Origin of the sequence: Pseudomonas fluorescens, assembly GCF_902497855.1 — a bacterium.
GTDB lineage: Bacteria > Pseudomonadota > Gammaproteobacteria > Pseudomonadales > Pseudomonadaceae > Aquipseudomonas > Aquipseudomonas fluorescens_BI.
In genome coordinates this window covers 284477-324863 of the sequence record NZ_CABVHU010000007.1, presented here as the reverse complement: position 1 = coordinate 324863, position 40387 = coordinate 284477, and the positions used below count along the sequence as shown (strand labels likewise).

Annotated in this window: 40 protein-coding genes and 1 pseudogene (1 of these 41 only partly in view); 18 read left to right on the top strand and 23 right to left on the bottom strand. The window is 59.8% G+C overall.

Annotation, left to right across the window (positions count from 1 at the left end; translation table 11 throughout):
• Positions 1-259: 259 nt before the first annotated feature.
• From F8N96_RS16825 to exbB, 3 genes are read right to left on the bottom strand one after another with little or no spacing between them, the layout of a single operon-like run.
• Entirely contained in the window at positions 260-1009 is a 750-nt protein-coding gene (locus tag F8N96_RS16825) for an energy transducer TonB (protein ID WP_150798737.1), read from the bottom strand.
• The gene (gene exbD / locus F8N96_RS16820) at positions 1006-1434 is read right to left on the bottom strand and encodes a TonB system transport protein ExbD (RefSeq protein ID WP_150765532.1); all 429 of its coding nucleotides are present in this window, start codon (positions 1432-1434) and stop codon (positions 1006-1008) included. The genes F8N96_RS16825 and exbD overlap by 4 nt, the downstream gene beginning before the upstream one ends.
• 6 nt (positions 1435-1440) lie before the next feature.
• The gene (exbB, locus tag F8N96_RS16815; protein ID WP_150798736.1) at positions 1441-2415 is read right to left on the bottom strand and encodes a tonB-system energizer ExbB; all 975 of its coding nucleotides are present in this window, start codon (positions 2413-2415) and stop codon (positions 1441-1443) included.
• A gap of 189 nt (positions 2416-2604) precedes the next feature.
• Between exbB and F8N96_RS16810 the strand changes: the two genes are divergently transcribed.
• A complete protein-coding gene (locus tag F8N96_RS16810; protein WP_150798735.1) occupies positions 2605-3462 on the top strand; it encodes an SDR family oxidoreductase in 858 nt (285 codons plus the stop codon).
• A 138-nt stretch (positions 3463-3600) separates the two neighbouring features.
• Here F8N96_RS16810 and F8N96_RS16805 read toward each other — a convergent pair whose 3' ends face one another.
• The 6 genes from F8N96_RS16805 to F8N96_RS16780 form a co-directional block, all read right to left on the bottom strand.
• Positions 3601-4341, bottom strand: coding sequence for a hypothetical protein (locus tag F8N96_RS16805; RefSeq protein ID WP_150798734.1), 741 nt, complete (start codon positions 4339-4341; stop codon positions 3601-3603).
• Positions 4342-4411: 70 nt separating this feature from the next.
• Positions 4412-4792 (bottom strand): RidA family protein, encoded by a 381-nt coding sequence (locus F8N96_RS16800; protein WP_003229509.1) that lies wholly within the window; start codon positions 4790-4792, stop codon positions 4412-4414.
• Positions 4793-4815: 23 nt separating this feature from the next.
• Entirely contained in the window at positions 4816-6921 is a 2106-nt protein-coding gene (spoT, locus tag F8N96_RS16795) for a bifunctional GTP diphosphokinase/guanosine-3',5'-bis pyrophosphate 3'-pyrophosphohydrolase (protein WP_150765536.1), read from the bottom strand.
• A gap of 56 nt (positions 6922-6977) precedes the next feature.
• A complete protein-coding gene (rpoZ, locus tag F8N96_RS16790; RefSeq protein WP_007894670.1) occupies positions 6978-7241 on the bottom strand; it encodes a DNA-directed RNA polymerase subunit omega in 264 nt (87 codons plus the stop codon).
• Between the two features lie 167 nt (positions 7242-7408).
• Positions 7409-8029 carry a guanylate kinase gene (gmk, locus tag F8N96_RS16785; protein WP_150798733.1) on the bottom strand — a complete coding sequence of 207 codons (621 nt, stop codon included), beginning with the start codon at positions 8027-8029 and terminating at the stop codon, positions 7409-7411.
• A gap of 12 nt (positions 8030-8041) precedes the next feature.
• Complete coding sequence (locus F8N96_RS16780; protein ID WP_150798732.1) at positions 8042-8905, bottom strand: YicC/YloC family endoribonuclease; 864 nt, start codon at positions 8903-8905, stop codon at positions 8042-8044.
• 269 nt (positions 8906-9174) lie between these two features.
• Between F8N96_RS16780 and rph the strand changes: the two genes are divergently transcribed.
• The 3 genes from rph (at position 9175) to gltS (ending at position 11946) form a co-directional block, all read left to right on the top strand.
• Complete coding sequence (gene rph, locus F8N96_RS16775) at positions 9175-9897, top strand: ribonuclease PH (RefSeq protein WP_150765537.1); 723 nt, start codon at positions 9175-9177, stop codon at positions 9895-9897.
• A 29-nt stretch (positions 9898-9926) separates the two neighbouring features.
• Positions 9927-10295, top strand: coding sequence for a DUF4870 domain-containing protein (locus tag F8N96_RS16770; RefSeq protein ID WP_150798731.1), 369 nt, complete (start codon positions 9927-9929; stop codon positions 10293-10295).
• 442 nt (positions 10296-10737) lie between these two features.
• Complete coding sequence (gene gltS, locus F8N96_RS16765; RefSeq protein ID WP_150798730.1) at positions 10738-11946, top strand: sodium/glutamate symporter; 1209 nt, start codon at positions 10738-10740, stop codon at positions 11944-11946.
• Positions 11947-12049: 103 nt separating this feature from the next.
• Here the strand turns inward: gltS and F8N96_RS16760 are convergent, their stop codons facing one another.
• Positions 12050-12829, bottom strand: a complete 780-nt coding sequence (locus F8N96_RS16760; protein ID WP_007934608.1) for an exodeoxyribonuclease III — start codon at positions 12827-12829, stop codon at positions 12050-12052.
• 82 nt (positions 12830-12911) lie between these two features.
• On the opposite strand from F8N96_RS16760, the gene pyrE reads away from it, so the two are divergent.
• Positions 12912-13556: an orotate phosphoribosyltransferase gene (gene pyrE / locus F8N96_RS16755; protein WP_064680437.1), complete on the top strand. Its 645-nt coding sequence runs from the start codon at positions 12912-12914 to the stop codon at positions 13554-13556.
• 185 nt (positions 13557-13741) lie between these two features.
• On the opposite strand, the gene argB is transcribed toward pyrE, so the two are convergent.
• From argB to coaBC, 4 genes and pseudogenes are all read right to left on the bottom strand, one after another.
• Complete coding sequence (gene argB / locus F8N96_RS16750; protein WP_150798729.1) at positions 13742-14647, bottom strand: acetylglutamate kinase; 906 nt, start codon at positions 14645-14647, stop codon at positions 13742-13744.
• A gap of 39 nt (positions 14648-14686) precedes the next feature.
• Positions 14687-16090 (bottom strand): annotated as a pseudogene (locus tag F8N96_RS16745) (phosphomannomutase/phosphoglucomutase); the annotation flags it as partial.
• Between the two features lie 257 nt (positions 16091-16347).
• Positions 16348-16803, bottom strand: a complete 456-nt coding sequence (dut, locus tag F8N96_RS16735) for a dUTP diphosphatase (RefSeq protein ID WP_008150163.1) — start codon at positions 16801-16803, stop codon at positions 16348-16350.
• Between the two features lie 5 nt (positions 16804-16808).
• On the bottom strand, positions 16809-18017 hold the full coding sequence (gene coaBC, locus F8N96_RS16730; protein WP_150798742.1) for a bifunctional phosphopantothenoylcysteine decarboxylase/phosphopantothenate--cysteine ligase CoaBC: 1209 nt from the start codon (positions 18015-18017) through the stop codon (positions 16809-16811).
• A 136-nt stretch (positions 18018-18153) separates the two neighbouring features.
• Between coaBC and radC the strand changes: the two genes are divergently transcribed.
• Entirely contained in the window at positions 18154-18828 is a 675-nt protein-coding gene (radC, locus tag F8N96_RS16725) for a RadC family protein (RefSeq protein ID WP_150798726.1), read from the top strand.
• Positions 18829-18957: 129 nt separating this feature from the next.
• Here radC and F8N96_RS16720 read toward each other — a convergent pair whose 3' ends face one another.
• Positions 18958-20544: an ABC transporter substrate-binding protein gene (locus F8N96_RS16720; protein ID WP_150798725.1), complete on the bottom strand. Its 1587-nt coding sequence runs from the start codon at positions 20542-20544 to the stop codon at positions 18958-18960.
• 445 nt (positions 20545-20989) lie between these two features.
• On the opposite strand from F8N96_RS16720, the gene rpmB reads away from it, so the two are divergent.
• Both rpmB and rpmG read left to right on the top strand, forming a co-directional pair.
• A complete protein-coding gene (rpmB, locus tag F8N96_RS16715) occupies positions 20990-21223 on the top strand; it encodes a 50S ribosomal protein L28 (protein WP_003176907.1) in 234 nt (77 codons plus the stop codon).
• 11 nt (positions 21224-21234) lie between these two features.
• Positions 21235-21390: a 50S ribosomal protein L33 gene (rpmG, locus tag F8N96_RS16710; RefSeq protein ID WP_007894709.1), complete on the top strand. Its 156-nt coding sequence runs from the start codon at positions 21235-21237 to the stop codon at positions 21388-21390.
• A gap of 113 nt (positions 21391-21503) precedes the next feature.
• Here the strand turns inward: rpmG and F8N96_RS16705 are convergent, their stop codons facing one another.
• Positions 21504-21722, bottom strand: coding sequence for an I78 family peptidase inhibitor (locus F8N96_RS16705; RefSeq protein ID WP_150798724.1), 219 nt, complete (start codon positions 21720-21722; stop codon positions 21504-21506).
• A gap of 174 nt (positions 21723-21896) precedes the next feature.
• Positions 21897-22259, bottom strand: a complete 363-nt coding sequence (locus F8N96_RS16700) for a cupin domain-containing protein (protein ID WP_150798723.1) — start codon at positions 22257-22259, stop codon at positions 21897-21899.
• Positions 22260-22495: 236 nt separating this feature from the next.
• On the opposite strand from F8N96_RS16700, the gene F8N96_RS16695 reads away from it, so the two are divergent.
• Together F8N96_RS16695 and F8N96_RS16690 are read left to right on the top strand one after the other, a co-directional pair.
• Entirely contained in the window at positions 22496-23989 is a 1494-nt protein-coding gene (locus F8N96_RS16695; protein ID WP_150798722.1) for an aldehyde dehydrogenase, read from the top strand.
• Between the two features lie 189 nt (positions 23990-24178).
• Positions 24179-25324 (top strand): MFS transporter, encoded by a 1146-nt coding sequence (locus F8N96_RS16690; protein WP_150798721.1) that lies wholly within the window; start codon positions 24179-24181, stop codon positions 25322-25324.
• A gap of 135 nt (positions 25325-25459) precedes the next feature.
• Here the strand turns inward: F8N96_RS16690 and F8N96_RS16685 are convergent, their stop codons facing one another.
• Together F8N96_RS16685 and F8N96_RS16680 are read right to left on the bottom strand one after the other, a co-directional pair.
• Positions 25460-27025, bottom strand: coding sequence for a phospholipase D family protein (locus F8N96_RS16685; RefSeq protein WP_150798720.1), 1566 nt, complete (start codon positions 27023-27025; stop codon positions 25460-25462).
• Between the two features lie 59 nt (positions 27026-27084).
• Complete coding sequence (locus tag F8N96_RS16680; protein WP_150798719.1) at positions 27085-28518, bottom strand: PLP-dependent aminotransferase family protein; 1434 nt, start codon at positions 28516-28518, stop codon at positions 27085-27087.
• A 179-nt stretch (positions 28519-28697) separates the two neighbouring features.
• On the opposite strand from F8N96_RS16680, the gene F8N96_RS16675 reads away from it, so the two are divergent.
• Positions 28698-28943, top strand: a complete 246-nt coding sequence (locus tag F8N96_RS16675) for a DUF1127 domain-containing protein (protein WP_150798718.1) — start codon at positions 28698-28700, stop codon at positions 28941-28943.
• A 145-nt stretch (positions 28944-29088) separates the two neighbouring features.
• Here the strand turns inward: F8N96_RS16675 and F8N96_RS16670 are convergent, their stop codons facing one another.
• Positions 29089-30402 (bottom strand): NAD(P)/FAD-dependent oxidoreductase, encoded by a 1314-nt coding sequence (locus F8N96_RS16670; protein ID WP_150798717.1) that lies wholly within the window; start codon positions 30400-30402, stop codon positions 29089-29091.
• A 148-nt stretch (positions 30403-30550) separates the two neighbouring features.
• Here F8N96_RS16670 and F8N96_RS16665 point away from each other — a divergent pair, with 148 nt between their 5' ends.
• On the top strand, positions 30551-30904 hold the full coding sequence (locus F8N96_RS16665; RefSeq protein ID WP_007947437.1) for a YkgJ family cysteine cluster protein: 354 nt from the start codon (positions 30551-30553) through the stop codon (positions 30902-30904).
• 143 nt (positions 30905-31047) lie between these two features.
• On the opposite strand, the gene F8N96_RS16660 is transcribed toward F8N96_RS16665, so the two are convergent.
• Entirely contained in the window at positions 31048-31536 is a 489-nt protein-coding gene (locus F8N96_RS16660) for an Lrp/AsnC ligand binding domain-containing protein (protein ID WP_003206849.1), read from the bottom strand.
• A 156-nt stretch (positions 31537-31692) separates the two neighbouring features.
• Here F8N96_RS16660 and dadA point away from each other — a divergent pair, with 156 nt between their 5' ends.
• From dadA to F8N96_RS16630, 6 genes are all read left to right on the top strand, one after another.
• The gene (gene dadA / locus F8N96_RS16655) at positions 31693-32997 is read left to right on the top strand and encodes a D-amino acid dehydrogenase (protein ID WP_150798716.1); all 1305 of its coding nucleotides are present in this window, start codon (positions 31693-31695) and stop codon (positions 32995-32997) included.
• Positions 32969-33322, top strand: coding sequence for a RidA family protein (locus F8N96_RS16650; RefSeq protein WP_150798715.1), 354 nt, complete (start codon positions 32969-32971; stop codon positions 33320-33322). Before dadA ends, F8N96_RS16650 begins: the two co-directional genes overlap by 29 nt.
• Positions 33323-33446: 124 nt before the next feature.
• The gene (alr, locus tag F8N96_RS16645) at positions 33447-34520 is read left to right on the top strand and encodes an alanine racemase (protein WP_150798714.1); all 1074 of its coding nucleotides are present in this window, start codon (positions 33447-33449) and stop codon (positions 34518-34520) included.
• Positions 34521-34646: 126 nt separating this feature from the next.
• Entirely contained in the window at positions 34647-35195 is a 549-nt protein-coding gene (locus tag F8N96_RS16640; protein WP_008150195.1) for a cupin domain-containing protein, read from the top strand.
• Positions 35196-35365: 170 nt separating this feature from the next.
• Positions 35366-35791, top strand: coding sequence for a c-type cytochrome (locus F8N96_RS16635; RefSeq protein ID WP_150798713.1), 426 nt, complete (start codon positions 35366-35368; stop codon positions 35789-35791).
• 275 nt (positions 35792-36066) lie between these two features.
• Positions 36067-37989 carry an acetyl-CoA hydrolase/transferase C-terminal domain-containing protein gene (locus F8N96_RS16630; RefSeq protein ID WP_150798712.1) on the top strand — a complete coding sequence of 641 codons (1923 nt, stop codon included), beginning with the start codon at positions 36067-36069 and terminating at the stop codon, positions 37987-37989.
• Positions 37990-38116: 127 nt separating this feature from the next.
• On the opposite strand, the gene F8N96_RS16625 is transcribed toward F8N96_RS16630, so the two are convergent.
• Complete coding sequence (locus tag F8N96_RS16625; protein WP_020799401.1) at positions 38117-38689, bottom strand: xanthine phosphoribosyltransferase; 573 nt, start codon at positions 38687-38689, stop codon at positions 38117-38119.
• A 73-nt stretch (positions 38690-38762) separates the two neighbouring features.
• A protein-coding gene (rep, locus tag F8N96_RS16620; RefSeq protein WP_150798711.1) for a DNA helicase Rep crosses the window boundary here: on the bottom strand, positions 38763-40387 show its 3' portion. Its footprint extends 385 nt past the window's final position; only the last 1625 of its 2010 coding nucleotides appear in the window; its start codon lies beyond the right edge, outside the window — the gene reads right to left on this strand; the stop codon is at positions 38763-38765.

Here is a 40387-nt window from a genome sequence, read left to right as displayed (position 1 = left end):
CGTCAGTTGATGGCGTTGATGGGCTGAAACGCCCTTTTTTGTCTGCTGCCCGCACAAAAGCAAACGCCCCGAACAAGTCGGGGCGTTTGATTGGAACCACCATCAGTGCGTTTTCACACAGTCTGTTTCGGTGCCTTTTAGATGTGTTGCAACCCTGTGGGAGCGAGCCTGCTCGCGAATGCGGAGTAACAGTCAACCTGGATGTTGAATGTCATGGCCTCTTCGCGAGCAGGCTCGCTCCCACATTGGGTCGGCGTTGTTAGCGCCGGCGTTTTTCCAGCGAGTAAACAAAGGGTGCAACGATTTCGATGGCGCCGTTGTTCAGCATGTCGGCCGGTGGCTTGGGCAGCGGTTGGGCGCGGCGGATCATTTCCAGGGTGGCCCGGTCCAGATCGGCGTTGCCGGAACGGCCCACCAGTTCGAACGACAACACATTACCTTCGCCATCCACGACAAAGCGCAGTCGGTTCAAACCTTCCTTGCCCCGCGCCTGTGCACTGGCCGGGTACTTCTTGTACTTGGCCAGGTGGGCGAGCAGGGTGCCTTGCCAGCTGGCCTTGGCCGCTTGCTGCGCCGCCGAAGGTCCCGGTGCCGGTTGTGCGGATTTTTCCGTCGGTGCCTGGGTCGGTTGGGTGTCGGCCGGTTTTTCCTCGGAAGGTTTTTCCTTCGGCGGCTCCGGTTTTTTCTCCACGGGCTTGGGCGGTTGAGGCTTGGGCTTGGGTTTGACCGGCTTCGGCACGGCAATCTCGGCTTTCGGCGCTTCAGCCAGTTTCGGGATCGGCAGTTCTTCCACCGGGGCAGGTGGCTGTGGCGGCGTTATCACCTTGGGCGGTGCCGGTGGTGGCGGTGCCGGAATTGGCGCCAACTCGACCATCATCGCCTGCGGCGGCAGCTCGATCGGTGGGCGCGACGTCCAGTTCAGTGCCAGCGCTATGGCCAGCGCATGGACGGCCAGCACCACGGCCAGGCTCCCGCCGTAACGCGTCAGCTTATGGCGCGTCGTGATCATTTCTTGACTGCCGTCTCGAGTCCGACCAGGCCGACCTTCAGGTAGCCGGCGGAGCGCAGGTTGTCCATCACGCTCATCAGGTCACCGTAGTCCACGCCTTTATCGGCCTGGAAGAAGATCGTCGTGTCTTTCTTGCCCTGTGTCCTGGCGTCCAGCGTGGCGCCAAGCGCTTCGGCTTTCACTTCTTGTTCGCCGAGGAACAGGCGTTGGTCGGCTTTCACGCTGAGGAACACCGGTTTTTCTGGCCGCGGTGCCGGTTTGGCGGTGGACGCGGGCAGGTCGACCTTGATGTCCACGGTGGCCAGTGGTGCGGCCACCATGAAGATGATCAACAGCACCAGCATCACGTCGATGAATGGCGTGACGTTGATTTCGTGGTTCTCGGCCAGATCGTCGTCTGCGCCTTCTTTCAAATGCAGGCCCATGGCCGATTACCCCACTTTCACCATGTGCGGTTGCGAGCTGCGCTCAGGCTGGTGGTCGAGGTCGCGGCTGACCAGCAGCAGGACTTCTGCCGACGCGTCGGATACTTGCGCCTTGTAACCGGCAATGGAGCGGGCGAACACGTTGTAGATCACCACCGCTGGAATGGCGGCCACCAGACCCAGTGCAGTTGCCAGCAGCGCTTCGGCAATGCCGGGCGCTACGACCGCAAGGTTGGTAGTCTGGGTTTTGGCGATGCCGATGAAGCTGTTCATGATGCCCCACACGGTCCCGAACAGGCCGACGAACGGCGCGGTGGAACCGATGGTGGCGAGCACGCCGGTGCCACTGCTCATGTTGCGACCGCAGGCGGCCACCAAGCGCTCGAGGCGGAAGGCGACGCGTTCCTTGATGCCTTCTTTCTCGCGGCTGTTGGTCGACAGGCGCATCTCTTCCAGCGCATCGTGGACCAGCAGGTTGGCGAGGGTGCCAGCCTTGGTGGCGGTCGCGCTGGCTTCTTTGAGTGTGGTGGCTTTTTTCAGGTGGACGATTTCATTGCGCAGACGACGCTTGGCGCTCATCAGCTCGAAGCCCTTGGCGATCCAGATGGTCCAGGTGATGATCGAAGCGATGGCCAGGCCGATCATCACGATTTTCACGATGATGTCGGCGTTCTGGTACATGCCCCATGGCGACAGGTCGTGGGCCATGCCAAGGGTGTTGTCGGCTTCGAGAACTTCAGGCGCGTCTTCGGTGGTGGTGTCTACAGCCTGGGCCGGGTCAGTCGCGGCAGGCGTCACGGCAGGGGCGGCAGCTGGCGCTTGATCGGCGGGGGCTGCAGCCGTAGCGGCCGGGGTGGCTGGGGCTTGTGCGTCAGCGAAAGCGGCGGTTGGCGCCAGCATCAGGCTGAGCAGCAGGGCGGCCACTGCGCTCCAGGCGCGAGGTCGTTTGGTTGGCGAAGCGGGGAATTGATTGCGTGTCATGCTGGCCGGACCCGAGAAAGAAAAACGGTAGATGCTCTTCCAGGCCTCGTGAGGCCGAGAACAAAAGTGGCGGGCATTATTGCAAGTAATTCTTGTTAACAGAAGTAATAGAGTATCTTTTTTTCCTGCATTACTAGCCGCTCGTCCATTGCCGGCGCTAGTCTGTGGCTTTGCGAGAGGAGTTTTCTGATGTCCGCGCCTTCTGTTTTGATCGCCGGCTGCGGTGATGTCGGCAGTCGTCTGGCCACGCAACTGCTGGCCGAACGATGGCAGGTTTATGGTCTGCGTCGCAACGTTTCGCGGCTGCCGGCCGGGGTCATCGGTGTCGCCGGTGACCTGTTCAGCGAGCAGTGTCCGGCTGACTGGCCCACGGGTCCACTGGATTATCTGGTGTACAGCGCTGCCGCCACCGACCATGACGAGGCGGGCTATCGCGCCGCCTATGTCGAGGGTTTGCAACATGTACTGGGTTGGTTGAAGCAGCATGGCCAGCAACCACGGCGGGTGCTGTTCGTGTCCAGCAGCAGTGTTTACGGGCAGCAGGAGGGGGAGTGGGTGGATGAAACTTCGCCGACCGTTGCTGCAGGCTATTCAGGTCGTTTGATGCTGGAAGCAGAGCAAGTGGCGCTCCAGAGCGGGATCCCCGCCAGCATCGTGCGCCTTACCGGCATCTACGGTCCGGGCCGTGAGTGGCTGCTGACCCAGGTTCGTCGTGGGTATCGCGTGGCGACCGAGCCGCCGTTGTATGGCAACCGGATTCATGTCGACGACGCGGCGGGGCTGTTGGCGTTTCTGCTGGAGGCGGATCGACGCGGTGTGATGCTGGATGACGTTTATATCGGCGTGGACGACGCCCCTGCACCGCTGGCGCAAGTGGTGGACTGGTTGCGTGAGTACCTGGGCGTGACGGAGTGGTCTGAGGATGCGAGCGTGCGTCGCACGGGCAGCAAGCAGTGCAGCAATGTCCGGGTGAAGGCGTTGGGCTGGAAGCCTGCGTATCCAAGCTATCGCGAAGGTTATGCCGCGATTCTCGAGGGCCGCTGCTGACTCCCAGGCACCCACGACACCTGTAGGAGCCGGCTTGCCGGCGAAGGCGGTGTATCAGTCAACAGTGATGTTGAATGTTACGGCCCCTTCGCCGGCAAGCCGGCTCCTACAGGGCCTTGCGTTGGCTGTGAGATCGGGTCACTGCTTCTCGAGCAGCCACTTGCGCTCACCCGGCGTGAACTGAGGCATCTCGTCCGCCTGCGCCGTGTTCACAGCCTGGAGGATCTCCAGTTCTTTGCCCTTGCGCGCAAAGATCCAGGTATTGCCCTGGCCGTTCAGTTGCAGCCACATGTTGTCGTTTCCGCCGCTCATCGAAGCGCAATCACCGGCCAGGCACAGGGCATAGCGATCCGCCCCTGGCAAACCGGCAACCTGGCCGTCGGCCTGGAATTGCACGGTGTTGCCTGCACCGGGCCCATTGACGACTTTCCAGCTGCCACCCATATATGAGGAATACAGCGCGCGCTCGAAACTGGCGCCAAGTGGTGCGCCTTCCGGTACCTGAACCTGTGCGCGGTCGAAGACCTGTTCCGGCTCGTTCTCGCTGGCGGTCTGGCTCAATTGCTTGCCATCGCGCTTGAGCTCACTACCGGCGCTGCCATAAAAGTCGACTTTCCAGGCGCCGGACATTTCGCCCAGCAGCTTGCCGTCGACGTTTTCAAAACCGTTGGTGTAGCGGGCCTGAGCGGCCTTGGTGTTGACGTCCCACTCCAGGTTCGGGCCATAAGCCTGGAGCGCTTCACGCAGGGGGCCGCCTCTGGATGCAGCATCGATCGCCACCTGGTTGATCCAGGTGCCGCTGATGTCACGGTCGGCAGGATTGCTGGCACATCCGCCCAAGAACAGGGCGAGCAGCGAGAGAGCAAGCGCTTGGCGCATGGTGGAATCCTTTCAGAACGCTATCTTTTCAACATCGGCGACGCAGCCTCGTGAGGCTGCGCCGGATGTATTACTCGATGACCAGGATGGCATCCATTTCAACCTGCGAACCCTTCGGCAGGGCGGCGACGCCGATGGCGGCGCGGGCAGGGTAAGGCTGGTCGAAGTACTTGCCCATGATCTCGTTGACCTTGGCGAAGTGGCTCAGGTCGGTGAGGAAGATGTTCAGTTTGACGATGTCCTTGAACGAACCACCGGCGGCTTCGGCCACGGCCTTGAGGTTCTCGAACACTTGGACGGTCTGGGCTTCGAAGCCTTCGACCAGTTCCATGGTTTTTGGGTCCAGCGGAATCTGGCCCGACATGTAGACGGTGTTGCCAGCCTTGATTGCCTGGGAGTAAGTACCGATGGCAGCCGGGGCCTTGTCGCTGGTGATAACAGTCTTGGTCATGAATGACTCCTTGTAATGGATGGCTACGCGCGCATGCGGGTGATGCGGATCACTCCGGTCAGGGCGCGCAGTTTCTTGATCACGCGGGCCAGGTGCACGCGGTCGTGCACGCTGACCACCAGTTGGACCACGCTGATGCGACCATCGCGTTCGTCCATGCTGATTTTTTCGATATTGCCGTCGGCTGCATTGACGCTGCTGGCCAGCAAGGCGATCAAACCGCGCTGGTGTTCCAGCTCGACGCGCAGTTCGACGTTGAATTCGCCGGTGACATCCTTGGCCCACGAGAGCTGGATGCATTTTTCCGGGTTGTGACGGATCTCGCTGATATTGCGGCAGTTGTCCAGGTGCACGACCATGCCTTTGCCCGCAGACAGGTGACCGACAATCGGGTCGCCCGGGATCGGCGTGCAGCACTTGGCGTAGCTGAGGACCAGGCCTTCGGTGCCGCGGATCGCCAACGGACCTTCCGGGCTGGGCAGCTGTTCGCCTTCGCCGAGCAGGCGACGAGCGACGACATAGGCCATGCGATTGCCCAGGCCGATGTCTTCGAGCAGGTCTTCGATCAATTCCAGGCGGTACTCGGTGAGCATCGCCTTGACGCGCTCGGCCGGTACTTTGTCCAGGGAGCTGTCGAAACCGTTGAGGACCTTGTTCAGCAGGCGTTCGCCAAGGCTGATGGACTCGGAGCGGCGTTGCAGTTTCAGCGCATGGCGGATGTGGGTCCGCGCCTTGCCGGTCACCACGAAGTTCAGCCATGCCGGATTTGGCCGAGCGCCGGGCGCGCTGACGATCTCGACCGTGGAGCCGCTCTGCAGCGGTTCGGACAGCGGTGCGAGACGACGATTGATCCGGCAGGCAATGCAGCTGTTGCCGACATCGGTGTGCACCGCGTAGGCGAAGTCGACCGCCGTGGAGCCTTTGGGCAGCTCCATGATCCGGCCTTTGGGCGTGAACACGTAGACCTCGTCCGGGAACAGGTCGATCTTCACGCTCTCGATGAATTCCAGCGAGTTGCCGGCGCGTTGCTGCATCTCCAGCACGCCCTTGACCCACTGGCGTGCGCGGGCGTGCGTGCCCTTGGGCTGCTCGTCGCCGCTGGATTTGTACAGCCAGTGGGCGGCGATGCCATTGTTGGCCATCTCTTCCATTTCACGGGTGCGGATCTGAATCTCGATCGGTACACCGTGCATGCCGAACAGCGTGGTGTGCAGCGACTGGTAGCCGTTGGCCTTGGGGATCGCGATGTAATCCTTGAAGCGACCCGGCAACGGTTTGTACAAATTATGCACAGCACCCAGCACGCGGTAGCAGGTATCGACCTTGTCGACGATGATCCGGAACGCATAGACGTCCATGATCTCGTTGAAGGCCCGACGCTTGCCGCGCATTTTCTTGTAGATGCCGTAGAGGTGTTTCTGACGACCGCTGACCTCGCCCTGAATGCCGTCGATGGCCAGGCAGTGGCTGAGGGATTCTTCGATCTTGTTGACGATTTCCTTGCGGTTGCCCCGGGCGCGCTTGACCGCCTGGTAGATCCGCGCGGATCGCATCGGGTGCATGGCCTTGAAGCCGAGGTCCTCGAATTCTATGCGGATGGCGTGCATGCCCAGCCGGTTGGCGATGGGTGCATAGATTTCCAGGGTTTCCTTGGCGATCCGCCGGCGCTTTTCGCCGGACAGCACTTCCAGGGTGCGCATGTTGTGCAGGCGGTCGGCGAGCTTGACCAGGATCACGCGAATGTCGCGTGCCATGGCCATGGCCATTTTCTGGAAGTTTTCTGCCTGGGCTTCGGCTTTGGTCTCGAAGTTCATCTGGGTCAGTTTGCTGACCCCGTCGACCAGTTCGGCCACGGTTTCGCCGAACTGCGCCTGCAGCGCTTCCTTGGCAATACCGGTGTCTTCGATCACGTCATGCAGCATGGCCGCCATCAGGCTCTGATGGTCCATGTGCATGTCGGCAAGAATATTCGCCACTGCAAGAGGATGCGTGACGTACGCCTCACCGCTACGGCGGCGCTGGCCGTCGTGGGCTTGTTCGGCGTAGAAGTACGCTCGGCGGACCAGATTGACCTGGTCCTTGCCGAGGTAGGTCGATAAGCGAGCGGCGAGGGCGTCTATGCTCGGCATGATAATTCCTGCCGTTCGTTGTGACCCCGCGCCGTGCTACGTCGACCAGGCATGGCTTAGACGGCCTCGTTGGACTCGTCCTCGAACGCTGCGAACAGCGGTTCGTCTTCGACGATTTCAGCATTGGCGATGAACTCGTAGCTCATCAGGCCTTCAGCGATTTCACGCAGCGCTACCACGGTAGGCTTGTCGTTTTCCCACTGAACCAGTGGCTCTTTGCCGCCAGTGGCCAGTTGACGGGCACGTTTGGTGGACAGCATGACCAGCTCAAAACGGTTTTCCACGTGGTTCAGGCAGTCTTCAACAGTTACGCGGGCCATGGTATTCCTCGGAGCGAATGCAATATGCGCGCTGCCCGGTTGGGCGAGCGGACTCGACAGTTTAAAAAATCACCAGCGTTTAGGGAAGCGCTGATTTTTTGACCAACCTCTTCGACGCGCTATAAGTGCCAATGTAAAGCCCTTGAAGCACTTTTGGGAAGAGCTGTTCAGCCAAGCAATTCGGCCAAAAGTTTTCCGTTTCGCTGCTGCTGACGCTTCTGATGCAGCTGATTGGCACGGAAAATCGCCTGCAAATCGCGCAGTGCATGGGCAAAATCGTCGTTGATGATCAGGTAGTCGTAGTCGACGTAGTGGCTCATTTCGCTGACGGCTTCACGCATCCGGCCATCAATGATCTCGTCGCTGTCCTGGCCGCGATTGGTCAGGCGCTGGTGCAAGGCATGCAGGGACGGTGGCAGAATGAAGATCGAACGGGCCTGGGGCATCAATTTGCGCACTTGCTCGGCACCCTGCCAGTCGATTTCCAGAATCAGGTCGTGGCCTTCGTCCAGGGTCTGCTGCAGGTGGCTTTGCGAGGTCCCGTAGAGGTTGCCGAACACTTCGGCGCGCTCGAGGAAATCCCCGTGCTCGATCATTTTCACGAACTCGCCGCGTTCGACGAAGTGATAGTTCACGCCGTTCACTTCACCGGGGCGCATGGCGCGGGTGGTGTGGGAAACGGAGACGCGGATCTCCTGGTCAGCGTCGGTCAGGGCCTTGACCAGGCTGCTCTTGCCCGCGCCCGAGGGGGCGGAAATGATGTACAGGGTGCCGGTGCTGTGTGTCATGTCGGGTATGCCTTACTCTATATTCTGCACTTGTTCGCGCATCTGCTCGATCAACACCTTGAGGTTGACCGCCGCCTGGGTGCTGCGCGGGTCGAAGGCTTTGGAGCCCAATGTATTGGCTTCGCGGTTGAGTTCCTGCATCAGGAAGTCCAGGCGCCGCCCGGCAGCGCCGCCGGACTTGAGCACCCGGCGAACTTCGATGATGTGAGTGCTCAGGCGATCCAGTTCTTCGGCGACGTCGCTCTTCTGAGCGAGCATGACCATTTCCTGTTCCAGGCGCTGGGGGTCCATTTCGGCTTTCATGTCGGCAAAGCGGTCGAGGACTTTCTGGCGCTGGGCGGCGAGCATCTGCGGGACCAGTACACGCAGGGTCACCACGTCTTCTTCAATGGACGTCAGGCGATCGCTGATCAAGCGCGCCAGCTCCGCGCCTTCGCGCTCGCGGCCGGCCTTGAGTTCTTTCAAGCATTCGTTGAACAGCGTCAGGGCTTCGGCGCTCAAGGCTTGCGGGTCGGTGGCATCGCCCACCAGCACGCCGGGCCAGGCCAGGACTTCCAGTGGATTCAGTGCGGCCGGATTCTTGATCAGGCCGGCGATGGTCTCGGCAGCCGCGACCAATTGCGCGGCGCGCTCGCGGTCCACTTGCAGGGGTTTGTCGGTGTTTTCTTCGGTAAAGCGCAGGGTGCACTCGAGCTTGCCCCGGGAGATGCCCTGGCGAAGCGCTTCGCGGACCGCGCCTTCGAGGTCGCGAAACGATTCCGGCAGACGCAAGTGCGGCTCCAGGTAGCGGCTGTTGACCGAGCGCAGTTCCCAGCTCAGGGTGCCTCGGGCTCCGGCTTTCTCGACGCGGGCGAAGGCGGTCATGCTGTGCACCATGGAGGTACCTCGCAATTCAGGCTCATGCGTTACCAAAGGTTTCGCAGACCCGATCAATATGAATTTAAGCCCAGAGGCAGCAAAGGCGCAGGATTGTAGCGCAGTGGGGTGGATGCGCCCAAACACACCGTGTGACAAAGAGCTGCAGGCCGTCGGCTATGCTCTATTGCGGGCCTTCAGTCGTCGGCTGGTTTTTTTTAGAAGTGCCCAGGCGCGGCCCACCGCTCTATAATGCTCCGCAGTTTTCCGTCCCCGTACAGGTATTCCCTATGAAACGTCCAAGTGGTCGCGCTGCCGATCAGCTCCGCTCGATCCGCATTACCCGCAACTACACCAAACATGCCGAGGGATCTGTACTGGTCGAGTTCGGTGATACCAAGGTCATCTGCACCGTCAGCGTCGAGAACGGCGTGCCGCGGTTCCTCAAAGGTCAGGGCCAGGGCTGGCTGACCGCCGAGTACGGCATGCTGCCGCGCGCCACCGGCGAGCGTAACCAGCGTGAAGCTAGCCGTGGCAAGCAAGGCGGTCGCACCCTGGAGATCCAGCGCCTGATCGGTCGCTCCCTGCGCGCTTCGCTGGACATGTCCAAGCTGGGCGACGTCACCCTGTACGTCGACTGCGACGTGATCCAGGCTGACGGCGGTACCCGTACCGCCTCCATCACCGGCGCCATGGTTGCACTGGTCGACGCCCTGAAAGTGATCAAGAAGCGCGGCGGCCTGAAAGGTGGCGACCCGCTCAAGCAAATGATCGCTGCAGTTTCGGTCGGCATGTATCAGGGTGAGCCAGTGCTCGACCTCGACTACCTGGAAGACTCGGCTGCCGAGACCGACCTGAACGTGGTGATGACCAGCACTGGCGGTTTCATCGAAGTGCAGGGTACCGCCGAAGGCGCGCCGTTCCAGCCTGAAGAGCTGAACGCCATGCTGGCGCTGGCGAATAAAGGCATGAGCGAAATCTTCGAGCTGCAGAAGGCTGCACTGGCCGACTGATCAAAATAGATCCAGGCAAGGAGGACGTTATGAGTGACGAGCAACAGCTGCTACCCACGCCGAGCAAAGAGGTTCGGCAATGGGCGATGTTTTGTCACCTGTCAGCCTTGCTGGGGATCTGGATTCCGTTCGGTACGCTGATCGGTCCGCTGATTCTGTGGCAGTTGAAGCGCGAGATGGACCCGTTTATCGATGCGCAGGGCAAGGAGGCGCTGAACTTTCAGATCACCGTCGCGATCGCCACCGGCATTTCCATCTTGCTGATGGTGGTGGTCGTCGGGTTCTTCCTGATCGGGCTGGTGGCTATTGGTGCGGTGGTGCTGACGATTATTGCCGGGGTGAAAGCTAATGAGGGGGTTCCATATCGGTACCCGTTCACGTGGCGCCTGATCAAATAATATTCAGCGTCTTAGGGATCAAGCCCCCACCCACTAAAAGTCAGCACCTTTAACAAGCCGTCAGCCGGTTTGCCATTTAAAGTAAATGCCCCCTTCAATGGGGGCATTTGCTTTTCTGAAGCTGGATAAATGTTTCTGGTTATGTGCGTCACTTGCCATTTGCGATAATTAGTGTCGCAAGGTAATTATCGCGTATGTACACCGCTGGATCTTACACTTTTAGTCACAACTGCACAGTGACAGTGCCGCCTATATGCTTGGCAATAAGACTTGGCGGTTGATAAAGTTGCCCTCACGAAATATTTCATGAAATATTTCGACATATTCAAACCATTGAAGGTCCTTGAATCTAAAATTAATCAGTGTTGAGACAGTCAACCTGTTCAAGAGGCGTGTCCAGGTAAAAAGTTCGCCCCTGAATGTATATCCAAGAATAATCCCAATGGTTCAACTCGATTTTTATGGAACACTGGTAGCCGCCTCCTTAGTGCTTTTGCTGGGGCGCGGACTGGTTACACGTATTGGTTTTTTACGCGCCTATAACATCCCCGAACCTGTAGCAGGTGGCCTGGTGGTGGCCTTGGCGCTATTGGTTTTGCGAAGCTTCGATGTAGAAGTCCGATTTGATACTTCGTTGCAAACGCCGTTGATGTTGGCGTTTTTCGCCACTATTGGCTTGAGCGCAGATTTCGCCAGCCTGAAGAAAGGCGGACGCGTAGTGGGGGTTTTTCTGCTGGCCGTCATCGGCCTTCTAGTGGTGCAGAATGCCATGGGTATCGGTCTCGCAACGGCGCTGGGGCTCGATCCTCTGATGGGCCTGCTGACCGGCTCGATTACCTTGGCGGGCGGTCACGGCACGGGTGCAGCGTGGGGCGCAACATTCAGTGAGAAGTACGGTCTGGCGTCCGCCTCTGAGCTTGCGATGGCCTCTGCGACGTTTGGATTGGTGCTGGGCGGTTTGATTGGTGGGCCGGTCGCTAGCCTGCTGATCAAGCGTACACAAGTACCTGGCTGCATTGAGCAAGAAAAGCCAAGGGTGCCAAAGGGTTTTGAGCAGCCGAATAAAGAACGCTCGATCACGCCATTTTCGTTTATCGAGACACTTGCGTTGATCGCGGTCAGCCTGCTGGCGGGGTCTCTTCTGAATGGACTGCTCCACGGAAGCGCATTCGAGTTGCCTACATTTGTATGCGTCTTGTTCGTGGGCGTTGTTTTACGCAACGGACTTTCAGCGCTGGGTTTGTATCAGGTGTTCGAGCGTGAAGTTTCGGTGCTGGGGAATGTCAGCTTATCGCTGTTTCTGGCGATCGCGTTGATGTCACTCAAACTGTGGGATCTGGCTTCGCTGGCTTTGCCGATCTTCATCATTCTGGCTGCGCAGACGTTGGTCATGGCGCTGTTTGCGATTTTCGTGACATTCAGGGTCATGGGAAGTAACTATGATGCTGCCGTACTGGCGGCAGGGCATTGCGGTTTTGGACTGGGTGCCACGCCAACGGCCATCGCTAATATGCAAGCGGTGACACAGCGCTACGGACCTTCACAGATAGCGTTCCTTGTGGTGCCAATGGTGGGGGCTTTTTTCATCGATATCGTTAATGTCATTGTGATCAAGTTGTACCTGGCACTGCCGTTCTTCGCTGCCGCATAAGAAAAATGCCCGTATCTCGCGATACGGGCATTTTCTGTCATCGGCCAGCAGATGGCCCGGTTCACACCGTTTCCTCGCGTTGGCTGGTTCGCCGACGAAAAAACTAGATGGTGAGCGTCCAGTCGTAGTCCACGATCAGCGGTGCGTGCTGCGAGAACCGCGGCTGACGTGGCAGGCGTGCACTGCGTACAAAGCGGCGCAAGCCCGGGGTCAGCAACTGATAGTCGAAACGCCAACCGAGGTTGAGCATTTCCGCCTGTTCGTTGTCCGGCCACCAGCTGTACTGGTCACCTTCACGACTGACTTCACGCAGGGCATCGACATACCCCATATTGCCGACAATCTCGTCCATCCAGGCACGCTCAGGTGCCAGGAAGCCCGGGGATTGCTGGCTGTCGCGCCAGTTCTTGATATCCAGCTTCTGTTGCGCCACGTACAGCGAGCCACAATAAATGTACTCGCGCCGCTTGCGTCGCTGTTTATCCAGATAACGGGCGAAATCGTCCATTAGCTTGAACTTCTGGTTCAAGTCTTCATCGCCGTTCTGCCCTGAAGGGAGCAGCAAGGTCGCGATGCTGACCTTGTCGAAATCGGCTTGCAGGTAGCGCCCGTAGCGGTCGGCCGTCTCGAAGCCGAGACCGCTGATGACTGCCTTCGGTTGCAACCGCGAATACAAAGCCACGCCACCCTGGGCAGGAACTTCGGCTTCGCAGGCATAAAGGAAGTAGCCATCCAGTTGGAAGGCTGGATCGTCCAGTTCAAAGGCGGAGGCGCGGGTGTCCTGCAGGCAGATGACGTCGGCATTCTGTGCTTGCAGCCAACTGAGCAACCCTCGCTCCACTGCAGCCTGAATACCATTGACGTTCACACTGATGATCCGCATAAATGGCCCCAAAAATCGCGTGCGTGTATGATACACGGCGTCAACCTAATTAGCTAAATCCGTGGTATTTGGGGTTTTTTTCATGCAAGCGTATCAGCGCGATTTCATTCGTTTTGCCATCGATCGCGGCGTTTTGCGCTTCGGCGAGTTCACCCTGAAGTCCGGGCGCACCAGTCCTTACTTCTTCAATGCCGGCCTGTTCAACTCAGGAAAGGCCCTGGCGCAGCTGGGTCGTTTCTATGCGGCAGCCATCGTCGAGAGCGGCATTCCCTTCGATGTACTGTTCGGCCCGGCCTACAAAGGCATCCCCTTGGCAGCGACCACTGCAGTGGCCTTGGCCGAACATCATGAGCGTGATTTGCCATGGTGCTTCAACCGCAAGGAGGCCAAGGCCCACGGTGAAGGCGGCAGTCTGGTCGGTGCGCCATTGACCGGCGACGTGCTGATCATCGACGACGTGATCACCGCGGGTACCGCGATCCGGGAAGTGATGCAGATCATTGCTTCCCAGGACGGCGCCAAGGCCGCGGGCGTGCTGATCGCCCTGAACCGTCAGGAGCGTGGCAACGGCGAGTTGTCGGCGATACAGGAGGTGGAGCGCGACTTCGGCATTCCGGTGATCAGCATTGTTTCGCTGAATCAGGTGCTCGAATTCCTCGCGGACGATCCGCAGCTCAAGCAGCATTTGCCGGCAGTCGAAGCCTACCGCGCCCAATTCGGCGTTTGACTCTGTAGGAGCCGGCTTGCTGGCGAACGATGCGACGCGGTGTGTCAGGTATGCCGCTTTCGCTGGCAAGCCAGCTCCTACAGGAGGGCTCAGCAAATTGGGCTCCCCTGGTTTGTCAGATGTGCCGCGCAAAAAAAGACCCCGCTCAGCCAGGCTGCGCGGGGTCTTTTTGTTTGCGCTATCGCTTAGTGACGCTTGCGATTGCTGATCAGGGTGCCCACACCGGTATCGGTGAAGATCTCCAGCAGAATCGCATTCGGCACCCGGCCATCGATGATCAGCGAACTGCCCACGCCGCCTTGCACCGCTTCCAGCGCGCAACGGATCTTCGGCAGCATGCCGCCGTAGATGGTGCCATCGGCGATCAGTTCGTCGACCTGTTGGGTGGTCAGGCCGGTCAGGACCGTGCCCGACTTGTCCATCAGGCCGGCGATGTTGGTCAGCAGCATCAGTTTTTCGGCTTTCAGCGCTTCGGCGACTTTGCCGGCCACCAGATCAGCGTTGATGTTATACGACTCGCCATTTTCACCTACGCCAATTGGCGCGATCACCGGGATGAAATTACCTTTGACCAGCAGGTTCAGTAACTCGGTGTTGATCCCGACCACTTCGCCTACATGGCCGATGTCGATGATTTCAGGAGTGGTCATCTCCGGGGTCTTACGGGTAACGGTGAGCTTCTTCGCGCGGATCAGCCCGGCGTCCTTGCCGGTCAAGCCAATGGCACTTCCGCCTTGGCTATTGATCAGGTTGACGATGTCCTTGTTGACCTGGCCACCGAGGACCATTTCCACCACGTCCATGGTCTGTGCGTCAGTCACGCGCATGCCATCGATGAAGTGGCTTTCGATCGACAAGCGCTTGAGCAGGTCGCCGATTTGCGGGCCGCCACCGTGAACCACCACCGGGTTGATGCCCACGGCTTTCATCAGCACGATGTCGCGGGCGAAGCCGGTTTTCAGCTCCTCGCTTTCCATCGCGTTGCCGCCGTATTTGATCACCAGCGTCTTGCCGACATAGCGGCGGATGTAAGGCAACGCTTCGGACAGGACCTTGGCGGTGTTGGCGGCGGCTTCGCGTTCGAGGGTCATTCAGGGCTCCGGCACTTCGATAAAAGGCGCTTCAATAAATCAAAACGGTAGTTGGAGATCAGGTGCAACACGCTTCAACTGGACTTTGAACACGTCCTTGATGCGCTGCAGTTCAGCCTCGTCATCGGCCTCGAAGCGCAGCACCAGCACCGGAGTGGTGTTGGAGGCGCGAACCAGGCCCCAGCCTTTGGCGTAGTCGACTCGCACGCCGTCAATGGTGGTCAGGTCAGCGCCTTCGCCCCACTTCGCGTCGTGCAATGCATCAATGATGCTGAATTTGCTCTCTTCGGTCACATGGATATTGATTTCCGGCGTAGAAATATCGTTCGGGAAGGTCGCGAACAGCTCTTCCGCGGTGGATTTTTCCTTGCTGAGGATCTCAAGCAGTCGCGCGGCGCTGTAAATGCCGTCGTCGAAACCGAACCAGCGCTCCTTGAAGAAGATGTGGCCGCTCATTTCACCGGCCAACAGGGCGCCGGTTTGTTTCATTTTCTTTTTGATCAACGAGTGACCGGTCTTCCACATTAACGGACGACCGCCATATTCCTTGATCAGCGGGGTCAGGCGACGGGTGCATTTGACGTCGAAAATGATTTCCGCGTCCGGGTTGCGCGCCACGACGTCGCGGGCGAACAGCATCAGCAGACGGTCCGGGTAAACGATGCTGCCGGTATTGGTCACCACGCCGACGCGATCGCCGTCGCCGTCGAAGGCCAGGCCCAGGTCAGCGTTGGTTTCCTTGACCTTGGCGATCAGGTCCACCAGGTTTTCAGGCTTGCCCGGATCCGGATGGTGGTTGGGGAAGTTGCCGTCGACCTCGCAGAACAGCGGGATGACTTCGCAGTTCAGGGCTTCGATCAGCTGCGGGGCGATCACGCCGGCCGCGCCGTTGCCACAGTCGACAACCACCTTCAGGCGGCGGGCGAGTTTGATGTCCTGGACGATTTCAGTGTTGTAGCGATCGAGGATCTCGACCTGGGTGATGCTGCCCTTGCCGCTGCTCAGGTTGTTGGTCTTGAGGCGTTCGTGCAGGGCCTGGATCTGTTCGTTGGCCAAGGTGTCGCCAGCGATGACGATCTTGAAGCCATTGTAGTTCGACGGGTTGTGGCTGCCGGTCAGCATGACCCCGGATTTACCGGCCAGTACGTTGGCGGCGTAGTACAGCGCAGGGGTTGGTACCAGGCCGACGTCGCTGACGTGGCAGCCGCTGTCGGCCAGGCCCTTGATCAGTTGCTCTACCAGTTCCGGGCCGGACAGGCGTCCGTCGCGGCCAACCGAAACGTTGGGTTCGTCCTGGGCCAGGCTCTGGGAGCCGATGGCGCGACCAAGCCAATAAGCGGTTTCAGCGTTCAAGAATTCCGGGACGGTGCCGCGAATATCGTAGGCGCGGAAGATGCTGTCGGGGAACTTGGGTGCGACGTTTGCCGGGGTGCTCATTACTGGGAATGCTCCATCTTGAAAGTGGCTGGACCTGCCGGTGAAAAACTCACCGGCGGGTTCAAACTGAAGGGTATGACGGCGTTTTCGGCAGAGAGTTCGTGGTGTGTAAAGGCCATGCCACCTGCATTTGCGAGGGAATCACCGGCCAATGCCTTGATTTTGAGCCGTAAACCTTCCAGATGAATTTTGTGCAAATTTCACCAGGTGCCGTACCTGTGGCGAGGGAACAAGGTCTCTCGCCACAAGGGACCCGGGTGATATCAATGGCTGCCGGAATGCCCGAAACCACCGGTGCCGCGCTGGGTTTCGACGAACTCTTCTACCATCTCGAAGTGCGCTTGCACCACCGGCACCAACACCAGCTGAGCCAGGCGTTCGCCGACCACCATGTTGAAATCGGTCTGGCCACGATTCCAGCACGACACCATCAGCGGGCCCTGGTAATCGGAGTCGATCAAACCGACCAGATTGCCCAGCACGATGCCGTGCTTATGACCCAGGCCGGAGCGCGGCAGAATCAGCGCTGCCAGGCCTGGATCGCCGATGTACACCGACAGGCCGGTAGGGATCAGCAGGGTTTCGCCCGGCTTGATGACGGTGTCTTTTTCCAGCATGGCGCGCAGGTCGAGGCCGGCGGAGCCGGGCGTGGCGTACTGCGGCAGCGGGAAGTCGGTACCGATGCGGGGGTCGAGGATCTTGGCTTGCAAAGCGTGCATGTAAATTAAACCTGGTTCAGACGTTCGGCGATAAAAGTGATCAGCTGGCGGGCAATCTTGCTCTTGCTGGTCTGGGCGAAAAGTGTGGCGTGTAGCTGGCGGTCGATCACGCTGCAGGCGTTTTCTTCGCTATTGAAGCCGATACTCGGGTTGGCGACGTCATTGGCGACGATCAAATCGAGATTCTTGTCTTTCAACTTGCGGGCAGCGTAGTCGAGCAGGTGTTCGGTTTCGGCGGCGAAACCGACACTGAATGGACGGTCGGGGCGAGTGGCGATGGTGGCCAGGATGTCCGGGTTACGCACCATCTGTAGCAACAAGCCGTCACCGTTCGTAGGATCTTTCTTGAGTTTCTGTGGGGCGACGACTTCCGGACGGTAGTCTGCGACTGCTGCCGAGGCGATAAACAGGTCGCAGGGGATCGCAGCTTCACACGCGGCGAGCATGTCGCGGGCGCTGACCACGTCGATGCGGGTGACGCGGTCCGGCGTCGGCAGGTGCACCGGGCCGGTGATCAACGTCACACGGGCGCCAGCTTCTACCGCGGCCTCGGCCAGGGCAAAGCCCATTTTGCCTGAGCTGTGGTTGGTGATGTAGCGCACCGGGTCGATGTTTTCCTGGGTCGGGCCGGCGGTGATCAGCACGTGTTTGCCAGTCAGCGCCTGGCGCTGGAAGCAGTCCGCCGCGCATTGGGCGAGCTCGATGGCTTCGAGCATGCGGCCCAGGCCGACGTCGCCGCAGGCCTGGCTGCCGGAGGCCGGGCCGAAGACTTTGAGGTCGCGGCTTTCGAGGGTTTGCAGGTTGGCCTGGGTGGCCGGATCGCGCCACATTGCCTGGTTCATCGCCGGGGCAACGGCGACCACGGCGTCGGTGGCCAGCACCAGCGTGGTCAGCAGGTCGTCGGCAATGCCTTGGGCCAGGCGGGCGATCAGGTCCGCGGTGGCGGGGGCGATCAGCACCAGGTCGGCCCATTTGGCCAGCTCGATGTGGCCCATGGCGGCTTCCGCCGCAGGGTCCAGCAGGTCGAGGTGGACCGGGTGCCCGGAGAGGGCCTGCATGGTCAGCGGGGTGATGAATTCACTGCCGCCACGGGTCATGACCACGCGTACTTCGGCGCCTTGGTCGATCAGGCGGCGAACCAGATCGGCGCTTTTATAGGCAGCAATGCCACCGCCGACGCCCAGAACGATGCGTTTCCGATACAGCCGCTGCATAGGTCTGCCTTTCATTTCGTTGATGACTGCATGGCGATACCCCCTCCCCAGGGATGAAATCGCCCGCAAAAAAGATGGGCTACGATATCACAGCGACCGCTACGGAACAGCGGCGCCCATATTCCAGGGAGGTGTTATGAGTATTCGTGATTGGCCGGCCGCCGAGCGGCCGCGGGAGAGATTGCTTGAACTGGGGGCGGCGAGTCTTTCGGATGCCGAACTGCTGGCCATTTTTTTACGAACCGGCGTCGCCGGCAGGAGCGCGGTGGACCTGGCGCGACACCTCTTGAGTCAGTTTGGCAGCCTGCGCTCACTGCTCGAGGCTGATCAGGCAGCGTTCAGCGGGCAGTTGGGGCTTGGGCCGGCGAAGTTCGCTCAGTTGCAGGCAGCGCAGGAAATGGGTCGGCGGCATCTGGCCGAGCGTGCGCGACAGAAATCGGCGCTGGAAAATCCGCAGGCGGTTCGCGATTACCTGAAGTCGATGCTCCGCCACGAGCCGCATGAGGTGTTCGGTTGTCTGTTTCTGGACTCCAGGCATCAAGTGCTGTCCTTCGAGGCGTTGTTTCGCGGCTCGATCGACAGCACGAGTGTCCATCCCCGGCAGGTGGTCAAGCGTGCCCTGGCCCACAACGCCGCAGCAGTGATCCTCTGCCACAATCACCCGTCGGGTAATACCAGCCCCAGCCAAGCCGACCGAACGCTGACCAAGCGCCTGCAGGAGGCGCTGGGCCTGATCGATGTGCGGGTACTCGACCATTTCATCATCGGTGACGGCGATCCGCTGTCCATGGCCGAGTATGGGTGGCTGTAGGCGAGGGACGGCAAAGCGATGACCCTGTGGGCTTGCTCGCGAAAGCGGACTGGCATCTGGCATTGAGGGTGGCTGACACGGCCTCTTCGCTGGCAAGCCAGCTCCTACAGGGGTTTTGTGGTGTGGCAGTTATTTGAGGGTGACCTTGGAGTAATCCTGGCGGCCAAACGGGCTGACTTGATACCCCTCGACATCCTTGCGTGTCAGCGCGAAGGCCGTCGGGTGGGCCAGTGGCAGCCATAGCGCCTGCTGCTGGATCTGCGCCTGGGCCTGTTCGTAGAGCTTGGTGCGCACACCTTGCTCGCTGGTGGTCTTGCCGGCGCTGATCTGCTTGTCCAGGTCCTGGTTGCAGTAACGGGCGAAGTTGGTGCCGGACTTGAGCGCGGCGCAGGAAAACTGCGGCGTGAGGAAGTTGTCCGGGTCTCCATTGTCGCCGGCCCAGCCCATGAACAGCAGGTCGTGTTCACCGGCCTTGGCGCGGCGGATCAACTCGCCCCATTCGATCACCCGAATCTCGGCTTGAATACCGATCTGCGCGAGGTCCGATTGCAGCATTTGCGCGCTGAGGCTTGGGTTCGGGTTGAGCAGGCTGCCCGAAGGTCGGGTCCAGATAGTGGTGTTGAAACCGTCCTTGAGCCCGGCCTTGGCCATCAACGCCCGCGCTTTTTCGACGTCATGCGGGTAGCCCGGCAAACCTTTGGCGTAACTCCAGGTGTTCGGCGGGTATGGGCCATTGGCGGGCTCGGCGGTGTCTTCGAACACGGCCTTGACGTAGTTGGCCTTGTCGAACGCGAGGTTGATCGCCTGGCGCACTTCAGGCTTGTCCAGCGGTGGATGCTGGCTGTTGATGGCGACGAACGCGGTCATGAATGCGTCCGTCTTTTCCACTTTCAAAGTGGGTTCCTTCAACGCCGATTGTACGTCCAGAGGCTTGGGCGACAGGGCGATCTGGCACTCGTTGCGACGCAACTTCTGCAGGCGCACGTTGGCATCCGGGGTGATGGCGAAAATCAGCGGGTCCACCGACGGCTTGCCACGGAAGTAGTCCGGGTTGGCCTTGTAGCGAATCGAGGCATCTTTCTGGAAGCGCGTGAAGATAAAAGGGCCGGTACCGATCGGCTGGCTATTGAGTTTCTCCGGGGTACCGGCCTTCATCAGTTTGTCGGCGTATTCGGCGGAATAGATCGAGGCGAAGCCCATGCTCAGGGTCGCAAGGAAAGTCGAGTCGGGATGGTCGAGGGTGAAGCGCACGGTCAATGGGTCCAGTGCATCGATCTTCTTGATCAATGCAGGCAACTGCATCGACTGGGCATGCGGGAAGCCGCTCTGGGCCACTTTGTGCCACGGATTGGCAGGGTCGAGCATGCGGTCGAAGCTGAACTTCACATCTTCGGCGGTCAGGTCGCGAGCCGGGCTGAAGTATTCGGTACGGTGGAATTTCACTTTCGGCTGCAGCTTGAAGACATAGGTCAAGCCATCGGGGGTGACTTCCCAGCTGTCCGCGAGGCCGGCGACCACTTTGCCGCTGGCCGTATCGAAATCCACCAGGCGGTTCATCAGCACATCGGCCGAGGCGTTGGTGGTCGTCAGCGAGTTGTATTGCACCACATCGAAGCCTTCAGGGCTGGCCTCGGTGCAGACGCTCAAGGCTGCGGCCATAGCTTGTGGGCTCAGCAGCAGCGGGGCAAGCAACAGCGGTAGGGCAGCGAGGCGCATGGTCGGATTCCTTTACAGATCGAAGGCCCATCTGCAAGTGCAGTCTGGAAAAGGCTTACCCTAGTAGGCTCTTTTGCAAATGACTATCCCCTTTTTCATTTTAAGGGGACTATGTGCGAATGATTCAGGTGTGCGGCGGTTGGCAAAACCCTGGATGGGCGGCGCTGCTGATTTTCTGCGACGAGTGGTCGCTATCGACGACAGCCTTTGTCTTGGGCGCTCGGAGCCAGAAAAAACGGGTTTTTATCAACTCGGCGCGCACGGAATGTTGTTGCTCTTCAGTCTTTCTGGTATAAAGCAGCGCTCTTTTCTAGGGGCCCGGTTCCTTCACTGTAGGTGTAGCCGGTAAGACCTCTAAAGAAACGCGGCGCCTGGCGCCAAATGACTGAGAGATTAAGCGGCCAACCCATGCCGGGTTGGGCATGTGGTTTTAGAGGGCTGAGGCATGTCGAGAGTATGTCAAGTTACCGGTAAGGGTCCGGTGACTGGGAATAACATTTCCCACGCAAACAACAAAACCCGTCGTCGTTTCCTGCCGAACCTGCAGCATCACCGCTTCTGGGTTGAAGAAGAGAAACGTTTTGTGCGTCTGCGCGTATCTGCCAAAGGCATGCGCATCATCGACAAGCGCGGCATCACTGTCGTGCTGGCCGAAATCCGCGCCGCTGGCAAGATCTAAGGGAGCTAATCATGCGTGAATTGATTCGTTTGATTTCGAGCGCCGGTACTGGTCACTTCTACACTACCGACAAGAACAAGCGCACTACTCCGGACAAAATCGAGATCAAGAAATTTGATCCGGTTGTTCGTAAGCACGTGATCTACAAAGAAGGCAAAATCAAGTAATTGATTTTTCCGACTTTACGAAAAAGGCCCGTATCGCGAGATACGGGCCTTTTTTGTTATGCGTGTGGATTCCTGAGTAAGGATTACGTCTGTTTCAGGCCTCGATCAGCTTTTCAGCCGCACTGTATGCTGACGATGATGTTGTCGGCATTGGTCAGCAGGCTGATGCGACGTGGGACCCGCCTGCGGTCCGACACATGTTTTGGGCCCGTGACCCGCACCGGTGCGCCATTGGCCTTGGCACGTACCTCTTCGAGCAGCTCGGGGGTGTACGGCTGGCCAATAGTGTATTGAGCGACTGCGACGTCGCATTGATCTGTAGCGTTAGACATGCTTGCCTCCTTGCAATGAATAGGTTTTGAGGCGCTACGTATCAAGCGGGGTGCACGCCCTGTGCAATCCCGTCCTGAGCAGATGAAAACGCAGCGCCTGCGACACAGTCTGATCGGCCGTCCTGGCCGTTGGCCAATGCTAGATTATGAGTGTCTGTGTCGACGGGTTTTCGCTCAAGTCTTCTGTTCGAACGCCACATAGATCTTGCGGCACGGCTCCAGCACCTCCCAAGTGCCCCGAAACCCGGCGGGAATGACGAAGCGATCGCCCGCGCGCACGGTTTTGCCGTTGCCGTCGTTGTCGCGCAGCACTGAAACGCCCTGAACGATCTCGCAATATTCGTGTTCGGTGAAGTTCACATGCCACTGGCCGACTGCACCTTCCCAAACGCCAGCGCTCAGCTGGCCGCAAGGGCTGTTGTAGTGGTTGTAAACCACTTGCTCGGGATCGCCCTTCAGGATTTTCGCTGGATCCGGTTTATAGCGCTCGGGCTCGGTAGCGGCCTGGCTGAAGTCGACGATGTCCTGGATGCTCATTGTTGTAATCCCCCGTGATTGCGGCGCGAGTGGTTGGAAAGTCCAAAGTCTATGTTTATTAAAATGAACATCGCAAGGCCGTTTAACCGCCTTATGTCAAATATATTGAAACTTGAGGTGTGGCTGGTTTAGGGTGGCAGATGCCAGGGCCGAAAAGCAGGCTGGCCGGGCAGAATTCCTGACAGCGCCCGCGAAGACCGCGCAGCGCTCGCATTCAACAAGAGGAGGACACTCGTATGACCACCCTGACTCGTGCCGATTGGGAGCAACGGGCTCGCGATCTGAAGATCGAAGGCCGCGCCTATATCAACGGCGAATACACCGATGCCGTCTCCAGCGAGACCTTCGAGTGCATCAGCCCCGTCGATGGCCGTCTGCTGGGCAAGATCGCCAGCTGTGACGCCGCCGACGCTCAGCGCGCTGTTGAAAACGCTCGTGCCACGTTCAATTCCGGCGTCTGGTCGCGCCTGGCACCGACCAAGCGCAAAGCCACCATGATTCGCTTCGCCAGCCTGCTCAAGCAGCATGCCGAAGAGCTGGCGCTGCTTGAAACCCTGGACATGGGCAAGCCGATCAGCGACTCCCTGTACATCGACGTTCCCGGCGCGGCGCAAGCCCTGAGCTGGAGCGGTGAAGCCATCGACAAAATCTACGACGAAGTCGCCGCGACACCGCACGACCAGCTCGGCCTGGTCACTCGCGAGCCTGTCGGTGTGGTCGGTGCCATCGTACCGTGGAACTTCCCGTTGATGATGGCCTGCTGGAAACTCGGGCCGGCGCTGTCCACCGGTAACTCGGTGATCCTCAAGCCATCCGAAAAATCGCCGCTGACCGCTATTCGCATCGCTGCCCTGGCCGTCGAAGCCGGCATTCCGAAAGGCGTGTTGAACGTCCTGCCGGGCTACGGTCACACCGTCGGCAAGGCCCTGGCCTTGCATAACGATGTGGATACCCTGGTGTTCACCGGTTCGACCAAGATCGCCAAGCAACTGCTGATCTACTCGGGCGAATCGAACATGAAGCGCGTCTGGCTCGAAGCCGGTGGCAAGAGCCCGAACATCGTGTTCGCCGATGCGCCGGACCTGCAAGCCGCCGCCGAATCGGCTGCCAGCGCCATCGCTTTCAACCAGGGCGAAGTCTGCACGGCGGGTTCGCGTCTGCTGGTCGAGCGTTCGATCAAGGACACTTTCCTGCCGCTGGTGATCGAGGCTCTCAAAGCCTGGAAGCCGGGCAACCCGCTGGACCCGGCGACCAACGTCGGCGCCCTGGTGGATACCCAGCAGATGAACACCGTGCTGTCCTACATCGAGTCCGGGCACACCGACGGCGCCAAGCTGGTGGCTGGCGGCAAGCGTATTCTTCAGGAAACCGGCGGCACCTACGTTGAGCCGACGATTTTCGATGGCGTCAGCAATGCGATGAAAATCGCTCAGGAAGAGATCTTTGGCCCGGTGCTGTCGGTCATCACCTTCGACAGTGCCGAAGAAGCGATCCAGATTGCCAACGACACGCCGTACGGCCTGGCCGCTGCGGTATGGACTGCAGACATCTCCAAGGCTCACCTGACGGCCAAGGCATTGCGCGCCGGTAGTGTGTGGGTCAACCAGTACGACGGGGGCGACATGACCGCACCGTTCGGTGGTTTCAAACAGTCCGGCAACGGTCGCGACAAGTCGTTGCATGCGTTCGACAAGTACACCGAGCTGAAGGCGACCTGGATCAAGTTGTAAGCCAATGAAGGAGCCCGGTAGTCAATCGGGCTCCTGAACAACGCAGATCCCTTGTGGGAGCGAGCTTGCTCGCGAAGGCGCCGTAACAGCCAACGATGATGTTGGATGTGATGGCCTCTTCGCGAGCAAGCCTGCTCCCACATTTGTTTGTGTCGTCTGTGAAAAATAATATCCACAGGAGCGTGGAACATGCGTTGGGCGACTTATTTCGCCGTGTTGGCGTCTGTCTTGAGTGTCGGCCTGGCCCTGGGCGTCAGTATGCCGTTGGTGTCGTTTCGCCTGGAGGGCTGGGGTTACGATTCGTTTGCCATCGGTGTCATGGCATCAATGCCGGCCATTGGCGTGCTGTTGGGCGCGAAGATTTCCAGCCATCTGGCGGCGCGTCTCGGCACGGCCAATCTGATGCGCCTGTGCCTGTGGGCCGGGGCGTTGTCCATCGGTTTGCTCGCACTGCTGCCAAGCTATCCGGTGTGGCTGGTGTTGCGGCTGATGATCGGGGTGATCCTGACCCTCGTGTTCATTCTCGGTGAAAGCTGGATCAACCAACTGGTGGTCGAGCAATGGCGCGGCCGATTGGTGGCACTGTATGGCAGCAGCTACGCATTGAGTCAGCTGGCCGGGCCGTTGCTGCTGGGCGTGCTGGGCACCGAGCATGATTACGGTTTCTGGGTTGGCGTCGGTTTGCTGACCGCGGCACCCTTTCTATTGCTGGGTCGCAGCGGTGCACCCACCAGCGAAGCCTGCAGCGTGACCTTCAGTGACTTGCTGGGCTTTTGCCGTGGCCTGCCGGCGATCGCCTGGGCGGTGTCATTGTTTGCGGCGTTTGAAGCGATGATCCTGACCCTGTTGCCGGTCTATTGCCTGCGGCAAGGTTTCACCACCGACATTGCCTTGGCGATGGTCAGCACCGTGGTGGTGGGCGATGCGTTGCTGCAGTTGCCGATTGGCGCTCTGGCCGATCGCTTGTCGCGGCGCACGCTGTTCACCGGCTGCGCGGTCGTCTTGCTGGTGTCGAGCCTGGCGATCCCGCTGCTGATCGACACGCTGCTGATCTGGCCCTTGTGGGTGTTGTTCGGCGCCAGTGCCGGCGGCCTGTTCACCTTGTCGCTGATCCTGATCGGCGAGCGCTATCGCGACGACGCACTGGTGCGCGCCAATGCGCATATTGCTCAGCTGTGGGGGATCGGTTGCCTGATCGGCCCGTTGGCGGCGGGTGCCGGCAGTCAGTGGATCAGTGGTCACGCCCTACCGTTGTTGATGGCGGCCGGGGCGTTCGGGTTGGTGATTCTATTGTCTCGGCAAGGGGCGTTTGGCGCGGTCGCCGAGCCTGCTTGACGCAAAACTGCCAGTCAGCCACTACCCTGTGGGAGCGGCGGTGCGACGATTCGACTTGCTCGCGAAGAGGCCATCACATCCAACATCATTGTTGGCTGTTACGGCGCCTTCGCGAGCAAGCCCGCTCCCACAGGGTTACAACATGCGCTCCAGGCCGACCGCGGTACTGAACCAGGAATTGAACCGCCGCCACCAGCTCCCCGGCTCTTTGGTCAAGACGTGCATTTTGCCATCGTCTTCAGTCACCCAGACGACCCGGTCATTGTCCAGCTTCACCTGATAACTCAGCGCCGGCGCCATACCCTCCAGTGCCGCTTTTTGCACGTATGCGGCCAGTTCCGGGCTGTCTACCAGCACGCCAACTTCCGTGTTCCACAGTACCGAGCGCGGGTCGAAATTGAACGAGCCGATGAAAGCTTTCTGTTGATCGAAAATCATCGCCTTGCTGTGCAGGCTGGAATCGGAGCCCCGGTAAGAGCGGCTGTAAAATACCGGCCCGCTGCCGCCCCCTTCGCCGGGCTGACGGCGCAATTCGTACAGTTTCACCCCATGCTCCAGCAACGCCTTGCGATAGGGTGCGTAGCCGCCGTGCACTGCCGGTACGTCGGTGGCCTCAAGGGCATTTGTCAACAAGCTCACCGACACCCCGGCATCGGCCCGGCCGGTGAGGTAAACCAACCCCGGCTGGCCAGGCACGAAGTACGCCGAAATCATGATCAGCTCTTTGCTGACACCCGTAAGCTCGGGCGCCAATTGCGTGGTCAGCAGCAAATGCGGATCGGGTTCACCTTTGGACAGTACTTTGCTGGGTGCATCCCACAACGCCTGGTTCCAGGCCCAGATCAACTCGCGGCGCCAGATATCCATCCGTGGATTGGTGGTGAAGGTCATCAGTTGTTGATACAGCGCATGATTCTGTTTGCGCGTCTCTTCCAGCGATTCTTCCAGACGGGTGCGGCTGTTCTGCAGATCCGTTTGCGTCGGTTTGTGCGACAGAAACTCATCGATCGGTTTGCTCAGCGCGCTGTTCCAGTATTGATCGAAGCTGTGTCCGAGTTGCTCGGCCACCGGGCCGATGCCGAGCATGTCGATGTCGGTAAAGTTCAGGTTAGGCTCGGCATCGAAATACTCGTCGCCCAAATTGCGCCCGCCCACGATCGCCGCGCTGTTATCCGCAAGCCACAATTTGTTGTGCATGCGTCGGTGTTGCAGTGACAGGTTGAACAGCCGGCCCATGGCTCGCGTCACGCCCGTGGCACGGCCCAGGTGCAGCGGATTGAACAGGCGGATCTCGATCTGCGGATGCGCTGCCAGCGTGCCGATGGTCCAGTCCAGGCCGTCGCTGGTGGTGTCGTCGAGCAGGATCCTCACCCGCACGCCGCGGTCGGCAGCCTTGAGCAATTCGTCCACCAGCATCCGGGTGCTGATCCCGTCATGGACAATGTAGTACTGCAAATCGAGACTGCTCTGGGCGTTGCGAATCAGTTCGGCGCGGGCAGTGAAGGCTTCACTGCTGTTGGACAGCAAACGAAAGCCGGATTTGCCTTCATGGGAAGCCGCCTGGGCTTGAATCGAGCGACCAAACGCCGAGTCGCTGGCAGGCAGCGCCTGGCTCGGTTCGCGTTGAACGTCGAAGCTGGCGCAACCGCCAAGCAAGGAAGTGAGAAGGAGAAGCGCAAGCAGGGGCTGTCTGAATCTCACGTAGGATTGTTCCGATTGGCGGCCGTTGTCGGCATAGGACGCCGATTTCCAAAGAAAGGTCAGTCGGTGCAGCCGTCTGTTTCCGCCAGCAATCTGATTGCCGCAGCGCCGACCTTGCGCACCGCTTCTTCAATCTGTGGTGTTGGTTTGGCAGCGTAGTTCATCCGCAGGCAATTGCGGTACTTGCCCGAGGCGGAAAAGATGCTGCCGACTGCAATCTGTACGCCCTGGTCGTGCAGGGCGCGATTGAGTTTCAGGGTGTCGAAGCCCTCTGGCAGTTCGACCCAGAGCATGAAGCTGCCTTGCGGGCGACTGGCCCGGGTGCCCACCGGAAAGAAGCGGGTGACCCAGTCGATCATGACGTCGCGATTGCGTTGGTATTGGCTGCGCATGCGCCGCAAATGCGGTTCGAAGTGCCCGGCCTTGAGGAATTCGGCAATGGCGATCTGCGGTTGCGGCGCCGTGGAGCCGGTGCTGATGTATTTCATGTGCAGCACCCGTTCCAGATAACGCCCCGGTGCCACCCAGCCAATGCGCAGGCCTGGTGCCAGGGTCTTGGAAAAGGAACTGCAGAGCAGGACACGGCCGTCCTCGTCGAAGGACTTGATCGTGCGCGGTCGCGGATAGGTGTAGGACAGTTCGCCATACACATCATCCTCTATGATCGCCACGTCAAAGCGCTGTGCCAGGGTCAACAACGCGCGTTTGCGCGGTTCCGGCATGATGTAGCCCAACGGGTTGTTGCAGTTGGGGGTCAACTGTATGGCTTTGATCGGCCATTGTTCCAGTGCCAGTTCCAGCGCGTCGAGGCTGATCCCGGTAAGCGGGTCGGTAGGGATTTCCAGGGCTTTCATGCCCAGGCCCTTGAGCGTCTGCATGGCGCCGTGAAAGCTTGGCGAATCCACGGCCACGATGTCCCCCGGCTCGCAAATGGCCCGGATGCTGGTGGATAGCGCTTCGTGGCAACCGGTGGTGACCACCAGGTCGCTGGCGCTCAACTGGCAGCCGGAATCCAGCATCAAGCGGGCGATCTGTTCGCGCAGTTCGAGGGTGCCGTGGATATTGTCGTAATACAGGCCGGGCATGTCCTGCCGCCGGCTGATCCGTGCCAGGCCGCGCAACAGCGGTTTCATGGTCGGCGTGGTGATGTCCGGCATGCCGCGGCCCAGTTGCACCACGTCCTTGCGTGGCACCGCGCGAATCAATTCCAGGACCTGATCCCACTGGGAAATATCCACTGGCCGCTGCGCCGGACGGCCAATCGCCGGCAGTTCCGGGAGCGCTCGACTCACCGGCACGAAATAGCCCGACTTGGGTTTCGGCATCGCCAGGCCGCTGTCTTCCAGCACCCGATAGGCTTGCTGCACGGTGCTCAGGCTGACGCCGTGCTCGACGCTCAGTGCCCGCACCGACGGCAGCCGGTCACCGGGGCGATAGAAGCCCTGCTCGATACGCGTGCCGAGCAACTCGGCAAGGTTGACGTAAAGGGTCATGGCGCTGTCTCGGTGTGGATCATTCGGTATACCCATACAGATTGGGCAAAAAATTGTGATTCAGAGAGTAAAACAACGAATCTGTATGGAATTAATAGTTTTCTGTTGAATCTGTAATGCTTTTCGCCGCCCACGCATCATGAAAGCTCTGGCTACCCAAGTAAACAGGAGCGATCAACATGAACGGCTTGAGCGATGTGCGGCTGACGTTACGCAGTCAGGAACTGGTGGCAGGGCAACATAACGGGGCATGCGAGGCGGTACTGCGCAACGCGCCGTCCGGCCTGGGTCGCTGGGGTCTGTTCTGGCATCGTTTGCACACACGCAAGGCGTTGCTCACGCTCACGCCGGAGCAACTCAGGGATGTGGGGTTGAGTCGGGAGCAGGCGCGGGAGGAGGGGCTTAAGCCGTTTTGGCGGATTTGATTCTTGCGGTGTTCTTGAGGACGCCTTCGCTGGCAAGCCAGCTCCTACAAGGGACCGTGTCTGACACAAGATCCATGATCAACACGCACCCCCCTGTAGGAGCTGGCTTGCCAGCGAAAGCGTCGGCACAGGCGCCACGAATCTGTCAGACCAACTCTTTCATCCGATGCCACAACATCCCCAACGCCAACAACGGCGACCGCAAATGCTTACCCCCCGGAAAAGTAATGTGCGGCACCTTGGCAAACAGGTCGAACCCACCACTGTGCTGCCCGCTGATCGCCTCAGCCAGCAACTTGCCCGCCAAATGCGTGGCATTCACCCCATGACCGGAATAAGCCTGGGCGTAATACACATTCGGCTGATCCTTGAGCCGACCAATCTGCGGCAGGCGATTGGCGCCGATGCCGATCATCCCGCCCCATTGATAGTCGATCTTCACCCCGGCCAGTTGCGGGAACACTTCCAGCATCTTCGGCCGCATGTAGGCGGCGATGTCCTTCGGGTCGCGACCTGAATAGTGACAAGCGCCGCCGAACAGCAAACGGCGATCCGCCGAGAGTCGGTAGTAATCCAGCGCCACCCGCTGATCACACACCGCCATGTTCTGCGGCAGCAGTGAGTGGGCCAGCGCTTCGCTCAGGGGTTCGGTGGCGATGATGTAGCTGCCGGCGGGCAGCACCTTGCCGCTGAGTTCGGGGTTGAGATCATTGAGGTAGGCGTTGCAGCCCAGCACCAGCGTCTTGGCGCGAACCGAGCCCTGGGCGGTATGGACCTTGATCTCGGGGCCGTATTCGATGCGGGTGGCAGCCGAGCGTTCGAACAGTTTCGCCCCCAGTTGCTGCGCGGCGGCCGCTTCGCCCAAGGCCAGGTTGAGCGGATGCAAATGCCCCGAGCCCATGTCGATCAGGCCGCCGACGTAACGGTCGGAACCCACCACCGAGTGCATTTCGTTGGCTTGCAGCAACCGGGTTTCGTAACGGTAGCCGAGGCTGCGCAGTTCTTCGGCGTCTTCGGCAAAACCTTCCAGGTCGCGCGGCTTGTTGGCAAGATCGCAGTAACCCCAGGTCAGGTCGCAAGGGATCTGAAAACGCTCGACCCGCTGTCGGACGATTTCCACCGCTTCCAGCCCCATGAGTTTCATCTGACGCACGCCGTGCGCACCGATCACGCTGGCGAATTGATCGAGACCATGGCCAACGCCGCGAATCAATTGCCCGCCATTGCGACCGCTGGCGCCCCAGCCAATCTTGTGGGCCTCGAGCAGCACCACGCTGAGCCCGCGTTCGGCCAGTTCGAGCGCCGTGTTCAACCCGGAGAACCCGCCGCCGACCACGCACACATCGGCCACCAGGTCGCCTTGCAGCACCGGGTGATCAGGTTGCTGCAGACTGCTGGCGGCGTAATAGGAGGCCGTGTGCCGATGGCTTGGGACAGGTTGCTGAGCACGGGCATTCATGTGCGTGTTCCTGATTTCTGGTGTATAGAAAATTTGACGGAGCATAAGCCTGACCCTCCGGTACGGGCAACACTGGTCGGTTGTGACTGTCTGGATCGCGGCTTTTGCGTCAGAATCCCGGTCTATCCCGCATTCGGTCAACGCTTCGATGAGCTGCAACAGCCAGAAAATCCGCACGCTGCGTCAGCAGATTCCCTCCTTCGAGTGCGTGCCCGGTTGCCATGACTGCTGTGGGCCGGTGACCACCTCGCCGGAAGAAATGTCCCGCCTGCCCCGCAAGACCCGGGCCGAGCAGGACGCGGCCATGGATGAGCTCAATTGCGTGCACCTGGGGCCCAATGGCTGCACCGTGTATGACGAGCGGCCTTTGATCTGTCGGCTGTTCGGCACTACCAAGACCTTGCCTTGCCCCAATGGGCGAGGGCCGGTGGAGCTGATTCATCCAAGGGTCGAGAAGCAGATTCATGAGTACATGGCTTCAACTCGCCAAGTGTTGGTGTAGGAGGGATCGTTCCCTCGCTCTGCGTGGGAATGCCTCAACGGACGCTCCGCGTTCGGCTCTTGGGACGCTAAGCGTCCCGGGCTGCATTCCCACGCAGAGCGTGGGAACGATCGGACAAGAGGCCCGAACAGGCGACGAATACTTCAATCCGGAATCGGCAGATTCAAGCTCTCCTTGACCTCTTCCATGACGATATAGCTCTTGGACTCCCGCACATGGGGCAGCTTGAGCAAAATATCCCCCAGCAATTTGCGGTACGAAGCCATCTCGGAAATCCGCGCTTTCACCAGATAGTCGAAATCCCCTGACACCAAATGGCATTCCAATACGTGGGGCAGTTTCAGCACCGCGCGCCGAAACTCCTCGAAGGTATCGCCGGATTTGTAGTCGAGGCTGATCTCGACGAACACCAGCAGACTCCCCTTGAGATGCTGCGGATTGAGCCGGGCGTTGTAGCCCATGATGATCCCTTCGCGCTCCAGCCGCCGAACCCGCTCGGTACAGGGCGTGGTCGAGAGCCCGACCTTTTCCCCCAGCTCGGTAAAGGAAATGCGCCCGTCCGCTTGCAGGATCCGCAGGATGTTGCGGTCGATCTTGTCCAGCTCACGTTTGGTCTGAGTGTTGGTACGCATAGGGAATGCGCCTCCGTGAAAAGGGTTTTTGCCGAGAATTGTCGCCAAATATAGGCATTTATACAGTGAAAAGCACTGGCTAATCTTTTTTACACTTCCCACATCAACGGTCTGAACAACAAACGTCAGCGGCAAGCCGCGATGAGGGATATGAAAATGCGCGTTATGGTCTTGGGTAGCGGCGTCATCGGCACCACCAGTGCTTATTATCTGGCCCGTGCCGGGTTTGAAGTGGTGGTGGTGGACCGTCAGCCGGCTGCGGCCATGGAGACCAGTTTCGCCAACGCCGGGCAGGTTTCGCCGGGTTATGCCTCGCCATGGGCGGCGCCAGGTGTGCCGCTCAAGGCCATCAAGTGGCTGTTGCAGCGCCACGCACCGCTGGCGATCAAGGCCACCGCCAACATCGACCAATACCTGTGGATGGCGCAGATGCTGCGTAACTGCACCGCCAGCCGTTATGCGGTGAACAAGGAACGCATGGTCCGCCTGTCCGAGTACAGCCGTGACTGCCTCGACGAGTTGCGCGCCGAAACCGGCATTGCCTACGAAGGCCGCAGCCTCGGTACGACACAGCTGTTCCGCACCCAGGCTCAACTCGACGGCGCCTGGAAAGACATTGCCGTGCTGAAAGAGTCCGGCGTGCCGTTCGAACTGCTCGATCGCGCCGGCATTGCCCGCGTCGAGCCGGCGCTGGCCAGCGTGACTAATATCCTCGCGGGTGCTCTGCGCCTGCCGAACGACCAGACTGGCGACTGCCAGATGTTCACCACCCGCCTGGTCGAAATGGCTACCAAACTGGGTGTGGAATTCCGCTTCGACCAGGACATTCAACGCCTCGACTACGCCGGCGACCGCATCAATGGTGTCTGGATCGACGGTAAGCTGGAAACCGCTGACCGCTACGTCCTGGCACTCGGCAGCTACTCGCCGCAACTGCTCAAGCCGCTGGGCATCAAGGCGCCGGTGTATCCGCTCAAGGGCTACTCCCTGACCGTACCGATCACCAACGCGGCGATGGCCCCGACTTCGACTATCCTCGACGAGACCTACAAGGTCGCGATCACCCGCTTCGACAACCGTATCCGCGTGGGCGGCATGGCTGAAATCGCCGGTTTTGACCTGTCGCTGAACCCGCGTCGGCGCGAAACCCTGGAGATGATCGTCAACGACCTTTATCCTCAGGGCGGCGATCTGACCCAGGCGAGTTTCTGGACCGGTCTGCGTCCGACCACACCGGATGGCACGCCGATCGTTGGCGCCACACCGTTCAAGAACCTGTTCCTGAACACCGGTCACGGTACGCTCGGTTGGACCATGGCCTGCGGCTCCGGTCGCCTGCTGGCTGATCTGATGGCGAAGAAAACGCCGCAAATCAGCGCCGAAGGCCTCGATATTTCTCGTTATGGCAACAAAACCCAGGAGTCCGCAAAACATGTCAATCCAGCGCCAGCTCACCAATGAGCGCATGAGCCAGATCGTTGTCCACAGCGGCACCGTCTATCTGGCAGGGCAAGTCGGCGACGACATGAGTGCCGGGATTGAACAGCAGACCCGTGAAACCCTCGCCAACATCGAGCGTTTGCTGGACTTGGCCGGGACCGACAAGAGCCGTCTATTGTCGGTAACGATTTACATGAAAGACATCGAAGCGCACTTCGAAGGCATGAATGCGGTCTGGGACAAGTGGCTGCCAAAAGGCGTCGCACCTGCTCGCGCGACGGTTGAATCGAAGCTGTGCGAGCCGGAGATCCTGGTGGAGCTGTCGGTTGTAGCTGCTCTGCCGTAACTGCTCTTAGTAACTGCTCTGAGATAAGTCGCTCAGAACTATCCCTCTCCCGGCGCTGTAGACGGTTTATGCTCTCAGCCAGCGCCGGTTTTTCTTCCCATTGACCGACCAGAAGTCTGCCGCCATGCGTCCTGCCCGTGCCCTGATCGACCTTCAAGCCCTGCGTCACAACTACCAGATCGCCCGTGAAGTCACGGGTGCCCGTGCCCTCGCGGTGATCAAGGCCGATGCCTATGGCCATGGCGCAGTGCGTTGCGCCCAGGCACTGGAAGCCGAGGCGGACGGGTTCGCCGTGGCCTGCATCGAAGAAGCCCTGGAGCTGCGCGCCGCCGGCATTCGTGCGCCGGTGTTGCTGCTCGAGGGTTTTTTCGAAGCCGATGAGCTGTCGCTGATCGTCGAGCATGATTTCTGGTGCGTGGTGCATTCGCTGTGGCAGCTCGACGCCATCGAGAAGGCCGCACTGAGCAAGCCGATCACGGTCTGGCTCAAGCTGGATTCGGGCATGCACCGGGTCGGCCTGCATCCGAAGGATTATCAGGCGGCCTATCAACGGTTGCTGGCCAGCGGCAAGGTCGCGAAGATCGTGCTGATGAGCCATTTCGCCCGCGCCGATGAGCTGCACAGTCAAGCCAGTTCCGAGCAAGTGGCAGTCTTTGAAGCCGCACGCCAGGGGTTGGCCGCCGAGGTCAGCCTGCGCAACTCGCCGGCGGTGCTGGGTTGGCCGCAGATTCAGAGTGACTGGGTGCGCCCGGGCATCATGCTCTACGGCGCGACGCCGTTCGAGGAGGCCAACGCCGTGGCGTCACGCCTGCAACCGGTGATGACCCTCGAATCGAAAGTGATTTGCGTGCGTGAACTGCCGGCCGGCGAGCCGATTGGCTACGGTGCCAGATTCATCACCCAAAAGCCGATGCGCGTTGGCGTGGTGGCCATGGGTTATGCCGATGGATACCCACGTCAGGCACCGACCGGGACCCCGGTGATGGTTGCCGGACAGCGCAGCCAATTGATCGGGCGGGTGTCGATGGACATGCTCTGCATCGACTTGACCGATGTGCCGCAAGCGGGCCTGGGTTCGACCGTGGAGCTGTGGGGCAAAAACATCCTCGCCAGCGACGTGGCCAAGGCCGCCGACACGATTCCTTACCAGATATTCTGCAACTTGCGCCGGGTGCCGAAGCTCTATTGCGGGGCTTAGCCCAAGGCGCCCCGGACCGAAAGTCGCCTCGCAGCACAGGATTCAGGCCAAAGTGTTGTAAATACTGAACGCTGTCGCCATGATAACGCTCAATATTCCAATAACCTGAATCCTGGAGGCGCAAGCTTGGACGTCGGTGAACGACTGCAATCCATCCGTAAGCTCAAAGGCCTTTCCCAGCGTGAACTCGCCAAACGGGCGGGCGTCACCAACAGCACTATTTCGATGATCGAGAAGAACAGCGTCAGCCCCTCGATCAGTTCGCTGCGGAAAGTGTTGGGCGGGATTCCCATGTCCATGGTCGAGTTCTTTTCCGAAGAGATCCTGCAGGAAAAACCGACTCAGATCGTCTACAAGGCCAACGAGCTGATCGACATTTCCGATGGCGCAGTGACCATGAAACTTGTCGGCCGGGCTCACCCGAGCCGGGCTATCGCGTTCCTCAATGAAATCTACCCGCCAGGCGCCGACACCGGTGACGAGATGCTCACCCACGAGGGCGAGGAAACCGGGATTTTGCTCGAAGGAAGACTGGAACTGGTGGTCGGGCTTGAAACTTTTGTGCTCGAAGCTGGCGATAGCTACTACTTTGAAAGCACCAAGCCGCACCGTTTTCGCAATCCGTTCGATGCGCCAGCGCGACTAATCAGCGCAGCTACACCCGCGAACTTTTAACAAAAGAGGCGCCCTGCCAGCACGGCGCAGGTGCCCGGACTGTTTTTCCGCTGCACCACAAGACCCCTTCGACTTTGGGGTTGTTTCAGTGTGGCGGGCTTACCGTTATACTTGCGCCCGCCTGCGAACCGTGGCCGTGGGCGTGACTAGCCACCATTGAGGGTGAACGCGTGAATCTAATTATGAAAATGCTGGCCGTACCAGCAACCGTATTGGCCCTATGGGCAGTCAGCGCTCAAGCTGCGACGAACGATGACATTGCAAAACGCCTTGAGCCAGTCGGCAAAGTCTGTGTACAAGGCCAAGAGTGCAAAGGGATGGAAGTGGCCGCTTCCGCGGGTGGCGGCGACGCCAAGACTCCTGACTCGGTGATTGCCAAGCATTGCAACGCTTGCCACAGCACCGGCCTGTTGGGCGCGCCGAAAATCGGTGATGCCGCGGCTTGGGGCGAACGCTCCAAGAAAGAAGGTGGCGTTGACGGGTTGCTCGCCAAAGCCATCTCGGGCATCAATGCGATGCCACCCAAAGGCACTTGCGCCGATTGCTCCGATGCCGATCTCAAGGGCGCCATCGAGAAGATGTCCGGCCTGAAATAAGGCTTCATCTGCAAGGAAAAAGCCGCTCGCGAGCGGCTTTTTTGTGTCTGCGATTTGCCCTTGGGACTATTCTTTGCAGCAAAGACCCGGCTCTCCCAAGCGAATGCGGTCCACTGTAGGAGCGAGCTCGCTCGCGATGGTCGTTAACGATAACGCGTATTTGCTGGTTAAACGCGGCGCTCTTGAGTCCATCGCGAGCAAGCTCGCTCCTACATTGGCCGGCATTATGGCAAGCTCGGTCTAATCCCCATTCACGGAACGTAAGGGAGGATCAGATGGTGCAGCTGTGTTCTATCGAGCAGGCGGTCGATGACGTGTTGGCACGATTGCCGGCGCATATCCACATGGGCCTGCCCCTCGGCCTGGGCAAACCCAACCACTTCGTCAACGCGCTGTATCAACGCGTTGCACAACTGCCCGAACGGCAGCTGACCATTTACACCGCCCTGTGCCTCGGCCGCCCTGCGTTAGGCGACGGCCTGCAAAAGTGCTTCCTCGAACCCTTTATCGAACGGGTTTTCGGCGACTATCCGGAACTGGATTTCCTTGCGGGCCTGCACAAGGACAAGCTGCCGCCCAACATTCGTATCCAGCAATTCTTTCTGCAGCCTGGCAGCCTGCTCAACAGTGCACCGGCCCAGCGCGATTACGTCAGCAGCAACTACAGTCACGCCGCCCGGGACATCAATGCCGCAGGCTTGAACCTGGTGGCGCAGTTGGTGGCGAGTCACAGCGAGCACCCCGACCGCCTGAGCCTGAGCTGTAACCCGGACATCACCCTCGACCTGTTCCCGATGATCGCCAAGCGCCGTGCGGCAGGGGAGACGATCCTGCTGTTAGGGCAGGTGCACAACGACTTGCCGTACATGCCCGGCGACGCGGAAATCGGCATCGATGCCTTCGACCTGTTGATTGACGAGAAAGACAGCACGACATTGTTCTCCACGCCGAACATGCCGGTGGGTTTTCAGGATCACTTCATTGGCCTGCACGCCAGCACGCTGGTGCGCGATGGCGGCACCTTGCAGGTCGGCATCGGCGCTATGGGCGATGCCCTGACCGCCGCGCTGCTGGCGCGACAAGCCGACAATGACGGCTACAAGGCCTTGCTTGCGGACATCAATCTCAGCCAGTGGGCGCAACTGATCGACCGTGAAGGCGGCGTCGAACCCTTCGCCAAGGGCCTTTACGGCTGCAGCGAAATGTTCGTCAACGGCTTGCTGGTGCTGGCGGATGCCGGGATCGTGCGGCGCAAGGTCTACCCCGATGTGCCGACCCAGCAACAGGCGAATGCCGGCACCCTGGATGAGGCCGCGCAGACTGACGGCATCTGCGTCCATGGCGGCTTCTTCCTCGGGCCGCGCACTTTCTACGAGCGCTTGCGCGATTTGCCCCAGAGCAAGCGGCTCGCATTCAACATGACCCGCATCAGCTACATCAACGAGCTCTATGGTCAGGAAGAGCTCAAGCGTCTGCAGCGCCTCGATGCGCGCTTTATCAATACCGTGTTCACCATGACCCTGTTGGGGGCCGGGGTGGCGGATCAGCTGGAAGACGGGCGGGTGCTCAGCGGTGTGGGCGGGCAGTACAACTTTGTTGCCCAGGGCCATGCGCTGGAAGGTGCGCGTTCGGTGCTGCTATTGCGCAGCTGGCGCGAGTCGGGGGGTGACGTCAGTTCGAACATCGTCTGGGAATACGGCCATTGCACGATCCCGCGGCACCTTCGGGACATCGTGGTGACTGAATACGGCATCGCCGATTTGCGCGGCAAGACGGATGAGGCAGTGATCGAGGCATTGCTGAACATCAGCGACTCACGCTTTCAGCCAGGGTTGATCGAGCAGGCGCAGAACGTTGGCAAATTGCCGAAAGACTTCCGCCTCGATCCACGGTTTGCGGATAACAATCCCCAGCGTTTGCAGGCGATTCAGGCGCAGCATCCGAATCTGTTCCCGGAGTATCCCCTGGGGTGTGATTTCACCGGGGTGGAGCGGGATGTGTTGCGGGCGCTGAACTGGTTGAAGAGCAAGTTCAAGCTCGCCGAGATTCTGGAGTTGGGCAAGGCTGCGCTGGATGCTCCGGAGCCTTCGACTTATCCCGAGCATCTGGAGCGAATGCAGCTGACTGACCCGCAAGGGCTGAAAGAGGATTTGTTCCAGCGGCTATTGCTCACCGGCCTGAAGGCCACCGCGCAATAACAGCCGACACGGTCCCCTGTAGGAGCTGGCTTGCCAGCGAAGGCGGTGGGTCAGTTAATACATGTGTCGACTGACACACCGCTTTCGCTGGCAAGCCAGCTCCTACAGGGGTTGCGGCGTCGGGGGGTTACTCGATGAAGGTCACAACGCCGCCAGCCAGCGACTGCACGCGAGCCAGGGATTCAACCCGATAACCCTGCGCATCCAGCTCCGCACGCCCACCCTGGAACGACTTCTCGATCACGATCCCCAGGCCCGCCACGGTAGCGCCGGCCTGTTTGATGATCGAAATCAGCGCTTGTGACGCCTTACCATTGGCCAGAAAGTCATCGATGATCAGCACGCGATCGCTGCTGGTCAGGTGGCGCGGAGAGATCGCCACGGTGCTTTCAGTCTGCTTGGTGAACGAGTAAACGGTCGCCGACAGCAGGTTTTCGGTCAGGGTCAGGGACTGATGCTTGCGCGCGAAAATCACCGGCACCCCGAGGTTCAGACCGGTCATGATCGCCGGGGCAATGCCTGAGGCTTCGATGGTGACGATCTTGGTGATGCCCGAGTCCTTGAACAGCGTGGCGAATTCGTCGCCGATCAGCTTCATCAGGGCCGGATCGATCTGATGGTTCAGAAAGGCATCGACTTTCAGGACCTGGTCGGAAAGCACGATGCCTTCTTCGCGGATTTTCTTGTGCAGTGCTTCCACAACAGCTTCCTCAGTTGGCGCAACGGGCGGGCGCCTGGCTCGTAAAAAGTGCTTGGTTAAAAAGTAGTCAATTCTAGCGCTTTAACATCGCGCGTATATCCGCCAATGCCGAATTGCCGCGCACGGCTTTGACTTCGGTCGGGGTGTCGTCGTTGCCTTCCCAGGCCAGGTCGTCCGGCGGCAGTTCATCGAGGAAACGGCTCGGTGCGCAGTCGATGATCTCGCCGTATTGCTTGCGCTTGGCGGCGAAGGTGAAGGCCAGTGTCTGACGCGCACGGGTAATTCCGACGTAGGCCAGGCGGCGTTCTTCCTCGATGGTGTCGGCTTCGATGCTGGAGCGGTGCGGGAGGATTTCCTCCTCCATGCCCATGATGAACACGTAGGGAAACTCCAGGCCCTTGGAGGCATGCAAAGTCATCATCTGCACGCCTTCGGCGCCGTCTTCCTCTTCCTGCTGACGTTCCAGCATGTCGCGCAGCACGAGCTTGCCGATAGCATCTTCGACGGTCATCTCGCCTTCTTCGTCTTTCTCGAGGGTGTTCTTCAACGCCTCGATCAGGAACCAGACGTTACCCATGCGGTAATCGGCGGCCTTGTCGCTGGAACTGTTGGTGCGCAGCCAGTTCTCATAGTCGATGTCCATGACCATGCTGCGCAGGGCGGAGATCGGGTCTTCACCGGCGCACTGCTCGCGGACCCTGTCCATGAAGCGCTTGAAGCGCGACAGGCGATCGGTGAAGCGGGCATCCAGGTGTTCGCCCAGGCCGATTTCGTCCGTAGCGGCGTACATCGAGATTTTTCGTTCGGTGGCGTAGTTGCCTAGCTTTTCCAGTGTGGTCGAACCGATTTCCCGGCGTGGGACGTTGATCACCCGCAGGAAGGCGTTGTCGTCATCCGGGTTCACGATCAGGCGGAAGTACGCCATCAGGTCTTTCACTTCCTGACGTCCGAAAAAGCTGTTGCCGCCGGACAATCGATAAGGAACCTGGTGATGCTGCAACTTCAGCTCGATCAACTTGGCCTGGTAATTACCGCGATACAGGATCGCGAAATCGCTGTATGGCCGATCGGTGCGCAAGTGCAGGCTGAGGATTTCCACGGCCACGCGCTCGGCTTCGGCGTCTTCGTTGCGACAGCGGATCACACGGATCTCGTCGCCGTGACCCATTTCACTCCACAGCTGCTTTTCGAATTCGTGCGGGTTATTCGAGATCAGCACGTTGGCGCAGCGCAGGATGCGGCTGGTGGAGCGGTAGTTCTGCTCGAGCATGACGACTTTCAGGGACGGGTAATCGTCCTTGAGCAACATCAGGTTTTCCGGGCGGGCGCCGCGCCAGGCGTAGATCGACTGGTCGTCGTCGCCGACCACGGTGAACTGGTTACGGGTGCCGATCAGCAGCTTCACCAGCAGATATTGACTGGCGTTGGTGTCCTGGTATTCGTCCACCAGCAGGTAACGGACTTTGTTCTGCCACTTTTCCAGGATGTCGGCGTGCTCCTGGAAAAGTTTTACCGGCAGCAGGATCAGGTCGTCGAAGTCCACTGCGTTGAACGCCTTGAGCGTGCGCTGATAGTGGGTATAGACGATGGCGGCGGTCTGCTCCTTGGGGTTGCGCGCATTTTCCAGGGCTTCGGGCGGCAGGATCAGGTCGTTTTTCCAGGAGCCGATCATGTTCTTGATCTCGTCGACGCCGTCGT

What these genes read in the sequence shown, in the direction of transcription:
- F8N96_RS16810 (WP_150798735.1), top strand. Translation starts at nt 2,605, where the DNA reads ATGTCCGCGCCTTCTGTTTTGATCGCCGGCTGCGGTGATGTCGGCAGT.
- F8N96_RS16695 (WP_150798722.1), top strand. Translation starts at nt 22,496, where the DNA reads ATGACCACCCTGACTCGTGCCGATTGGGAGCAACGGGCTCGCGATCTG.
- F8N96_RS16800 (WP_003229509.1), bottom strand. Translation starts at nt 4,792, where the DNA reads ATGACCAAGACTGTTATCACCAGCGACAAGGCCCCGGCTGCCATCGGT.
- F8N96_RS16805 (WP_150798734.1), bottom strand. Translation starts at nt 4,341, where the DNA reads ATGCGCCAAGCGCTTGCTCTCTCGCTGCTCGCCCTGTTCTTGGGCGGA.
- F8N96_RS16650 (WP_150798715.1), top strand. Translation starts at nt 32,969, where the DNA reads ATGTCAATCCAGCGCCAGCTCACCAATGAGCGCATGAGCCAGATCGTT.
- alr (WP_150798714.1), top strand. Translation starts at nt 33,447, where the DNA reads ATGCGTCCTGCCCGTGCCCTGATCGACCTTCAAGCCCTGCGTCACAAC.
- radC (WP_150798726.1), top strand. Translation starts at nt 18,154, where the DNA reads ATGAGTATTCGTGATTGGCCGGCCGCCGAGCGGCCGCGGGAGAGATTG.
- F8N96_RS16770 (WP_150798731.1), top strand. Translation starts at nt 9,927, where the DNA reads ATGAGTGACGAGCAACAGCTGCTACCCACGCCGAGCAAAGAGGTTCGG.
- F8N96_RS16825 (WP_150798737.1), bottom strand. Translation starts at nt 1,009, where the DNA reads ATGATCACGACGCGCCATAAGCTGACGCGTTACGGCGGGAGCCTGGCC.
- rpmG (WP_007894709.1), top strand. Translation starts at nt 21,235, where the DNA reads ATGCGTGAATTGATTCGTTTGATTTCGAGCGCCGGTACTGGTCACTTC.
- gltS (WP_150798730.1), top strand. Translation starts at nt 10,738, where the DNA reads ATGGTTCAACTCGATTTTTATGGAACACTGGTAGCCGCCTCCTTAGTG.
- F8N96_RS16630 (WP_150798712.1), top strand. Translation starts at nt 36,067, where the DNA reads ATGGTGCAGCTGTGTTCTATCGAGCAGGCGGTCGATGACGTGTTGGCA.
- F8N96_RS16670 (WP_150798717.1), bottom strand. Translation starts at nt 30,402, where the DNA reads ATGAATGCCCGTGCTCAGCAACCTGTCCCAAGCCATCGGCACACGGCC.
- rpmB (WP_003176907.1), top strand. Translation starts at nt 20,990, where the DNA reads ATGTCGAGAGTATGTCAAGTTACCGGTAAGGGTCCGGTGACTGGGAAT.
- F8N96_RS16680 (WP_150798719.1), bottom strand. Translation starts at nt 28,518, where the DNA reads ATGACCCTTTACGTCAACCTTGCCGAGTTGCTCGGCACGCGTATCGAG.
- rph (WP_150765537.1), top strand. Translation starts at nt 9,175, where the DNA reads ATGAAACGTCCAAGTGGTCGCGCTGCCGATCAGCTCCGCTCGATCCGC.
- rpoZ (WP_007894670.1), bottom strand. Translation starts at nt 7,241, where the DNA reads ATGGCCCGCGTAACTGTTGAAGACTGCCTGAACCACGTGGAAAACCGT.
- spoT (WP_150765536.1), bottom strand. Translation starts at nt 6,921, where the DNA reads ATGCCGAGCATAGACGCCCTCGCCGCTCGCTTATCGACCTACCTCGGC.
- F8N96_RS16705 (WP_150798724.1), bottom strand. Translation starts at nt 21,722, where the DNA reads ATGTCTAACGCTACAGATCAATGCGACGTCGCAGTCGCTCAATACACT.
- dut (WP_008150163.1), bottom strand. Translation starts at nt 16,803, where the DNA reads ATGCACGCTTTGCAAGCCAAGATCCTCGACCCCCGCATCGGTACCGAC.
- F8N96_RS16675 (WP_150798718.1), top strand. Translation starts at nt 28,698, where the DNA reads ATGAACGGCTTGAGCGATGTGCGGCTGACGTTACGCAGTCAGGAACTG.
- F8N96_RS16720 (WP_150798725.1), bottom strand. Translation starts at nt 20,544, where the DNA reads ATGCGCCTCGCTGCCCTACCGCTGTTGCTTGCCCCGCTGCTGCTGAGC.
- F8N96_RS16760 (WP_007934608.1), bottom strand. Translation starts at nt 12,829, where the DNA reads ATGCGGATCATCAGTGTGAACGTCAATGGTATTCAGGCTGCAGTGGAG.
- exbD (WP_150765532.1), bottom strand. Translation starts at nt 1,434, where the DNA reads ATGGGCCTGCATTTGAAAGAAGGCGCAGACGACGATCTGGCCGAGAAC.
- F8N96_RS16690 (WP_150798721.1), top strand. Translation starts at nt 24,179, where the DNA reads ATGCGTTGGGCGACTTATTTCGCCGTGTTGGCGTCTGTCTTGAGTGTC.
- F8N96_RS16700 (WP_150798723.1), bottom strand. Translation starts at nt 22,259, where the DNA reads ATGAGCATCCAGGACATCGTCGACTTCAGCCAGGCCGCTACCGAGCCC.
- F8N96_RS16780 (WP_150798732.1), bottom strand. Translation starts at nt 8,905, where the DNA reads ATGGTGCACAGCATGACCGCCTTCGCCCGCGTCGAGAAAGCCGGAGCC.
- exbB (WP_150798736.1), bottom strand. Translation starts at nt 2,415, where the DNA reads ATGACACGCAATCAATTCCCCGCTTCGCCAACCAAACGACCTCGCGCC.
- pyrE (WP_064680437.1), top strand. Translation starts at nt 12,912, where the DNA reads ATGCAAGCGTATCAGCGCGATTTCATTCGTTTTGCCATCGATCGCGGC.
- dadA (WP_150798716.1), top strand. Translation starts at nt 31,693, where the DNA reads ATGCGCGTTATGGTCTTGGGTAGCGGCGTCATCGGCACCACCAGTGCT.
- argB (WP_150798729.1), bottom strand. Translation starts at nt 14,647, where the DNA reads ATGACCCTCGAACGCGAAGCCGCCGCCAACACCGCCAAGGTCCTGTCC.
- gmk (WP_150798733.1), bottom strand. Translation starts at nt 8,029, where the DNA reads ATGACACACAGCACCGGCACCCTGTACATCATTTCCGCCCCCTCGGGC.
- F8N96_RS16665 (WP_007947437.1), top strand. Translation starts at nt 30,551, where the DNA reads ATGAGCTGCAACAGCCAGAAAATCCGCACGCTGCGTCAGCAGATTCCC.
- F8N96_RS16660 (WP_003206849.1), bottom strand. Translation starts at nt 31,536, where the DNA reads ATGCGTACCAACACTCAGACCAAACGTGAGCTGGACAAGATCGACCGC.
- coaBC (WP_150798742.1), bottom strand. Translation starts at nt 18,017, where the DNA reads ATGCAGCGGCTGTATCGGAAACGCATCGTTCTGGGCGTCGGCGGTGGC.